This is a genomic window from Pseudomonas sp. B21-054, assembly GCF_026016345.1.
Lineage (GTDB): Bacteria > Pseudomonadota > Gammaproteobacteria > Pseudomonadales > Pseudomonadaceae > Aquipseudomonas.
The window spans coordinates 6,803,123-6,855,336 of record NZ_CP087204.1 but is presented as its reverse complement, the minus strand read 5'-3'; the positions used below and the strand labels follow the sequence as shown (position 1 = coordinate 6,855,336).

The window sequence follows — 52,214 nt, the reverse complement described above, 5'->3', positions numbered from 1 at the left end:
GGATATCCCCTAAGTTGAAAGCCGGTGAGGCAAAAACAAGCGGCCATTGTAGCGAGCAGACGCGCACTTATCCACATGCAGGTTGCTGATCACCCATGATTTATCAATGCCTTAACAGAAAGAAAGACGACAGGCGGTCAGTGGATAAGCTCTGTGGATAACCGCCCCTGAGGTCGTTGCACAAGTGGGGGCGAAAGTCTGTGGGTAACCGTCCTGTGGATAACTTGCCATTCCACACACAGCTTATCCGACAGCGCAGCACAGGCTGGCCACTGCTTTCCCCTGTAGTTGTCATTCTCCGTACATGGCGAATTACAAGGGCTGTGACTGGTTATCCACAGACAAGGGCGAGCCTTGCTTTTATAAGCTTTACAGAAAAGCTTTAAATAATTCCCTTCTTTATTTCTATATCTAGCGCTGTGTGGGAATCCGCCGAAGCGGCCGGATATCTATTTAAAGGAAACGCTGGTTGGAAATTGACCTAGAGGCTTGCTTTCTCTAGAATCCCCGGTCTCTTAAAACGGGGGCCATTCCGGCCCGTTGTGGACGAACCAGGTAACACGACATGAAACGTACTTTCCAACCAAGCACTATCAAACGCGCTCGTACCCACGGTTTCCGTGCTCGCATGGCTACCAAGAACGGTCGTGCCGTCCTGTCGCGTCGTCGCGCCAAAGGTCGTGCGCGTCTGGCAGTTTGATAATCCGGCACTGGAGGTGAGTCAGGACTTCAGTCGGGAAAAGCGTCTGCTTACACCCCGGCATTTCAAGGCAGTCTTTGACTCCCCTACCGGCAAGGTTCCGGGGAAAAATCTCCTGCTCCTTGCGCGCAACAACGATCTCGATCACCCCCGACTAGGGCTGGTTATCGGGAAAAAGAGCGTCAAGCTCTCCGTTCAGCGCAATCGCCTCAAACGTCTGATGCGCGAATCGTTTCGCCTGAACCAGGATTCACTGGTCGGCTGGGACATCGTTATCGTCGCGCGCAAAGGTTTGGGTGATGTAGAAAACCCCGAATTGATTCAGCATTTCGGCAAGCTCTGGAAGCGTCTGGCACGCAACAAGCCAGTACCAGCAGTCAACACCGAAACTGTAGGGGTAGACAGTCCCGATGCGTAAACTGGCACTCGTTCCGATCCAGTTTTATCGCTATGCCATTAGTCCCCTGATGGCCAATCACTGTCGTTTCTACCCCAGTTGTTCCTGCTACGCGTATGAAGCCATAGAAAATCATGGCCTTCTGCGCGGTGGCTGGCTGACCTTTCGTCGTTTAGGTCGCTGTCATCCGTGGAATCCCGGCGGTTATGACCCGGTTCCGCCTATCCCTACCTCCCGTTCTTCTTCGATGGCCGAGTAATCATGGATATCAAACGCACGATCCTGATCGTCGCCCTGGCAATCGTGTCCTATGTCATGGTCCTTAAATGGAACCAGGACTATGGCCAGGCTGCCCTGCCGACTCAGAATGTTGCAGCCAGCAATACCGCACCGAGCCTGCCGGATACCCCTACGGGTACCAGCGCTGCCAGCAATGACGACATTCCGCGCGCGGCAAATGATACCAGTGCCCCAGCCGAAGCCCCTGTGGCTGCAAGCAAGGATCTGATTCAGGTCAAGACCGACGTGCTCGAACTGGCAATCGATCCACAAGGTGGTGACATCGCCCAGCTGAAGCTACCGTTGTATCCACGTCGCCAGGACCATCCGGACATTCCGTTCCAGCTGTTCGACAACGGTAACGAGCTGACCTATCTGGCCCAGAGCGGCTTGATCGGCACCAACGGTCCGGATGCGAGCCCGGCCGGTCGCCCGGTTTATTCCGCCGAGAAGAAGACTTATCAACTGGCCGATGGTCAGGACCAATTGGTCGTGGACCTGAAGTTCAGCAAGGATGGCGTCAACTACATCAAGCGTTTCGCGTTGAAACGTGGCCTGTATGACGTGACCGTTTCCTACCTGATCGACAACCAGAGCGCACAGCCTTGGTCCGGCGCGATGTTTGCGCAATTGAAGCGTGATGCCAGTTCGGATCCATCTTCGAGCACCGCCACCGGCACCGCGACCTACCTGGGCGCCGCCCTGTGGACAAGTTCGGAGCCGTACAAGAAAGTGTCCATGAAAGACATGGACAAGGCGCAGCTCAAGGAAACCGTTCAAGGTGGTTGGGTTGCCTGGTTGCAGCACTATTTTGTAACTGCCTGGATCCCGCAGAAGGGCGAAAGCAACATCGTCCAGACGCGTAAAGACAGCAAAGGCAATTACATCATCGGTTACACCGGCCCGGCGTTGACCGCTGCGCCAGGTGCCAAAGCCGAAACCAGCGCCATTCTGTATGCCGGCCCTAAAAGCCAGGCCGTATTGAAGGAGTTGTCCCCAGGCCTGGAACTGACCGTGGACTACGGTTTCCTGTGGTTCATTGCCCAGCCGATCTTCTGGCTGCTGCAACATATCCACAGCCTCGTCGGTAACTGGGGCTGGTCGATCATCTTCCTGACCATGCTGATCAAAGGGCTCTTCTTCCCGTTGTCGGCCGCCAGCTACAAATCCATGGCTCGCATGCGCGCCGTCGCACCGAAACTGGCAGCTCTGAAAGAGCAACATGGCGATGACCGGCAGAAAATGTCCCAGGCCATGATGGAGCTGTACAAGAAAGAGAAGATCAACCCGCTGGGTGGTTGCTTGCCGATTCTTGTGCAGATGCCGGTATTCCTGTCGCTGTACTGGGTGCTGCTGGAAAGTGTGGAGATGCGTCAGGCACCGTTCATGCTGTGGATTACCGACCTGTCGATCAAGGATCCGTTCTTTATCCTGCCGATCATCATGGGCGCGACCATGTTCATCCAGCAGCAGCTGAACCCGACCCCTCCGGACCCAATGCAGGCGAAGGTCATGAAGATGATGCCGATTATCTTCACCTTCTTCTTCCTCTGGTTCCCGGCTGGCCTGGTGCTGTACTGGGTAGTGAACAACGTGTTGTCCATTACTCAACAGTGGTACATCACGCGTAAGATCGAAGCGGCTACGAAAAAAGCCGAGGCGTAACTTGCTCTGTGGATAACCACACAAAACGCCCCCTAGTGGGGCGTTTTGCTATCTGCCACTTTTGTCTGGGTACCGGTTTATGAGCACACCGCGTGAAACCATTGCTGCCGTCGCCACCGCCCAAGGTCGCGGTGGTGTCGGTATCGTCCGTATTTCTGGACCTTTGGCCAGTGTCGCAGCCAAGGCTATCAGCGGCCGCGAACTCAAACCGCGGTTTGCCCACTACGGCCCCTTCTTCAGTGATGACCAGCAGGTACTCGACGAAGGCCTGGCCTTGTATTTCCCGGGGCCTAACTCGTTCACCGGTGAAGACGTACTGGAACTGCAGGGGCATGGCGGTCCGATCGTGCTGGACATGCTGCTCAAGCGCTGCCTGGAACTGGGCTGTCGCCTGGCCCGGCCGGGGGAGTTCAGCGAACGGGCATTCCTCAACGACAAGCTCGACCTGGCCCAGGCCGAAGCCATTGCCGACTTGATCGAAGCCAGTTCGGCACAGGCCGCGCGCAATGCGTTGCGTTCCTTGCAGGGCGCATTTTCACAGCGTGTGCATAACCTCACCGAGCAATTGATCGGTCTGCGGATTTACGTCGAGGCTGCGATCGACTTTCCGGAAGAAGAAATAGACTTCCTCGCTGATGGCCACGTGTTGAGCATGCTCGATAAAGTGCGCGATGAGTTATCCACAGTACTGCGAGAGGCGGGTCAGGGAGCCTTGTTGCGTGACGGCATGACCGTGGTGATCGCAGGACGGCCAAATGCTGGCAAATCCAGCCTCTTGAACGCCCTGGCCGGACGTGAGGCCGCCATTGTCACGGAAATTGCTGGCACTACCCGGGATATCCTGCGCGAACATATCCACATCGATGGCATGCCGCTCCATGTGGTGGACACGGCGGGTCTGCGCGATACCGACGACCAGGTGGAGAAGATCGGTGTCGAGCGAGCGTTAAAGGCCATTGGCGAGGCTGACCGGGTCTTGCTGGTGGTGGATGCCACCGCGCCGGAAGCGGACGATCCATTTGCCCTGTGGCCTGAATTCCTTGAGATCCGCCCGGATCCGGCCAAAGTCACCTTGATTCGCAACAAGGCCGACCTGACTGGGGAAGCGATTGTTCTCGAAGTCAGCGGCGATGGCCACGTGACTATCAGCCTGAGCGCGAAATCCGCGGGAGAAGGCCTGGAATTGCTGCGCGAACACCTCAAGGCCTGCATGGGCTACGAACAAACCTCGGAAAGCAGCTTCAGCGCCCGCCGTCGTCACCTTGAAGCCCTGCGCCACGCCAGCGCGTCGCTGGAGCATGGGCGGGCACAACTGACCCTGGCGGGTGCCGGTGAGTTGCTGGCCGAAGATTTGCGCCAGGCTCAACAGTCCCTTGGGGAAATCACCGGCGCCTTTAGCTCCGATGACTTGCTGGGGCGGATCTTTTCCAGCTTCTGCATCGGCAAGTAACCTCGCTTAGCTAAAAACCGGGCTTGCCCTCGAGCGTCTATCGAGGCGAATCAAGTCCGGTTTCCTTCCTATCCAGAACGATTGCCCTTCATGGCGGCTTGTCCGTGGGCATCGATCTGTCGGCCAGAGGGTCATTTCGGTGGATTAAGCCCTGTGAATAACTGCCCTTGAGGTAGGTTGATAAACCCCCTTGAAAACTGAAGATAACCGGCTCTGTGGATAACCAAGCCATTCATCCACAGGCTTACACCGGTTATCCAAGCCCCTCATTGCCACCTGACCACAGGGTTTTGAATCCCTGTACATATTGAAAATAAAGGCCTGTAGCGATTTATCCACAGATAAGTGCTTCAGTAAGAATAAACATAAAAACAAAGGTTTTATAAATTTCTTTCTTTTTAATTTCTTTAACCGCGAGTTCTCCACAGCTGGTTAAATTTTGTGCAAAGGGTTCTTTAGGAAAGGCGAAGTCCCTATACTTGCCGACCTGGCTCGAAAAACGCTCTGGCCAGGCTCAATACCTATTTTCCGAATTACCTGAATTAAGCAGGCACGAGGTGCGTGGTGGATTTCCCTTCCCGTTTTGAAGTGATCGTCATCGGCGGCGGTCATGCCGGTACCGAGGCAGCACTTGCATCAGCACGCATGGGGGCAAAAACCCTGCTGCTGACGCATAACGTGGAAACCCTTGGCGCCATGAGCTGCAACCCTGCCATTGGCGGGATCGGCAAAAGCCACCTGGTCAAGGAAATCGATGCCTTGGGTGGTGCGATGGCCATGGCCACCGATAAGGGCGGTATCCAGTTTCGCGTGTTGAACAGCCGCAAGGGCCCAGCCGTGCGCGCTACTCGTGCCCAGGCCGACCGAGTCCTGTACAAGGCCGCTGTCCGCGAAATCCTGGAAAACCAGCCGAACCTGTGGATATTTCAACAAGCGGCCGATGACCTGATCGTCGAGCAGGACCAAGTACGCGGTGTCGTCACGCAAATGGGCCTGCGTTTCCTCGCTGATTCCGTAGTGCTGACCACCGGGACCTTCCTCGGCGGACTTATCCACATTGGTTTGCAGAATTTTTCCGGCGGTCGCGCGGGTGATCCGCCGTCGATTGCTCTGGCTCACCGTCTGCGTGAGCTGCCATTGCGTGTCGGGCGCTTGAAGACCGGTACGCCACCGCGTATCGACGGTCGGTCTGTGGATTTCTCGGTAATGGCCGAGCAGCCTGGCGATACGCCGATCCCGGTCATGTCGTTCATGGGCAACAAGGAACAACATCCACGGCAAGTCAGTTGCTGGATCACCCACACCAATGCCCGCACCCATGAAATCATTGCGGCGAACCTCGATCGTTCGCCGATGTATTCCGCTGCCGGTGAAATCGAAGGTGTCGGCCCGCGCTATTGCCCGTCGATCGAAGACAAGATCCATCGCTTTGCCGACAAGGAAAGCCACCAGGTCTTCATCGAGCCGGAAGGCCTGACCACACATGAGCTGTACCCGAACGGCATCTCCACTTCCCTGCCGTTCGATGTGCAATTGCAGATCGTGCAATCGATTCGCGGCATGGAAAACGCCCACATCGTTCGCCCCGGCTACGCCATCGAATACGACTATTTCGATCCACGTGACCTGAAGTACAGCCTGGAAACCAAAGTCATCGGCGGCTTGTTCTTCGCCGGGCAGATCAACGGCACCACCGGTTACGAAGAGGCCGGCGCCCAAGGGTTGTTGGCCGGTGCCAACGCGGCACTGCGGGCCCAGGGCAAAGACAGCTGGTGCCCGCGCCGCGACGAGGCATACATCGGTGTGCTGGTGGATGACCTGATTACCCTGGGTACCCAGGAACCGTATCGGATGTTCACGTCCCGCGCCGAATATCGCCTGATCCTGCGTGAAGATAACGCCGACCTGCGCCTGACCGAAAAAGGTCGCGAGTTGGGTCTGGTGGATGACGTGCGCTGGGCCGCTTTCTGCACGAAACGCGAAAGCATCGAACTGGAAGAACAACGCCTGAAAAGCACCTGGGTTCGTCCCGGTACCGAGCAGGGCGATGCCATTGCAGCAAAATTCGGCACGCCACTGACCCACGAATACAACCTGCTCAACCTCTTGAGTCGCCCGGAAATCGATTACGCGGGGCTGGTGGAAGTGACCGGCGAGGGCGCGGAAGATCCGCAGGTGGCCGAACAGGTCGAGATCAAGACCAAATACGCCGGTTACATCGACCGTCAGCAGGATGAAATCGCCCGCCTGCGCGCCAGCGAAGACACCAAGCTGCCTGTGGATATCGATTACACCGGGATTTCGGGGTTATCGAAAGAAATCCAGAGCAAGCTCGGTGCGACCCGTCCAGAGACCCTGGGCCAGGCCTCGCGCATTCCTGGCGTCACGCCGGCGGCGATTTCCCTGTTGATGATTCATTTGAAAAAACGCGGCGCGGGCCGCCAGTTGGAGCAAAGCGCTTGAGTTCGATGGTCACCTCGCAACACGCTGAAGAGTTATCCACAGGTGCCCGTGAACTCGGCGTCAGCCTGAGCGAAGCCCAGCACGCGCAATTGCTGGGTTATCTGGCGCTGTTGATCAAATGGAACAAGGCCTACAACCTGACCGCCGTGCGCGATCCGGATGAAATGGTCTCGCGGCATTTGCTCGACAGCCTCAGCGTCATGTCCTTTATCGAAAACGGTCGCTGGCTGGACGTTGGCAGTGGGGGTGGCATGCCTGGAATCCCGCTGGCGATCCTGTTTCCCGACTCGCAAGTGACCTGCCTGGACAGCAACGGCAAGAAAACCCGCTTCCTGACCCAGGTCAAACTCGAACTCAAACTGGATAACCTCCAAGTTATCCACAGCCGTGTCGAAGCGTTCCAACCTGCGCAGCCATTCAACGGGATCATCTCCCGGGCGTTCAGCAGCATGGAGAATTTCAGCAACTGGACTCGCCACCTGGGCGACGCCGATACGCGCTGGCTGGCAATGAAGGGCGTTCATCCGGCCGATGAGCTGGTAGCATTGCCGGCAGACTTCCACCTCGATAGCGAACACGCCTTGGCCGTACCCGGTTGCCAAGGCCAACGCCATCTGCTGATACTGCGCCGCACGGCATGATTGGGAACACAAGCAAGAATGGCTAAGGTATTCGCGATAGCGAACCAGAAGGGTGGTGTGGGCAAGACCACCACCTGTATCAACCTCGCAGCATCCCTGGTCGCGACCAAGCGCCGGGTGTTGTTGATCGATCTCGATCCACAGGGCAACGCCACCATGGGTAGCGGTGTGGATAAACATGGCCTGGAAAACTCCATCTACGACGTACTGATCGGCGAATGCGATCTGGGTCAGGCCATGCATTTTTCCGAACACGGCGGTTATCAACTGCTGCCGGCCAACCGTGACCTGACGGCGGCCGAAGTGGTGCTGCTGGAAATGCAGATGAAGGAAAGCCGTCTGCGCAGCGCCTTGGCGCCGATCCGGGAAAACTATGACTACATCCTGATCGACTGCCCGCCATCGCTGTCGATGCTGACCCTCAACGCCCTGGTGGCCGCCGATGGGGTCATTATCCCCATGCAGTGCGAATACTTCGCCCTCGAAGGCCTGAGCGACCTTGTGGATAACATCAAGCGCATCGCCGAACTGCTGAACCCGGAACTGAAAGTCGAAGGCCTGCTGCGGACCATGTACGACCCGCGCCTGAGCCTGATGAACGACGTATCGGCCCAGCTCAAGGAGCACTTCGGCGAGCAGCTCTACGATACGGTCATCCCGCGGAACATCCGCTTGGCCGAAGCGCCCAGCTACGGCATGCCGGCCCTGGCCTACGACAAACAATCCCGTGGTGCGCTGGCTTACTTGGCCCTGGCGGGCGAGATGGTTCGCCGTCAGCGCCGTAACCCACGCACCGCTGCAGCCCAGCCAACTTAAGGAAACCCCATGGCCGTCAAGAAACGAGGTCTCGGACGTGGACTGGATGCACTGCTCAGTGGTCCTACTGTCAGTTCGCTGGAAGAGCAGGCCGTGCAGGTCGATCAACGCGAGTTGCAACATCTGCCCCTGGACCTGATCCAGCGCGGCAAATACCAGCCGCGCCGGGACATGGACCCCCAGGCGCTGGAAGAACTGGCCCAGTCGATCAAAAGCCAGGGCGTGATGCAGCCGATTGTGGTGCGTCCCATCGCCAACGGGCGCTTCGAGATCATCGCCGGTGAACGCCGCTGGCGCGCCAGCCAGCAGGCCGGCCAGGAAACCATCCCGGCGATGGTCCGTGATGTGCCGGATGAAACCGCCATCGCCATGGCACTGATCGAGAATATCCAGCGCGAAGATCTCAACCCAATTGAAGAAGCCGTGGCCCTGCAACGTTTGCAGCAGGAGTTCCAGCTGACCCAGCAGCAGGTCGCCGAGGCGGTGGGCAAGTCCCGCGTGACCGTGGCCAACCTGTTGCGGCTGATCGCGTTACCGGAAGTCATCAAGACCATGCTGTCCCATGGCGATCTGGAAATGGGCCATGCCCGTGCATTGCTCGGTTTGCCGGAAAATCAACAGGTTGAAGGGGCGCGACATGTTGTCGCACGAGGTCTCACCGTGCGCCAAACCGAGGCACTGGTGCGTCAGTGGCTCAGTGGCAAACCGGCCCCTGTCGAAGCGCCCAAAACCGATCCCGATATCGCTCGACTGGAACAGCGCCTGGCCGAGCGCCTGGGCTCTGCGGTGCAGATTCGCCACGGGAAGAAGGGCAAAGGGCAGTTGGTGATTGGCTATAACTCCCTGGATGAGTTGCAGGGTGTCCTTGCACACATTCGCTGAAACAATTGCTCATGTAGCGCGCAGTCGGAAATCACTACCTGGCAGTTGAATAGGGGCAGAACCGCCCCTATACTCTGCGCGCATTTTGTCGGCACAAATTATGCCAAGTTATTGAATTCTGGCAGCCGACCATTGGAGAGCAAAAGCGATGGAAACCCGCACGCCAAACCGCTTGCCGTTCCATCGTCTGGCAGTTTTCCCGGTTTTGATGGCCCAATTCACCGTTGTACTGATCGCCGCATTGGCGCTCTGGCAATGGAAAGGAGTCGTCGCCGGATACTCAGGACTTTGCGGAGGCCTGATAGCCTTGCTTCCCAATATTTACTTTGCTCACAGGGCCTTTCGGTTTTCCGGCGCCCGAGCAGCCCAAGCCATCGTCCGGTCTTTTTATGCCGGCGAGGCGGGGAAACTGATTTTGACGGCAGTGCTGTTTGCATTGACGTTCGCAGGTGTGAAGCCATTGGCACCACTGGCTGTATTCGGTGTCTTCTTGCTGACCCAACTGGTTAGCTGGTTCGCTCCCCTGCTAATGAGAACAAGACTTTCGAGACCTTAGGGCGTTTGAGGCAACCATGGCAGAGACAACCGCTTCGGGCTATATCCAGCACCACTTGCAGAACCTGACCTTCGGTCAGCTACCCAACGGCGGCTGGGGCTTCGCCCACTCCGCAGCAGAAGCCAAGGAAATGGGTTTCTGGGCTTTCCACGTCGATACCCTCGGCTGGTCGGTCGCATTGGGTCTGATCTTCGTTCTTCTTTTCCGCATGGCGGCCAAGAAGGCGACTTCCGGTCAGCCTGGTGCACTGCAGAACTTCGTTGAAGTACTGGTCGAATTCGTCGATGGCAGCGTGAAAGACAGCTTCCACGGCCGTAGCCCGGTGATCGCGCCGCTGGCACTGACCATCTTCGTCTGGGTGTTCCTGATGAACGCTGTCGACCTGGTACCGGTCGACTGGATTCCTCAGCTGGCCATCCTTATCTCCGGTGACCACCACATCCCATTCCGCGCCGTGTCGACTACCGACCCGAACGCGACCCTGGGCATGGCGTTCTCGGTCTTCGCACTGATCATTTTCTATAGCATCAAGGTCAAGGGCATCGGCGGCTTCATCGGCGAACTGACCCTGCACCCGTTCGGCAGCAAGAACATCCTGGTTCAAGCCCTGCTGATCCCGGTGAACTTCCTGCTGGAATTCGTGACCCTGATCGCCAAGCCAATCTCTCTGGCCCTGCGTCTGTTCGGCAACATGTATGCCGGCGAGCTGGTGTTCATCCTGATCGCTGTGATGTTCGGCAGCGGCCTGCTCTGGCTCAGCGGCCTGGGCGTGGTCCTGCAGTGGGCGTGGGCTGTGTTCCACATCCTGATCATCACCTTGCAGGCGTTCATCTTCATGATGCTGACCATCGTCTACCTGTCGATGGCGCACGAAGAAAACCATTAAGGCCAGTCTCGACTAGTCTGATGTCCTTCCCGGTCAAACGGGGAGGGCCCGACCAGGGCACGGAAACGATTTGTTTTACCGCTTTAATCTAAAAAACCTAAACCATACGACGTAAAAGTCGGGAGGAAAGATGGAAACTGTAGTTGGTCTAACCGCTATCGCTGTTGCACTGTTGATCGGCCTGGGCGCACTGGGTACCGCAATTGGTTTCGGCCTGCTGGGCGGTAAGTTCCTGGAAGGCGCTGCGCGTCAACCAGAAATGGTTCCGATGCTGCAAGTCAAAATGTTCATCGTTGCCGGTCTGCTCGACGCCGTGACCATGATCGGTGTTGGTATCGCTCTGTTCTTCACCTTTGCGAACCCGTTCGTTGGTCAAATCGCTGGCTAATTGCTCGGATGTTTCGAGTGAATTGGTGTGATGGACAACGTAACTGCGAGGTGTTGGCGTGAACATTAATGCGACCCTGATTGGCCAGTCCGTTGCGTTCCTGATTTTTGTACTGTTCTGCATGAAGTTCGTATGGCCTCCGGTCATTGCGGCATTGCACGAACGTCAAAAGAAGATCGCTGATGGTCTGGACGCTGCCAGCCGTGCAGCTCGCGACCTGGAGTTGGCCCATGAGAAAGTGGGTCAGCAACTGCGCGAAGCGAAAGCTCAGGCAGCTGAAATCATCGAGCAAGCCAAGAAACGCGGTACCCAGATTGTCGACGAAGCCCGTGAACAGGCTCGCGTCGAAGCTGACCGTGTGAAGGCTCAGGCTCAAGCCGAGATCGAACAGGAAATCAACAGTGTCAAAGACGCGCTGCGTGCCCAAGTGGGTAGCCTGGCGGTTGGCGGTGCTTCGAAGATCCTGGGTGCCACAATCGATCAAAACGCGCACGCAGAGCTGGTAAATAAACTAGCTGCTGAAATCTAAGCGAGGGCGATCATGGCAGAACTGACCACGTTGGCCCGACCTTACGCTAAGGCGGCCTTCGAGCACGCTCAGGCCCACCAGCAACTGGCCAATTGGTCAGCCATGCTCGGCCTGGCAGCAGCGGTGTCGCAAGACGACACCATGCAGCGCGTGCTCAAGGCCCCGCGACTGACGAGCGCAGAAAAGGCCGCCACGTTCATTGACGTGTGCGGCGACAAGTTCGATGCCAAGGCACAGAATTTCATTCACGTCGTTGCCGAAAACGACCGTCTCCCGCTTCTGCCGGAGATCGCCGTCCTGTTCGACCTGTACAAGGCCGAGCAAGAGAAGTCGGTAGACGTGGAAGTGACCAGTGCTTTTGCATTGAACCAAGAACAGCAAGACAAACTCGCCAAGGTTCTCAGTGCACGACTCAACCGGGAAGTGCGCCTGCAAGTCGAGGAAGACAAGTCCCTGATAGGGGGCGTTGTAATCCGCGCCGGCGACCTGGTTATCGATGGCTCGATTCGCGGCAAACTCGCGAAACTTGCCGAAGCATTGAAATCTTGAGTTTGAAGGGGCAGCAGAGCAATGCAGCAACTCAATCCTTCCGAAATAAGTGAAATTATCAAGGGCCGCATCGACAAGCTCGATGTGACCTCCCAAGCCCGTAACGAAGGCACTGTCGTCAGCGTATCTGACGGCATCGTGCGGATTCACGGTCTGGCCGACGTCATGTACGGCGAGATGATCGAGTTTCCGGGCGGCGTCTACGGTATGGCCCTCAACCTGGAGCAAGACTCTGTAGGTGCCGTGGTATTGGGCGCGTACACCTCTCTTGCTGAAGGCATGAGCGCCAAGTGCACTGGCCGCATCCTCGAGGTTCCGGTAGGTAAGGAACTGCTGGGTCGCGTAGTCGACGCACTGGGTAACCCTGTTGACGGCAAAGGTCCGCTGAACAACACCGAGACCGATGCGGTCGAGAAAGTTGCTCCAGGCGTGATCTGGCGTAAGTCGGTAGACCAGCCTGTACAGACTGGCTACAAGGCTGTCGATGCCATGATCCCTGTCGGCCGTGGCCAGCGTGAGCTGATCATCGGTGACCGTCAGATCGGTAAAACCGCTCTGGCGATCGACGCGATCATCAACCAGAAGAACAGCGGCATTTTCTGCGTCTACGTAGCGATCGGTCAGAAACAATCGACCATCGCCAACGTGGTTCGCAAGCTGGAAGAAAACGGCGCCCTGGCCAACACGATCATCGTGGCCGCCAGTGCTTCGGAATCTCCTGCGCTGCAATTCCTGGCACCGTACTCCGGTTGCACCATGGGCGAATACTTCCGCGACCGCGGTGAAGACGCGCTGATCGTTTATGACGATCTGTCCAAGCAGGCAGTGGCTTACCGCCAGATCTCCCTGCTGCTGCGCCGTCCACCAGGCCGTGAAGCCTACCCAGGCGACGTGTTCTATCTCCACTCCCGTCTGCTGGAACGCGCATCCCGCGTTTCCGAAGAGTACGTAGAGAAGTTCACCAACGGCGCAGTGACTGGCAAGACCGGTTCCCTGACCGCACTGCCGATCATCGAAACCCAGGCTGGCGACGTTTCCGCATTCGTTCCGACCAACGTGATTTCCATCACCGACGGTCAGATCTTCCTGGAATCGGCCATGTTCAACTCGGGCATCCGTCCTGCTGTGAACGCCGGTGTTTCGGTATCCCGTGTGGGTGGTGCCGCTCAGACCAAAATCATCAAGAAGCTCTCCGGTGGTATCCGTACCGCTCTGGCTCAGTACCGTGAACTGGCGGCATTCGCCCAGTTCGCTTCTGACCTGGACGAAGCGACCCGTAAGCAACTTGAGCATGGTCAGCGCGTTACCGAGCTGATGAAGCAGAAGCAATACGCTCCTATGTCGATCGCTGACATGGCGTTGTCGCTGTATGCCGCTGAACGTGGGTTCCTGACTGACGTCGAAATCGCCAAGGTCGGCAGCTTTGAACAAGCGCTGATTGCTTACTTCAACCGCGATCACGCCGATTTGATGGCGAAGATCAACGTGAAGGGTGACTTCAATGACGAAATCGACGCTGGCATGAAAGCCGGTATCGAGAAGTTCAAGGCCACCCAAACCTGGTAAGCCGCAGCGGGAGTCGCAAGGCTCCCGCTTGCTAACCTGATAGGTGTTACATGGCAGGCGCAAAAGAGATTCGCAGTAAGATTGCGAGCATCAAAAGCACGCAAAAGATTACCAGCGCCATGGAAAAAGTGGCGGTCAGCAAAATGCGCAAGGCACAAATGCGCATGGCTGCTAGCCGTCCTTACGCGGAGCGCATCCGCCAGGTTATTGGTCATCTGGCCAACGCCAACCCGGAATATCGCCACCCGTTCATGATCGAACGCGCCATCAAGCGTGTCGGTTACGTCGTGGTGAGCAGTGACCGTGGTCTGTGCGGTGGCTTGAACACCAACCTGTTCAAGGCCCTGGTCAAGGACATGGCTGTAAACCGCGAACAAGGCGTCGAGATCGATCTGTGCGTGATTGGTAGCAAGGGTGCGGCGTTCTTCCGCAACTTCGGCGGTAACGTCGTCGCCGCTATCAGCCACCTGGGTGAAGAGCCGTCGATCAATGACCTGATCGGCAGCGTCAAGGTGATGCTGGATGCTTACCTGGAAGGCCGGATTGACCGTCTTTCCGTGGTGTCCAACAAGTTCATCAACACCATGACGCAACAGCCAACCGTGGAGCAATTGATCCCACTGGTGGCGACCCCGGAACAGGAACTCAAGCACCACTGGGACTACCTCTACGAACCGGATGCCAAGGAGCTGCTTGACGGCTTGATGGTCCGCTACGTGGAGTCGCAGGTGTACCAGGCGGTGGTCGAGAACAACGCAGCTGAACAAGCGGCGCGGATGATCGCGATGAAGAACGCTACCGACAACGCCGGTGATTTGATCAGCGATTTGCAGCTGATCTACAACAAGGCGCGTCAGGCTGCGATCACCCAAGAGATCTCGGAAATCGTCGGCGGCGCTGCCGCGGTTTAACGGTTCAAATATTCAGAGGATCCAGCTATGAGTAGCGGACGTATCGTTCAAATCATCGGCGCCGTTATCGACGTGGAATTCCCACGCGACAGCGTACCGAGCATCTACAACGCGCTGAAAGTACAAGGCGCGGAAACCACTCTGGAAGTTCAGCAGCAGCTGGGCGACGGCGTGGTTCGTACCATTGCGATGGGTTCCACCGAAGGCTTGAAGCGCGGTCTGGACGTCATCGACTCTGGTGCTGCCATCTCCGTACCGGTCGGTAAAGCGACCCTGGGCCGGATCATGGACGTATTGGGCAACCCGATCGACGAAGCTGGCCCGATCGACACCGAAGAGCGCTGGGGCATTCACCGTCCTGCGCCATCCTTCGCTGAACAGGCAGGCGGCAACGACCTGCTGGAAACCGGCATCAAGGTTATCGACCTGGTTTGCCCGTTCGCCAAGGGCGGTAAAGTCGGTCTGTTCGGTGGTGCCGGTGTGGGCAAGACCGTAAACATGATGGAACTGATCCGTAACATCGCCATCGAGCACAGCGGTTATTCCGTGTTCGCCGGTGTGGGTGAACGTACTCGTGAGGGTAACGACTTCTACCACGAGATGAAGGACTCCAACGTTCTGGACAAAGTGGCACTGGTTTACGGTCAGATGAACGAGCCACCGGGAAACCGTCTGCGCGTAGCCCTGACCGGCCTGACCATGGCCGAGAAGTTCCGTGACGAAGGTAACGACGTTCTGCTGTTCGTCGACAACATCTACCGTTACACCCTGGCCGGTACCGAAGTATCCGCACTGCTGGGCCGTATGCCTTCGGCAGTAGGCTACCAGCCGACCCTGGCTGAAGAGATGGGCGTTCTGCAAGAACGTATCACTTCGACCAAGGAAGGTTCGATCACTTCGATCCAAGCGGTATACGTACCTGCGGATGACTTGACCGACCCGTCGCCAGCGACCACCTTCGCCCACTTGGACGCCACCGTCGTTCTGTCCCGTGACATCGCTTCCCTGGGTATCTACCCAGCGGTAGACCCACTGGACTCGACTTCGCGCCAGCTGGACCCGAACGTGATCGGCCAGGAGCACTACGACACCGCTCGCGGCGTCCAGTACGTGCTGCAGCGCTACAAAGAGCTGAAGGACATCATCGCGATCCTGGGTATGGACGAACTGTCGGAAACCGACAAGCAGTTGGTATCCCGCGCTCGTAAGATCCAGCGCTTCTTGTCGCAGCCGTTCTTCGTGGCTGAAGTCTTCACCGGTGCCTCGGGTAAATACGTTTCCCTGAAAGACACCATTGCTGGCTTCAAAGGCATCCTCAACGGTGATTACGACCACCTGCCAGAACAAGCGTTCTACATGGTCGGCGGCATCGAAGAAGCGATCGAGAAAGCCAAGAAACTGTAATCCCGGTGCCCGGCAACGGGCGCTAATTTAGGTTGAGGCAATCAGATGGCTATGACAGTCCATTGCGATATCGTCAGTGCGGAAGGGGAAATCTTCTCCGGTCTGGTCGAGTTTGTGGTTGCGCACGGTGAGCTGGGTGATCTTGGTATCGCCCTGGGTCACGCACCGCTGATCACCAGCTTGAAGCCAGGTCCGATTACTCTGACCAAGCAGGGCGGGGAAAGGGAGGTGTTCTACATCTCCGGTGGTTTCCTCGAGGTTCAGCCGAACATGGTCAAGGTCCTTGCCGACACCGTGCAACGTGCTGCCGACTTGGACGAAGCCTCCGCTCAGGAAGCCGTCAAGGCTGCCGAGAAGGCTTTGCACGAGCGGGGCGCGGAGTTCGACTACGGTTCTGCTGCCGCACGTCTGGCCGAGGCCGCAGCGCAGCTGCGCACCGTCCAGCAGATCCGCAAGAAGTTCGGCGGCTAAGCCGTCTGCTTTCTGTGCGATTGATTAAAAAGGGTAGCCTCGGCTACCCTTTTTTCTTTTCCCGACATTCACCTTCTGGTCGCAGCCGCTGACCACCCAGGATTGGTAGCCAGTCATGTCTCTCGAAATCGTTATCCTCGCGGCCGGTCAAGGCACCCGCATGCGTTCGGTGCTGCCCAAGGTCTTGCACCCGGTGGCCGGCAACTCCATGCTCGGGCATGTTATCCACAGTGCCCGGCAACTTGATCCACAGCGCATTCATGTGGTGATCGGCCACGGTGCCGATGCGGTACGTGAGCGTCTGGCGGCGGATGACCTGAATTTCGTCCTGCAGGACAAGCAACTGGGGACCGGCCATGCCGTGGCCCAGGCCGTACCGTTCATTACCGCCGATACGGTGCTGATTCTCTATGGCGACGTGCCGCTGATCGAAGTCGACACCTTGCAGCGCCTGCTCAAGCATATCGCGCCACAGCAGCTGGGTTTGTTGACCGTCGAGTTGGACGACCCCACCGGCTATGGGCGCATCGTGCGCAACGCCGATGGCCAGGTGACCGCCATCGTCGAACAGAAAGACGCCAACGAAGCCCAGCGCGCTATCACTGAGGGCAACACCGGGATTCTGGCTGTACCGGCTGAGCGTCTGGGCGACTGGATGAGCCGCTTGTCGAACAACAACGCCCAGGGCGAGTACTACCTGACCGATGTGATTGCCATGGCGGTCAGCGACGGGTTGGTGGTCGCCACTGAACAGCCGCTGGACGCAATGGAAGTGCAAGGCGCCAACGATCGTCGGCAACTGGCCGAACTGGAGCGCCACTATCAATTGCGCGCCGCCCGCCGCCTGATGGCGCAAGGTGTGACCCTGCGCGACCCGGCCCGTTTCGACGTGCGCGGTGACGTCAGCGTGGGGCGCGACGTGGTCATCGACATCAACGTCATCCTCGAAGGCAAGGTCGTTATCGAAGACGATGTGGTGATCGGCCCGAACTGTGTGATCAAGGACAGCACCCTGCGCAAAGGCGTGGTGATCAAGGCCAACAGCCACCTTGATGGCGCGGTCATGGGCGAAGGCAGCGATGCCGGCCCGTTTGCCCGTCTGCGTCCCGGTACCGTGCTGGAAGCCCACGCCCATGTGGGTAACTTTGTCGAGCTCAAGAACGCCCACATGGGCGAAGGCGCCAAGGCCGGTCACCTGACCTACCTGGGTGATGCTGAAATCGGCGCTCGCACCAACATTGGCGCCGGTACGATCACCTGTAATTACGACGGCGCCAATAAGTATCGGACGACCATTGGCGAGGATGTGTTCATCGGTTCCAACAACTCACTGGTGGCGCCTGTGACCATCGGTGATGGCTCTAACACGGCCGCAGGGTCAACCATCAACCAGGATGTGGATAAGTCCCAACTCGCTGTGGCGCGTGCTCGTCAGCGCAACATCGACGGCTGGAAACGCCCGGTAAAAATCAAGAAAAGCTAAGTTATCCACAGATCACTCTGTGGGAGCGTGCTTGCTCGCGATAGCGACGGTAAATCCTGCATTAATGCAGCTGAACCACTGCTAATCGCGAGCAAGCTCGCTCCCACAGGAATCGTATGATTTCTGAATTTTTCTCCCCTCGCCTTGACGATTTCGCTGCAATAGGTTTTGATTAGTTACGTTATCTTTCGAATCGAAACTTATATCGCCATGTCAAAGCGCAATACACCACAACGACGCCACAATATTCTTGCTTTGCTCCAAGCCCAGGGCGAGGTTAGCGTGGATGAATTGGCCAAGCGCTTCGAAACCTCGGAAGTTACGATTCGCAAGGATCTCGCCGCCCTGGAGAGCAACGGCTTGTTGTTGCGTCGTTACGGTGGCGCGGTTTCCATGCCGCAGGAATTGGTGGCTGATAACGGCCAAACGGTCTCCAAATACAAACAAGCCATTGCCCGGGCCGCCGTGAAGCGGATCCGTGAACATGCGCGCATCATCATCGACAGCGGCAGCACCACGGCGGCCATGATTCCCGAGCTTGGCCAGCAGCCCGGCCTGGTGGTGATGACCAATTCCCTGCACGTGGCCAGCGCCTTGAGCGAACTGGAGCACGAGCCGGTGCTGTTGATGACCGGTGGCACCTGGGACCCTCACTCCGAATCATTTCAGGGCCAGGTCGCCGAGCAGGTCTTGCGTTCCTACGACTTCGACCAGTTGTTCATCGGCGCCGACGGCATCGATCTGGTTCGTGGTACCACCACCTTCAACGAACTGCTGGGCCTGAGCCGGGTGATGGCTGAGGTAGCCCGTGAAGTGATCGTGATGGTGGAGGCCGACAAGATCGGCCGAAAAATCCCCAACCTGGAACTGCCGTGGAGCAGCGTCCATACCCTCATTACCGATGATCGCCTGCCCGTAGAGGCCCGTGATCAGATTCAGGCGCGCGGCATTACTGTGATCTGCGCGCCTGTCAGCCAGGAGAAATAGCATGTGTGGAATTGTCGGCGCCGTCGCTGAACGCAACATCACTGCCATCTTGCTCGAAGGCCTCAAGCGCCTGGAATACCGCGGCTATGACAGCGCCGGTGTAGCGGTTTTAACCCATGACGAGAAGCTCGAGCGTATGCGTCGGCCGGGCAAGGTCAGTGAGTTGGAACAGGCGCTGGACGCCGAACCGCTGATCGGTCGCCTGGGCATTGCCCACACCCGCTGGGCTACCCATGGCGCGCCGTGCGAGCGCAACGCCCACCCGCATTTCTCGGGCGACCTGGCGGTGGTGCACAACGGCATCATCGAGAACCACGAAGCCCTGCGTGAGCAGCTCAAGGCGTTGGGCTATGTGTTCACGTCGGACACCGACACTGAAGTCATCGCGCATTTGCTCAATCACAAGCTCAAGGACCTGGCGGACCTGACCGTGGCCCTCAAGGCGACCGTCAAGGAACTGCACGGCGCTTATGGCCTGGCGGTCATCAGCGCGAAGCAACCGGATCGCCTGGTAGCGGCGCGCAGCGGTAGCCCGTTGGTGATCGGCCTGGGCCTGGGGGAGAATTTCCTGGCTTCCGATCAGTTGGCGCTGCGTCAGGTCACTGACCGCTTCATGTACCTGGAAGAGGGCGATATCGCCGAAATCCGCCGCGACAGCGTGCAGATCTGGGACATCAATGGCAACGCCGTAGAGCGCGAGGCCGTTCAATACCGCGACGGTGCCGAAGCCGCCGACAAGGGCGAGTTCCGTCACTTCATGCTCAAGGAAATCCACGAACAACCGGCCGTGGTGCAACGTACCCTGGAAGGGCGCATCAGCCAGAGCCAGGTGCTGGTCCAGGCGTTCGGCCCACAAGCAGCCGAGTTGTTCGCCAAGGTACGCAACGTGCAAATCGTTGCCTGCGGCACCAGCTATCACGCCGGCATGGTCGCCCGTTATTGGCTCGAAGAATTGGCTGGTATTCCGTGCCAGGTCGAAGTCGCCAGTGAGTTCCGCTATCGCAAGGTGGTGGTGCAGCCGGACACCCTGTTCGTCACCATTTCCCAGTCCGGTGAAACCGCCGACACCCTGGCCGCCCTGCGCAACGCCAAGGAGTTGGGCTTCCTCGCCAGCCTGGCGATCTGCAACGTCGGCATCAGCTCGCTGGTGCGTGAATCCGACCTGACCCTGCTCACTCAGGCCGGCCGTGAGATCGGCGTAGCTTCGACCAAGGCGTTCACCACGCAATTGGTGGGGCTGCTGTTGCTGACCCTCTCCCTGGGCCAGGTACGCGGCACACTGGGTGAAGGTGTCGAGGCAACCCTGGTTGAGGAACTGCGTCGCCTACCGACCCGCTTGGGCGAAGCCTTGGCGATGGACAGCACGGTGGAAAAAATCGCCGAGCTGTTCGCCGAGAAGAACCACACCTTGTTCCTCGGGCGTGGCGCGCAGTTCCCGGTAGCGATGGAAGGGGCCTTGAAGCTCAAGGAAATCTCCTACATTCATGCCGAGGCCTACCCGGCCGGTGAACTCAAGCACGGCCCGCTGGCGCTTGTGGATAACGACATGCCGGTGGTCACCGTGGCGCCGAACAACGAGCTGCTGGAGAAGCTCAAATCCAACCTGCAGGAAGTGCGCGCCCGGGGCGGCCAGTTGATCGTCTTCGCTGACGAAAAGGCTGGCATGACCAATGGCGAAGGCACCCACGTTGTGCACATGCCGCACATCCATGACATCCTGTCGCCGATCCTCTACACCATCCCGCTGCAACTGCTGTCGTACTACGTCGCCGTGCTCAAGGGGACTGATGTGGACCAGCCGCGGAACTTGGCGAAGTCTGTGACCGTGGAGTGAGTCGTCTACCAAGGGCCAGGCTTCTTGGTGATCCTACGTAATAAATCTGACCGGGTTTAGCACTGCTAACCCCGGTCATTCGTCCAAGCCGCATCGTTCCTTACGCATGGCTGGCCCGTCACCAAATAGCTGAAGAGAACCCGACCTGACATCTGCGCTGATCCTTGAGAAACCAAAATTTGGATTGGAAGGTATTTTTCGATTTATTTCGTGAATCTGAAAAAATACTTTCACTTTGTCTCGTTAGAAGCAGATATCAGCCATCTCCCGTTTTGCGAACGGATCGAGCCGGCTCGTAAGCGCAATGAGCAAGAGCGGATGGCGCCAGCATTTGCGCTGGCCCGTTAAGCGCTACTCCAGAAAACAACGATCAAAAAGATAAACGCTGGCCGGCTTGAGGTTTTCCACCGTGCGTTGCGGGCGGCCGCCGTCGCCGCTTTTCTTGCGGCCAGTCTCCTGCAAGTAGCCCGCCTCGGTCATTTTCAGTAAACGCTGGCGCATGCTGGTCTTGAGCACCGGACGATCGAGCACCACGGAGAAAATGCTCACCGCTTCCGGCGCGCTGAATTCCGGGCCGAGGAACATCAGCGGCAGGCTGCTGTAGAGGGCCTTGGACAACAACCGCTCCTGGACTGCCGCCACCAGGCTGTTGTGGTCGAAAGGGAGTTTGATCGAGGCGTCAGCGACATCCTTGAGGGGGAAAAACCCCTGGTGTTCGGCGAGCTGGACCGCCTCGCTGATAATCGCCAGGTAGAAAGTCGAGGATGACCAGCAGCGCGGATCACGGAACGCGTCACCGACGGTGCCGACCTGTTCGATCCAGGCCAGCGGCATGCCCACTTTGCTTGAGCTACGCAGGCGCTCCACGGCGTCGTTCAGCGTGAGGTCTTCGACGCCACCATTGACCACGATCCCAGGCAGCGCCCAATGACCGGCGAACGGCTCGGCTTCCCGTCGGTTCAGGAGGATTTCCAGCGTCTGGGTCTCCCGGCAGAAGCGCAGTACACAGAGGTCGATGGTGTGCAGGTAACCGCGGGCGGGGGCTGTGCTAGTGGGCATTTCGATTTCCGTGGGTAGCGTAAAGGTCATAGTTTAACGGGTTCATGCCGGGCGCCATCCAGTGGGTGGGAAGCGGTTCGCCCAAGGCCAGTCGTTCGCGAACCACCGTGCTGCGCACGTGGATCTTTTCCTCCACGCGAAGGATGGAAAAACGCTCCAGCAATTCCTGCCCGCGATAGAAGGTCGGCAGCAGATCCGCGACATCCTGGCCCACCACCAACGCGATCCGCTTGCCGTCCAGGGCCAGGCTGTCGGCGAGATGGGCGAGGAGGGTGTAGCTGTAGATCGCGCCTTCAACGCCACGGGCCACGACCTGCTCCACCCGGCTTGCGCGCACTTCGGCGCGGCACAGCGGCTGAACGTTTTCGACGATCGATTCCAGCCAGTTCAGGCGCACCTCATAGTCGACCATTTGTTTGCCGTAGGGATGCCGCAGGCTTGGGACCACCAGCACGCGTCTGGCCTGGCATGAGGCCTCGATCATCACTTGGGCGTGACCGGCATGAGGGGGATTGAAGGCGCCGCCATAAAGGGCAATTTCGAACATGGCTCATCCTCTTCAGGTACATGACATGTACTCTATCAGTAAAATCCTCCTGTTGAAAATGTGTCTACGCCTTACCATCTGGATTGGGTAGATGAGGGACGCCAAAAAATATCTTTCAAACTGGCTTGTCATGAAAGTACACCTTGTGTACTCTCGTGATCATGAAGAGGAGAAACCCAGCATGAACAGCCTGACCCGGAAAACCGCTTCCTTCGATGTCGATGCGCAAAAGAGCTTTACACCGCTTTGCCCGGATGAGCTGCCAGTGCCTGGCGGTGACCAGATTGGCGGTGAGCTGAACTTCATGGCGTCCCTGGCCAGTCTTCGAATCGGCAGCAAGGACGCCCACTCGCCCCTGGCCCCGTGGGTGGTCGCCGATCACGCACAGATGTTCGTGCCCACCGGGCTCGAGCACGCCGACATCACCTGGGTCAGCCACTGCGTTCCTGGTACTGAAGGTTTCGTCCTGCTGGATCAACTGCCGACCCCCTACGACTACGACTATTTCGTCTGGAAGGGCGTCGAGCCAGATCTGCACCCGTACGGCGCCTGCTATCACGACCTGCACGGCAAGCTGTCCACCGGGGTGATCGAATACCTCAAGGGCCTGAGTGTGGAGCAGGTCATTGTCGGCGGGCTGGCGCTGGACTTCTGCGTCAAGACCACTGCCCTGCAACTGGCCGCCGCCGGCTTCAAGGTGATCATTCACCTCCCGGCTTGCCGGGCCATCAGTGAGGAGGGGGCCCTTCAGGCCATCCAAGACATGCAGCAAGCGGGGATCTCGGTTGCCTTGACCCGTGAAGAAACCATCCGCCTGGCAAACGCATAAGGAACCGACATGGACAGTGCATTCGATTCAAGCAGTGGCACCATCCAGAGCCTTCTGGATACCGACTACTACACCTTCACCATGATGCAGGCGGTCTTGCACCAGCACCCAAACGTCGAGGTGGAGTACCAGTTCATCGTGCGCTCGAAGGAGCGGCTCGGTCACCTGATCCCGGAGATCCGTGTCGAACTGGAGAAGCTCGCCGGGTTGCAGTTGCGCGAAGGAGAGCAGCGGTTTCTGTTCAACAAGCGTTTCCGTGAATACCTGACCCCCGACTTCGAACAGTTTCTCGGTTTGTTTCGCTTCAACCTGCGCTACATACACGTTGCCGAGGTCGATGGCCAACTGCACATCCGCGTTCGTGGCCCGATGTTGCACTGCATCATGTTCGAGCAGCCGGTATTGGCGATGGTCAGCGAACTGCGCAACCGGGAGAAGTACCCCGAAGTCGAGTTGGCCGACGTCACCCGCAAGCTGTACCAGAAGTTCGAATGGCTGGAAAAAAACGCCAGTCGTGAAGAACTCGCCGAGTTTCGGGTTTCAGACTTCTCCACCCGGCGGCGGCTGTCGTTCAGGGCCCAGCGTGAAGTAGTGAATGTCATGCGCAGCGATTTTCCGGGCGTCTTTGTCGGCACCAGCAACGCTCACTTGGCCTACGAGTTCGATCTGCCCCTGATCGGCACGATGGCTCACCAATGGCTGATGGTGCACCAGCAACTCGGGCGCTTGCGCGAGAGCCAGAACGCGGCTTTGGAAAACTGGGTGCACGAGTATCGTGGCCGGCTCGGCATCGCGCTCACGGACTGCATCAGCACCGACTTCTTCCTCAAGGACTTCGACCTGTACTTCGCCAAGCTCTATGACGGCCTGCGCCAGGATTCCGGTGACCCGATCGTCTGGGCGGACAAGGTGCTGGGGCGCTACCAGGAACTGGGTATCGATCCGCGTACCAAGGACCTGATGTTCTCCGACGGCCTCAATTTCGAAAAATGCCTGCCGATCCTGCGCCATGTTCGTGGCAAGGCCAGATTCGGTTTCGGCATGGGCACCAGCCTGGCCTGCGATGTCGACGGTGTCGAACCGCTGAGCATCGTCATGAAACTGGTGCGGGTCCACGGCGAACCGGTGGTGAAGTTCTCCGACGACCCGATCAAGAACGTCTGTGAAGATGCTTCATTCCTGCGCTACGCCGCCCAAGTGTTCAACGTCGCCCTGATCAATCCACAGTTGGGAGCCTGATATGACTTCATTTCAGCAAGAGAGTATTGCCCGGGAACTGGGCATCGACCGCCAACTCTCACGGGGCGGCGAAGCAACCGAGATTGCCCGCCGTGTCGAGTTTATAAAGCAAGTCTTGCGCGAGTCGGGTTGCCAGTCCTTGGTCCTGGGGATCAGTGGCGGCGTCGACTCCCTCACCGCCGGCCGCCTCTGCCAGTTGGCGGTGGAGCAACTGCGGGGTGAAGACTACGCGGCGCGGTTTATCGCCGTCCGGCTGCCGTACAAGGCCCAGGCCGATGAGCAAGACGCCCAGGCTTCCCTGGACTTCATCCGGCCGGACGTGATCACCACCAGCAACATCGCCGCGTGTGTCGACGGGCTGATGGGCAGTATCGCCATCGATGGCTTGCAGCCTTCGGCCGAACTCACCGATTTTGCCAAAGGCAATGCCAAGGCTCGGGCACGGATGCTGGCGCAATACGCCATTGCCAACTTAAGCAACGGGTTGGTGGTGGGCACCGATCATGGGGCAGAGGCGGTGATGGGTTTTTTCACCAAGTTCGGTGACGGCGCGTGCGACCTGGCACCGTTGTCCGGGCTGACGAAGACCCAGGTGAGGTTGTTGGCCGACGCGATGGGCGCTCCTGGGCATCTGGTGCGCAAGGCGCCGACCGCTGATTTGGAAGACCTGGCGCCCGGTAAGTTGGATGAAGTGGCGTATGGCTGCAGCTACGAGGAGATCGATGCGTACCTGATGGGCGAAGAGGTGTCGCCCCAGGCACGACAGATCATTGAACGCGCCTATCTCAAGACAGCTCACAAACGCGCATTGCCACGCGTCCCTGCATCGTTGTAATAGGATTCTAATAGGACCTTGGCCTTGAACGGAGTGGTAAATGACACAGGCAACCAGCATTAAGGATCGCGTACGCATCAAGCACGTCGAAGTCCTCTCGGACAACTGGTACGTGCTGCGCAAGACCACCTATGACTACCTCGGCCGCGATGGCCAATGGCGCGAGTTGACGCGCGAGACCTACGACCGTGGCAACGGCGCCACCATCCTGCTGTACAGCAAGGCCAAGCAGACCGTGGTGTTGACCCGGCAATTCCGCTTCCCGGCCTTCGTCAACGGGCACGACGACCTGTTGATCGAAACCTGTGCCGGCCTGCTGGACAACGACGATCCGCACACCTGTATCCGCAAGGAAACCCAGGAAGAAACCGGCTACATCATCCAGGACGTGCGCAAGGTGTTCGAAGCCTTCATGAGCCCGGGTTCGGTGACGGAGCGGGTGCATTTTTTCGTCGGTGAGTATTTCGATGAAGACAAACAGCACGAAGGCGGCGGGTTGGAAGAAGAGGGTGAAGAGATCGAAGTGCTGGAAATGTCTCTCGATCAAGCCTTGGCCATGATCGAGAGCGGGGACATTTGCGACGGCAAGACCATCATGCTGTTGCAGTACGCCAAGCTGCATCGGTTGCTGGATTAGCCTGCGGCTCGACGGGCATTCGCACTTAGCTGGACTGGACCTCGCTGTCGTCCTGCATGTCGTCCAGGTATTCCGGCTGGTCCGTCTGTTCCTGCAATTCGGTCACGACGCTGAAGTCGCTGATCTCGATGGCACCCATGCCATGACCGAGTAAATGGAAGGAAAACGCCTTGCGCTGTTGCGGGTTATCAAAACGAATGTTCATCACCAGCGGCTGGTCGGCGGTCACTGCCACGTCTGTCGGCAGGTCCATCGGCACGTCCTGTTCGAACTCCTTGGCCTTGAGGGAAATGTAGGCGGCGTGGTCTGCCTCCACGGCGCGGATGGTCAGGCTGACGCGGGTCTGTGAGCCCTTGGGCATTTCCAGGTATTGGGCGCCGATCAGGTTGTCGGTCCAGTCGTTGGTCACCTGGGCCGGCAGCGGGATTTTATCGGTGCTGCCAAACTGGTAATGCTGGTTCAGTGGCGTGGGTAGCAGGGTCTGGTCCAAGGCCGTGGCCCGGGCGCTGATCAGCCTGGCGCGCTGGCCGCTGTATTGCCCGCCATAGAGGGCACGGTCGGCGATGAAGCCTTCGCTGGTGTAGTAACGGCAATGCTGCAGGAAATCACACTCGGTGAACGTGCCCTTGCCGTCGTGATAACGCAGCTTGCCATTGGTGAACGACATGATTTCCCGGCCCGTTGCGTAATCCCTGAACAGCGAGCGGCCGGACAGCGACGTGGGTACCGCAAAGCCGAAGTAATCGAGGATCGAGGCGGTCAGGTCCACATGGCCGTAGGTCCCTGACTTGAGCCTGGGCAACGGCTCCGGTGCCAACGTCAGGTTGAACCCCCAGGACGACGCCAGGCGCACATCATCGATGCCATGGGATTCGTCCGAGGTGATGACCACCAGGGTGTTTTCCAGGATGCCCTGGCTCTCCAGGCCTGCCAGGAAACTGTCCAGCGCATCGTCCAGGTAACCTACGGCAGCCTGCTTGGCAGAGTCGTAGCGTTGCAGATAGTCCTCTGGCGCGGAGTACGGCTGGTGGGTCCCCACGGTCAGCAGGGTGAGCATCCAAGGCTTGTCCGCCTGCTGCAGCTGCCCGACGTAGTCCAGCGCGCCTTCGAAGAAGGTCTTGTCATCCTTGCCCCAGGGGAATTCCAGGTAGGCGGGGCGGGTGAACCAGTCCATGCCCAGGGTCGTGTCGAAGCCGATGTGCGGCATGATCCGATCCTTGGCCATGAACCGCAGGCCCGCGCCCTGGAGGAAATGCGTGGAGAAACCATTCTGGCGCAACTGGGCCGGCAGGCAGGCCTGGTTGCGCTGGGCCTGGTTGAGCATCTCGACACCCTTGGGCGTGCCGTCATTGAGTTTGTCGTAGTCGCCACACAGCATCGCGTACAGGCCACGAATGGTCTGGTGGCTGTGCAGGACGTAATCGGGCGTGTTCATGCCGCGCTCGGCCCAGCGACTCAGGTGCGGCATCAGGTGCTCTTGATAGCGGCTGTTCAACGCTTCGCGGTTAGCGCTTACGTAAGCGCCGGGAATGCCCTCCAGGGCGATGACCAGGACGTTGCGCGCTCGCCCCGGTTCGGCCAACAGTTTCGCGCCATTGAGGTCCAGTCGGGTAAGCCCTTCCATCAGCGGGAGCGGGTCCACAGTATCGCCTTCGAGCCATTGCTGGGCCCGTTCCTGTCCAGCGACGATACCCGCCGTGACGATTTGGTGAGGCAGGTTGAACACATTCCATTGGTCCGCCTCACTGGGGCGCCAGGCTTGCAGCGCGCCGTGGGCCAGCAACAGCAATACCGGCAACGCCCAGGTGTGACGCGGCAAGCGTGGCGTCAGCTGGCGTCGGCTGGTCCATTGGATCATCAGCCAGGACGCCAGCGCTGCCAATTGGAACGCGGCCAGCCAGGGATGGGCGAAGCCGCCACTGGTGGAGTTTTCAACGAATTGCGGGTCGATCAGGTAAAGCACGTCCGAAGGGGTGGGCATCCGTCCAACGGCGCTGACCAACTCGATGCTGGCCAGCGTCAACGCACTCCAGGCCAGCAATACCGGGAGTGCCAGCCACCAGGGACGGCGGTAAAGCAACGCGATCAGCAACCCGCCCATGCCCAGGTCCGAGAGATAGCCCAGTGGGTCGGACCAGTCCAACGCCAGGCGCAGGCCTATCGGGACGAGCAGTACGCAGCCCATCAGGGCGCTGAGGGAGGCGAGGGGGTGGGTTGAGTAGTGGTAGAGAGCTTTCACAAGACAGGGCCTTTCGGTTGAAGCCAATCCATTGAGTACACGCCCTGTGGGAGCGAGCTTGCTCGCGATGGCTGTCAGCTCACATGGATTCAGGCTGATTCGACGCTACCGTGAGCAAGCTCGCTCCCACAGGTTTTTTCTTCGGTCATAAAATTGTCATGGGACGGAATGGTACCAAGGGTCGCCATCCATGGCCGGCTCAATATCCCGGTGTCTGGCTGCGCTACGCTGTGGTTCACTGGCCGGGGCCTCTACAATGGCCGCGTGGCGCTGCTTTGGGGGGCGCAGCAAACTTGTATCAGGATTTCTCATTGGGGGATGGATGGACAGGTTCCAGGAAATGCAGGTTTTTCTCGCCGTGGCCCAGGACTCAGGGTTTTCGGCGGCGGCGCGGCGCCTGGGGCTCTCGGCGGCCAGCGTCACGCGGGCGGTGGCGGCGTTGGAGCAACGCATCGGCACGCCCCTGCTGGTGCGCACCACCCGCAACGTGTACCTGAGCGAAGCCGGCCAGCGCTTTCTCGAGGACTGTCGCCGGATTCTCAGCGATTTGCAGGAAGCCGAGGATTCGGCAGCCGGCAGTCACGTCCAGCCCCGTGGACAACTCACGATCACGGCACCGGTGCTGTTTGGTCAGTTGTTCGTCACGCCGGCGCTGGTGGATTACTTGCACCGATTTCCCGAGGTCAGCATCAACGCCCTGCTGCTGGATCGCACGGTCAGCCTGGTCGAGGAGGGCATTGACGTTGCCGTGCGCATCGGCGAGTTGCCGGACAGCAACCTGCACGCTGTCCGTGTCGGTGAAGTGCGGCGGGTGGTGTGCGGCTCTCCCGACTTCTTCGCGCGTCATGGACGGCCCCGACATCCGGAAGATCTGGAACGGATGCCCGTCGTGGCGTCATCGGCCATTGGCCAGATCAAAAGCTGGACCTTCGCCGAGGCAGGCCAGCCGTTGGCCGTCCGGCCTGTGCCGCGGCTGGTGGTGACGGCCAACCAGGCCGCGATCACCGCCGCCTGCCTGGGATTGGGGATGACTCGGATCCTGTCCTATCAAGTGGCGAGCAATGTGGTCGCCGGTGAATTGGAAATTGTCCTGGCGGACTTCGAGCTGCCGCCTCTACCGATCCATGTGGTGTATCAAGGCGGGCGCAATGCGCCAGCGCGAGTCCGCAGTTTTGTCGATTTCATCGTCAGCACTTTGCGCGAACACCCGGCCTTGAGCGACTGAGGCATTATTTCTTGGGCTGAAATAATGGATTGCATTTCTGGGTGATTCTCTTGTTTTTATCTTGAGTGGAAGATGAGCCCATCGACGCCGTTGTGCTGATGGCGTCACTTCCAGCGGAGTCGACCATGAACCCCATCAAGCACTACCACTTCCCACTTTCCGGCCATTCCCATCGCGTTCAATTGATGCTGTCGTTGCTCGAGCTACCTGTCGAGGAGGTCTTCGTCGACCTGGCCAAGGGTGCGCACAAACAGGCGGATTTCCTCGCCATCAATGCGTTTGGCCAAGTGCCGGTCATTGACGATGACGGCGTGGTGCTGGCGGACTCCAATGCCATCCTGGTGTACCTGGCGCAAAAATATGGCCAGGGGCGCTGGCTGCCCACCGACCCGATTGGCGCCGCCCGGGTGCAACGCTGGTTGTCGGCGGCGGCCGGACCGATCCATGCCGGCCCGGCCACGGCGCGGTTGATCACGGTGTTTGGCGCGCCTTACAACGCCGAGGATGTGATTGCCCGTTCCCACAACGTGTTGAAAGTCATCGATCAGGAATTGAGCGACCGTCCTTACCTGGTCGGTGATACGCCGACCATTGCCGATATCGCCGGCTACAGCTACATCGCCCACGCGCCGGAAGGCAATGTGTCGTTGCAGGACTATGCCAATGTGCGGGCCTGGCTGGCGCGAATCGAAGCCTTGCGCGGATTCGTGGGCATGCCGCGTACCGCGGTCGGTTTGCAAAAAACCGCCTGAGAAGCCGAATAACCTGAAGTTCACCCCCAATGTGGGAGTAGGCTTGCTCGCGATAGCTTTGGATCAGCACGTTTAGGTTGCTGACACACCGCTATCGCGAACAAGCCTGCTCCCACTGTCATGTGCAAAGCGTTAATCTGCGAGGCTTTCATGGGGTGGTGAGGTTTCATGACGTTTCTTTTCCGGCTATCGCTGGCCTTCGCTGGCTTGCTGTTGAGCGGCTGCGAGCAACCTCCGGCCCCGTCCCTCGATCAACAACTCTATATCTGGCAACGTCAATGGACGCCGGCCCACGAAGCGGCGTTGCGCCAGAGCCATGGTGACTTTTCCAGTCTGCGGGTGCTGGCATTGCAGGCTTTCCCCGGGGCTGGCTGGAGCCGTGCGCGGATCGATCCGGCGATGCTCAAGGCGGATGGCCGACCGTTGATTGCCGTGATTCGCCTGGACGGTCAGCTCAAATCCCTGGACCAGGAGGAGGTGCTCGCGCAGGTCCAGCAAGTGCTGGGTGACTGGCAAGCCCAGGGCCTAACCCCGGTGGGGGTGGAGATCGACCATGACGCCGGTAACGCCCGATTGCCGGCCTACGGGACATTCCTGACCCGGCTGCGGCAGACCTTGCCAGCCACGCTGGGGTTAAGCATCACCGCACTACCGGCCTGGCTCGACAGCCCCGCGTTGCCTGGGCTGCTGGAGACGGTGGACAGCAGCGTGCTGCAGGTTCACGCGGTGAGCGATCCGCGACAGGGGCTGTTCGATCCGAAACAGGCCCTACGCTGGGCTGAACGCTGGAGCGACATCACCACACGACCGTTCTACCTGGCCCTGCCGGCCTACGGCGTGGCGCTGCTGACGCCGGAGAGTGGCGGGCCAGTGGTTGAAAGCGAAGTGCCGATCGATCGGGGCGGCGAGCGTCGGGAGCTGCTGGCCGATCCGCAGCAAGTGGCCGGGCTTACGGCAGCCTTGCGCGCTGAACCGCCGAAACACCTGGCCGGGCTGATCTGGTTTCGCCTGCCGCTGGCGGGCGACCGGCGGGCCTGGAGCCTGACCACCCTCGGGGCCGTCGCGCGGGGGGATAGCCTGGACAGTCGCCTCGGTGTGCATCTGCAGGAGCAGGATGGTCTGTACGACATCCGGCTGGTCAACCGGGGCAATCTCGACAGCCCCTGGCCCCAGCGGCTGACGCTTGCCGTCGGTGGGTGTGACGGCGTCGATGCCTTGGCCGGTTACACGTTGCAACAAACCCCCGGACTGCTTACCTTCACCCGCATTCAGGAAGGCCGCCTGGCCGCCGGCGCTCAACGGGCGATCGGTTGGGCGCGCTGTACAAAAATCGACCAAGGAGGTTTCAATGTTTACCCGTAAGTGGCCTCGTCACCTGCTGTGTTTGAGCCTCTGCTTGCCGGTGGGCCAGGCGCTGGCCTGTGGGCCGGAATTCCCGATGCGCCTGCTGGATAACCGTGCGCAATCACTGGCCGAATTGCCCGAAGGCAGTTTTCGTTTCGAGGTCAGCCGTCTCGGTCAGGCGATTGCCGGGCTCAAGCCTGCCACCGATGCGACTCGCAACCCGGATTACAGCTATGACGATATGTCCGCCTATGTCGAACAACGCAGCAAGGCCGAACAGCTTGGCTTGACCCCGCCGCAACTAGCGGTGGTCGAGCGTTTGCGGGCGCTGACCGATGTCGAGCAGATCGCCACCGAAGCGGCAAACCTGCCGGCCGAATTGCGCTTGTACGCAATTGGCGCGGCGGCTTTTAATGCCGGTGAGCATCAACGGGCCGTCGAATCGTTCCAGCAGTTGCTGGCGCTGCCGGCGGATCAACGTCAGTTGCGCAGCACTTGGGCGGCGTATTCCATGGGCCGGGCCTTGTTTGCCCTGAGTACCGAGGCTGGTGGCGGCGAGCCTGCGGCGTTGCTGCAGCAGGCGCGGGAAGCGTTCCGTCAGGCCCGTGAGCTGAGCATCGCCGGCTTCAGCGATCCGCTGGAGCTGGGCGTTGCCAGTCTCGGTGAAGAAGCCCGAGTGGCGTACACGGCTGACGACTGGGACAGCGCCGTCGGACTCTATGCGACCCAGTCCCTGCAAGGTTCCCAGGTTGGCTACAGCTCGTTGCTGCAATTGGCCGGTGACCTGAGCGTCCAGCCGGATGAGCGCCTGGGCGAATTGCTCAAGGTCAAAGCGGTGCAGCGTTTGATCACCGCGTATTTGCTCAGCCGCGTCGGCTGGTGGGACGGCGAGGAACCGTCAGGCGAGAAACGCCTCTTCACATTGTTGCAGGCCAATACCCAAGACAACCTGGACGATGCCGACCGCCTGGCCGCAGTGAGTTATCAGCACGGCGATTACGCCAGCGCCAAGGCCTTTGTGCAAAAGGCTTCCGACACGGGCTTGGCCTGGTGGGTGCGCGCCAAGTTGGCGTTGCGCGACGGTGATAAGGTCGCCGCGGCTGCGGCTTACGCGAAAGCGGCCCAGGCCTTTCCGAACGATGAATCCTGGGGTAACCGGCGTACACCGGATTGGGATTATGAGTCGGTACAGCCCAAGTGCCGGGTCGAAGGCGAAAGTGCGATCCTGGCCTTGCAACGGGGTGATTACCTGCAAGCCTTCGACCAGCTCTATCGCGGCCAGGGCAACTATTGGTACGACGCTGCCTTGGTTGCCGAACGGGTGCTGACGGTGGATGAGCTCAAGCAGTACGTCGACGCTCAGGTCCCGGCGCCACCGGCGTTGAGCCAACAAGATCGCGACAACTATGTGCCGTTGCCGGTGGCTGCGAGCTTGCGCAATCTGCTGGGTCGTCGTCTGTTGCGCGAAGGGCGCTATGACGAAGCGCCGGCTTATTTCGACAATGCCGACCTGCAAGGCAAGGCCCAGTTCTATGGGCAGTTGAGACAGGATGCAGAGTCCAAGTGGTGGCCCACCCGGCGGGCCGAGGCGTATTTCCGTGCGTCTTGGGTGGCGCGTAAATGGGGTATGGAGCTGCTTGGCTACGAGATGGCGCCCGATTACGCCAGCCTGGGCGGCAACTACAGCCTGGAACCCGTTGAGCTGAAGGTCGGGCCGCTGGTGGCCGAAGGCGAGGTACAACGCCAGCAGGCCAGCGCCGCACAACCGGACATGCGTTACCACTATCGTTTTGTCGCCACGGCGCTGGCAAGCCAGGCGGCGGATCATCTGCCCCATACCAGCCAGGCGTTTGCGGCGGTGTTGTGCAAAGCGGTGGGCTACAACTCCAGCCTGGAGGAGCAAAGCGCGTTGTATCAGCGTTACGTCAAGGAAGGCCCTTACGTGGATTGGGCCGGGGATTTTGGCCATCAGTGCCAGGAGCCGGATTTCCTCAAGGCCGACAAACGCTACGTCACCCAGGCCCTCGATCCGATTCGCTCGTCACTGCGACCTTATAAGGGTTTGCTGGAAGTGGGGGGTTTGGTGCTGGTGGTGGCAGTGGCGTTGGGATTGATCAGTCGGCGGCGGCGCAAGGCCCGGATCTCAGCCAGTTGAGGTGAGCTGACCCTGTGGGAGCGAGCTTGCTCGCGATAGCGGTGAATCAGCTCGCATCAATGTCTGATGTGCCGCCGTCTCGTGATTAGGCTCGTTCCCATAGGGCCAGCTGTACGTTGTTACATCTGGGTCGCCATCCCCTCGACATCCATGGCCGCCTGGCGCAACGCTTCCGAACGCGTCGGGTGTGGATGGCAGGTGAGGGCGATGTCTTCGGCCGAGGCGCTGAATTCCATGGCCACGCAGTATTCGCCAATCATTTCGCTGACACTCGGGCCGACCAGGTGTACGCCGAGGATTTCGTCGGTACGTTCATCGGCCAGGACTTTGGCGAAACCCTCGGTCTCGTGATTGATCTTCGCCCGGCTGTTGGCGGTGAACGGAAACTTGCCGACCTTGTAGGCGCGGCCTTCAGCCTTGAGCTGTTCTTCGGTCATGCCGACGCTGGCCAGTTCCGGGCGGGTGTAGATGACGCTGGGGATCAGCCCGTAGTTGACCTCGGCGGCCTTGCCGACGATCTGTTCGATGCAGGCCATGGCTTCGTCTTCGGCCTTGTGGGCGAGCATGGGGCCGGAGGTCACATCGCCGATCACCCAGACACCGGGTGCTTCGGTGCGGTGGTGCTGGTTGGCGAGCATGCCGCGTTTGTCGGTGTTCAGCCCGACGTTTTCCAGGCCCAGCCCTTGGGTATAAGGCCGACGGCCGATGGCGACCAGCACGTAATCGGCGTCGAGGGTCTGCGCTTCGCCGCCCGCCGCAGGTTCAACCTGCAGCTGCACGCCACTCGCCGAGGAAACGGCGCCGGTGACTTTGGAACTCAGCTTGAACGCGATGCCCTGTTTGCTCAGGGCCCGTTGCAACGCTTTGCCGGCCTCGCCATCCACGCCGGGGCAGATACGATCAAGGTATTCCACCACCGTCACCTGGGCGCCCAGGCGCCGCCAGACCGAACCCAGCTCAAGGCCGATGACGCCGGCGCCGATCACCACGAGATGCCGGGGCACTTCACTCAGGGACAACGCACCGGTGGAGTCCAGGATGCGCTGGTGATCGATATCCACCCCCGGCAGTGGCGTGGGCTCGGAGCCCGTGGCGATGACGATGTCCTTGGCGCTCAGCTCGGTCTTGCCGCCCTGTGCGTCGGTGACGGTCACCTTGCCGGGCCCGTCGATGTGGCCCCAGCCCTTGATCCAGTCGACCTTGTTCTTGCGAAACAGAAACTCGATGCCCTTGGTCAGGCCCGTCACGCTTTCCTCTTTCTGTTTCATCATTTGCGCAAGGTTAAGCGTGGGTTTGACCTCGATGCCGAGGTTGGCGAACTCCGCACCCATGGCCGCTTCGTACAGTTCCGAGGCATGGAGCAAGGCTTTGGAGGGCATGCAGCCGACGTTCAGGCAGGTGCCGCCCAAGGTGGCGCGACCTTCGACACAGGCGGCCTTCAACCCCAATTGTCCGGCACGAATCGCCGCGTTATAGCCACCGGGTCCACCGCCCAGAATGACCACGTCATAGTTGCTCATCGCCGTTCTCCCGCTTGGACTGATAAAAAATTATGTGCGTAATATGAGCGTTTCCAGAGATTTCGGTCAAGGCTTAAGTCAAGGCCCCGTCATGGGCAGTGTGATGAAAAATTCAAAACGGAAATTTCACAGCAATCGTTATAAGGTAACGGCATATAACGGAGCGGCGGTGGCGTCTGTCCACGGCCCCGGGTTTTGATCCGTCAGCGGCGCTGGGGTGGTATGCAAGTCGATCTTGATGTCGAGGGGGCACAGGTTGCCGAATGGCCGCGCTTTCAGCAGGCGCCGTTTCATGGGCGCCGTTTGAAACGGATCGCTTTTGGGCTGGGTGGCTTGGCTGCTGCGGGATGGGTGTTGGCGTTTTTTGTCGGACTGTTTTCGCCGCAATCGCTGTGGCCGGCGCTGCTGGTCGCCCAGAGTGCCGGTTTGCTAGTGCTGGCGATGGGTTTGCAATCGGCCTGGTGGGTGACGCAGTGGCGGGGCAGGGCGCTGATGCCGGCTGTGGATATCTCGGTTGCCGAAGAAGAGCCTGTTGATAACTTGGGCTGGTATGAACGCTTGCTTGAGCGAATCAGTGCCCGCTGGATCGGCTTGCTGAGGCAAATCGGTGCCCCCACCTTGTGGCTGGCCGGTGGCTCCGTGTTGGTATTGCTGAGCCTGGAGCAAACCTGGAATCTGCAATTGCCTGCTGCCGCGCTCGGCGTTTCGGCCAGCGTGGGGGCGGTGCTTGCATTGTTGTTAGCGTTTGGGTTGCTGGTGTTTGAGCGTCAATTGGCCCAGCAGCCAGCGGTGGAGTGGCCGGAAGCATCGTCGCTGGCGCAATTGACGCGGGTGGCGATCATCGTGTTGGTGCTCGGTGCCTTGTGCTTGTTGTTCGCCACGCAAACGTCCATCTGGCCGGTGCGGCTGGCAGTGCTGATGGGTGTGTTGCCAGGGTTGGTGGCAGCGGAGTTGCTGTTGCGTGCAGTGCTGTCGTTGTTCAGCCCCCGCCGAGACTCCTTGGAGCCGACACTGTTGGGTCGCAGTGTGATCGCCGATCTGCTGCGTTGGCCGCCTAGACCGCTCATGGCCTTGCAACACGAACTGCACAACCGCTTCGGCATCGACCTGCGGCAGATCTGGGCTTTCAGTTACATGCGCCGAGCCTTTTTGCCGGTGTTGACGTTGGTCGCGCTGGTGGGGTGGTTGTTGACGGGCGTGCATGAAGTGCCGCTGCAAGGGCGCGGCATTTATGAGCGATTTGGTAAGCCGGTGGAGGTGTTCGGCCCCGGTTTGCAGGTGGGGCTGCCCTGGCCGTTGGGCAGAGTGCTGAGCGTTGAAAATGGTGTGGTCCATGAGTTGGCCACCAGCGTCGGCGATACACGGCCGTCCACGGACGCTGATCCAGCCGAGGGGCCGGCCCCGGCGATAGCCAATCGGTTATGGGACGCCAGCCACGTGAACGACAAATCCCAAGTGATTGCCAGTCGTCGTGCAGACCAACAGAGCTTCCAGATCGTCAATATGGACGTGCGCTTCGTCTATCGCATCGGCCTGACGGACGCCGCAGCATTGGCGGCCACCTATAACAGTGCCGATGTGCCGACGCTGATCCGCAGCACCGCCAGCCGCATCCTGGTGCATGAGTTCGCCTCGCGTACGCTGGACGGTTTGCTGGGCGTGGACCGTGTCAGCCTGGCCGATGAAATCGGTCGTGCCGTACAGGCCGATTTGCAGGCACTCGACAGCGGCGTGGAAATTCTGGCGACGGTGGTCGAAGCGATTCATCCGCCGGCCGGCGCGGCTAATGCCTATCACGGCGTGCAAGCGGCGCAGATCGGTGCGCAGGCACTCATCGCCCGGGAGCGCGGTGCGGCGGCGGAGCAAAGTAACCAGGCGCAACTGCAGGCCAGCATTGCCCGTGACCAGGCTCAAGCCACCGCCCGGGAAATAAACGCGACGGCCCAGGCCGCCGACTTGCGCTTCAACGCTGAACGCAAAGCCTATGCAACGGCCGGCCATGCGTTTGTGTTGGAGCAGTACCTCAGCCAACTGAGCCAGGGCCTTGGCAATGCCAAGCTGCTGATTCTCGATCATCGCCTGGGCGGCAGCGGCAACGCGCCGACCATTGACCTTCGTACCTTCACGCTGCCGGCGGATCCTGCCTCGCCGCGTAACCCTGTCCAGCCAGGAGCTGCCCATTGAGCCAGTCTTCTTCACACGATCACCATGACCACGGCGGTCACGATCACGGCCATGCCGGTCATCACCATGGGCATCATCACCACCATCACGGCGATCCGCAGCAAGCCGGTCCGTTTCCTTGGCGGCGGATGGGCTGGGCGGTGCTGCTGGTGGGGTTTGCTGTCGCGGCTGCCAGCCTTGTGCAGGTGCGCTCGGGGGAGGCTACGGTGATCACGCGTTTCGGCAATCCAGCACGGGTGCTGCTGCAGCCGGGGCTGGGCTGGCGCTGGCCGGCGCCGTTCGAAGCGGCCATTCCGGTGGACTTGCGATTGCGCACCACGTCCAGCGGTTTGCAGGACGTCGGCACCCGCGATGGCCTGCGAATCATCGTTCAGGCGTACGTGGCGTGGCAGGTCCAGGGCGACCCGGATAACGTCCAGCGTTTCATGCGTGCAGTACAGAACCAGCCGGACGAAGCTGCCCGGCAGATCCGCACCTTCGTCGGTTCAGCGCTGGAAACCACGGCGGCCAGTTTTGACTTGGCGAACCTGGTCAACACCGATGCCAGCCAGGTGCGGATCGCCGATTTCGAGGCGCAGTTGCGCCAACAGATCGATCAACAGCTGCTCACCACCTACGGTGTGCGCGTGGTGCAAGTCGGTATTGAGCGCCTGACCTTGCCTTCTGTGACGTTGACCGCGACGGTGGATCGCATGCGTGCCGAGCGCGAAACTATCGCCACCGAACGCACGGCGATTGGCAAGCGTGAAGCCGCGCAGATTCGTTCCGCTGCGGAGCGAGATGCGCGAATCGTGCAGGCCGATGCCACGGTGAAAGCCGCTGACATCGAGGCGCAGTCCCGGGTGGAAGCGGCCGAGATTTATGGCCGGGCATACGCCGGTTCGCCTCAGCTCTACAACCTGCTGCGCTCGTTGGATACGTTGGGCACTATCGTCAGCCCTGGCACAAAACTGATTTTGCGCACCGACGCCGCGCCATTCCGGGTGTTGGTAGACGGGCCGCCTGCCGTGGAACCCAAAGGTGGAACACAACCATGAGTTTGGTTCCACGTGGAACAAATGGGTTATCCAGCCCATGGATTCAGGCAGGGCGCCTGGCCTTTCTGGCGCTCTATGCGGTCACGGTTCTGGCGGCATTGGCCTGGGCTTTTTCCAATGTGCGGCAGATTGACCCGCAGAGCCGCGCGGTGGTGTTGCACTTCGGTGCCTTGGATCGAATCCAGAACGCGGGTCTCTTGCTGGCATGGCCTCGACCCGTGGAACAAGTGATTTTGCTGCCGGCGGCGGATCGAGTTCTGGAGCTGCGCGTAGAAAACCTGCTGCGCTCGGATGCCGCGTTGCAGGCTGATCGCGTCGCCAGTTTTGCTACGCCGGTCAGCGATGCCTTGGCCGGTTCCGGTTATTTATTGACCGGTGATGCAGGGGTCGTGCAGCTGGATGTACGGCTGTTCTACAAAGTCACCGAGCCCTACGCGTTTGTTTTGCAGGATGAACACGTGCTCCCGGCACTGGATCGGCTCGCGACCCGCAGTGCCGTGGCCCTTACTGCCGCACGGGATCTGGACACCATCCTGGTGGCGCGCCCCGAACTGATGGGCAGTGACAACCAGGCCGCCGAACGCCGTGAGCGCCTGCGCGGCGATCTGGTGCAAGGGATCAATCGACGCTTGGCCGATCTGGCTGCGACAGGGCAGGGGCTGGGCATTGAAGTGGTCCGGGTCGACGTGCAGTCGAGCCTGCCAGGACCGGCGGTGAGTGCTTTCAATGCGGTACTGACGGCCAGTCAACAGGCCGACAAAGCCGTCGCCAACGCGCGGACCGACGCCGAGAAACTGACCCAGGCCGCGCGCCAGGACGCCGACCGCGCTGTGCAAGTCGCCCATGCCCAGGCCAGCGAACGGCTTGCCAAGGCGTCGGCCGACACCGCCACGGTGCTCGGCCTGGCCAAGACCCAAGGCAGCGATCCACAACTGCTGCTGCGCCTTTATCGCGAGCGCATGCCCGCTATCCTTCGTCGCGCCGGCTCTGTGACAACGGTCGATTCGAAAGACGATTCCCGTCTGATCATTCAGGGAGCCGAACAATGACCGCTCAGACCGCCGCCGCGCCGATGTTGTCCAGCGCCGAACAACGCGCCGCCGCCCGTCAACTGACCTTGGCGATGCTCGCTCTCGGCCTGCTCGTCCTGGGCCTGGTGTGGCGCGGTTGGTCGCCGGAACAGAGTGGTGTCAGTCAACTGCTGTTGGGGTTTGCCTCGCTGTTGGTGGCGGTCCCGGTGATGCGATCGGCCTGGTACAGCCTGCGCTATCCGAGCCTGCATGGGATCACCGATCAACTGATTGCCCTGGCAATGCTCGGCGCCTGGGCCACCGGTGACCTGCTGACCGCGGCGTTGCTGCCGATCATCATGATTTTCGGCCATATACTGGAAGAGCGCAGCGTCATCGGTTCCCAGGAAGCGATTCACGCTCTTGGGCAACTGACCCGCAGTCAAGGCCGCAAGGTGCAGGCCGACGGTTCGATCCTTGAAGTCGATAACGGCACGTTGCAACCCGGTGATGTGGTGGAGGTGCGCGCCGGGGACCGGGTGCCAGCCGATGGCCGCGTGTTGTCCGGCCAGGCCAGCCTCGACACGGCACCGATCACGGGTGAATCGGTGCCATTGGAGGCCGTGGTCGGTACCGAAATCTTTGGTGGCGCGATCAACCTTGATGGTTTGCTGCGCCTGGAAGTGACTCGCACCGGCAATGAATCAACCCTGGGCAAAGTCATCGCCCTGATGCAAAACGCCGAACGCTCTAAACCGCCCATCACTCGATTGCTGGAACGCTACGCCGGCAGTTATCTGGTGCTGGTGTTATTGCTGGCCGCGGTGACCTGGTTTGTCACCAACGATTCCCAGGCGATGTTGGCGGTATTGGTGGCGGCGTGTCCGTGCGCGTTGGTGCTGTCAGCGCCAGCGACGGCTATTGCCGGAATTGCGGTGGCGGCGCGCCACGGCATCCTGATCCGCAGCTCGGCTTTTCTGGAAGAACTGGCTGACCTGACGTCGCTGGTCGTCGACAAGACCGGCACGCTGACTTACGGCGCCCTGCGCCTGCAATCCATCGAAACTGTGCACGACGATCACGCCCCTTTACGGGCATTGGCTGCCAGCCTTGGGGCGGCCAGTAGTCATCCGGTCAGCCGCGCGTTGGCGGGGCTGGTGGAACAGGACAGCTGCCTGCCGTTGACCAATATCCATGAGCGTCAGGGCCTGGGTGTAGTGGCGATGACCGCGCAAGGCGAGGCGGCCCTTGGTCGGCCGGAGTTGTTTACTCAGCTAGGCATCGAGACTTCAGCGGTTCCCAACCACGATGGCCCGATTGCCGGGCTGGCCCTGGACGGGCAATTCCTCGCCTGGTTGCTGCTGGCCGATAGCGTCAAGCCAGAAGCGCGGGCGGCCATGGCTGAGCTGCGGGCGTTGGGCCTTGGCCGTCAGTTACTGCTGACCGGTGATCGCCAGAGCGTGGCCAACACCCTGGCGCGGGACATCGGTATCGGCGATGTACAGGCCCAGGCCTTGCCGGAAGACAAACTCAAACGGGTCATGGCCGAAATCGACCACGGTTTCCGCCCCATGGTGGTGGGCGATGGCATCAACGATTCCCTGGCGCTCAAGGCTGGCGTCGTGGGCGTCGCGATGGGTGCGGGCGGAGCGGACATTGCACTCGCGTCGGCGGACATCGTGCTGATCGGCAGCGACTTGCGGCGCCTGGGCACCTGTGTGCGACTCAGTCGCCACTGCCGGCGCACGCTGCAAGTCAACGTGATCATCGGCTTGGGATGGACGCTGGCCATCGTTGCCTTTGCAGCATTTGGCTGGCTCGGCGCAGCAGGGGCGATGATCGCGGCGCTGCTGCACAATTTGAGCACGCTGCTAGTATTAGGTAATGCCGGACGATTGCTGCGTTTTCAGGAGCCGCTGCTGAAAATCCAAGAAAAGGAAGCCGTTGGATAGCCCCTGCGAACTGTGCGCCGCGCTTACAGTCTGCTATTGGAGAGGGCGTCCATGCTGGTGACCACCTCCCATACAAGGAGTGAATTTGGGACAACGATAGAAAAAGGCTATAAATTCGATAGCCTGCTATTTTTCTACGATGGTCTACCCTCATTTTCAGACGTCTGAAACAAGGGGGTTTACTCATGCTCGCGCAACTTCCACCGGCCTTACAGAATCTCCATCTACCGCTTCGGCTGCGGCTCTGGGATGGCCATGAATTCACGCTGGGTGTCGATCCCAGCGTCACGATTGTGGTCAAGGACCCACAAATGGTCGCGCAATTCAGCCATCCCAGCCTGGATGCACTGGGGGCGGCGTTTGTAGAAGGCAAACTCGAACTTGAAGGTTCGATCCACGAAGTCATTCGTGTCTGCGATGAATGGAGCCAGGCGCTGGTTGATGAAGATTCCGACCAACTGCCGGTGCGCTCGATCCATGACAAGGAAACCGATGCCAAGGCGATTTCCTATCACTATGACCTTTCCAACGCCTTCTATCAGCTGTGGCTCGACAGCGATATGGCCTATTCCTGTGCCTATTTCGAGACGGGCAGCGAATCCCTGGAACAGGCCCAGCAAGCCAAATTCCGTCACTTGTGTCGCAAACTGCGCTTGCAGCCCGGCGAGTACTTGCTGGATGTCGGCTGCGGCTGGGGCGGTTTGGCGCGGTACGCGGCGCGGGAATTCGGAGCCAAAGTCTTTGGCATCACCCTGAGCAAAGCGCAACTGGCGTTGGCCCGGGAGCGGGTCAAGGCCGAAGGGCTGGAAGATCAGGTGGAGTTGCAACTGCTGGACTACCGAGACCTGCCCCAGGATGGCCGCTTCGACAAGGTGGTCAGCGTCGGCATGTTTGAACACGTCGGCCACGCCAACCTCGCGCAGTACTGCAAGACGCTGTTTGGCGCCGTACGCGAGGGTGGGCTGGTGATGAACCACGGCATTACCGCCAAGCACACCGATGGTCGTCCGGTCGGTCGCGGCGCCGGCGAGTTCATAGAGAAGTACGTGTTCCCCAATGGCGAGCTACCGCACCTGTCGATGATTTCTGCCCAGATCAGCGAAGCGGGGCTGGAGATTGTCGACGTGGAAAGCCTGCGCATGCACTACGCGCGCACGCTTGATCATTGGAGTGAACGCCTGGAGGACAACCTTGAGGCCGCTTCGAAGGAGGTGCCGGAGCAGGCGCTACGGATCTGGCGCTTGTACTTGGCTGGCTGCGCCTACGCGTTTGCCAAGGGCTGGATCAATCTGCACCAGATCCTGGCAGTGAAGGCCCACGCCGACGGCAGTCATGAATTGCCCTGGACCCGTGACGACATTTACACCCCTTAAAGAATCGGGGAAATCAGCCGGGCGATCCGCATGCCGACTTTTTGCAGGCGGTGGGTTTCCCGGCCTTCTTGTTTATCGATTTCCTGGGCTTGGGCGAAGTCCTTCTCGAGCATCTGCTCAACCTCGGTGGCGAACGGGATATCCACGGTCAGCAACATCACTTCGAAATTCAATCGGAACGAACGGTTGTCCAAGTTCGCACTGCCGATGGCGCTGATTTCCCGGTCGATCAGCACCACTTTCTGATGCAGGAAACCCGGCTGATAACGGAACACCCGCACACCGGCGCGCACCGCTTCAAACGCATACAGGCTGGAAGCCGCGTAGACGACCTTGTGGTCCGGGCGTGAGGGCAGCAGGATGCGCACGTCCACCCCGCGTAGCACCGCCAGGCGTAACGCCGCGAACACCGCTTCGTCAGGAATGAAATAGGGCGTTGTGATCCAGACGCGTTCGCTGGCCGCGTGAATGGCCTCGACGAAAAACAATGAGCAGGTTTCGTACGCATCGGCCGGGCCGCTGGCCAACAACTGGCAGAGCACACCGTCGTCCGGATAAGCGTCTGGCAAGATCAGCGGAGGCAACGAGCGGGCCGCCCAGAACCAGTCTTCGGCAAACGACTCCTGCATGCTTCCCACCACGGGCCCGCAGACTTCGACATGGGTGTCGCGCCACGGTGCCAAGGGCGGTTTTTCGCCCATGTATTCATCGCCCACGTTATGTCCGCCGACGAAACCCAGGACGCCGTCCACCACGACGATCTTGCGATGGTTTCGAAAATTGACCTGGAACCGGTTGAGCCAGCCGCTACGGGTGGCGAAGGCTTTCACGTGGACACCGCCGTCGCGCAACGCCTGGACGTAGCGGTGGGGCAGTGAATGGCTGCCGATGCGGTCATATAGCAGATACACCGCCACGCCTTCGGCGGCCTTCTTCAGAAGCAGTGTGTGTAAGCGCTGGCCGAGACGGTCGTCGTGGATGATGAAAAACTGAATCAACACGGCTTCTTGCGCGGCGGCGATTGCCTGGAAAATCGCCTCGAACGTCGCATACCCATTGATCAGCAATCGCACCTGATTATTCGCCAGGCACGGTGTGCGCCCCAACTTGGGCATGGCCCGTAACGAGGCGTAGGCCTGGGAGGCACGAGCGGTCAGGGCCTCTTCGACCCATGGGCGCCAGTTCAATTCGGAGATCGCCTTGCGCATCTCCTCGTTGGCTTGCCGGCGCGCCTTGATGTAGCCGTCGAAGGTGCTGCGTCCGAAAACCAGGTAGGGGATCAACGTCAGGTAGGGAATGAACACCAGCGACAGGGCCCAGGCGATCGAGCCTTGGGCTGTGCGCACCGTCAGTACCGCATGGACAGCGGCGATGGAACCCAGGGTGTGGAGGAGTGCGATCAGGTAACCAAAGACATGGGGGCCGAAAAAATCCATGGGACAGCCTTGCTCCTGAAACTTCAATGCTTAACAGACCATGTTCCTGGGTGAATGTCGCTATTTAATTCACTCTTCCGGGGTCTGAACCGAAGCCTGTGGGCGGCGTCTAACGGCCACTTGTCCTCTGGAGTTTGTGCAATGAATGTTCGTCTGCTGGGTTTGGCCTTGGCGGTTGGCTTGTCGGTTCCGATGGCGGCTCAGGCGCAGATGCTTCAACCGGGTTTGTGGGAACTGACCACCAGCAACATGAAAGTTGATAACCAGAACCTGCCGGACCTGCAGCTTCTGCTGGGCCAAGTGCAAAACCAGATGACCCCGGAGCAACGGGCGATGCTGGAGAAGCAGGGCATCACCATGGGCGGCAAAGGCATTCGTGTATGCCTGACCCCGGCGCAGGTGCAAACCAATGACATTCCGCTGCAAGACCCGCAATCGGGTTGCAAGCAGCAGATCACCGACCGTACCGGTAATCAGTGGAAGTTTCGTTTTAGCTGCCCAAAAGCCCAGGGCAGTGGCGTCGCGACGTTCCAGAGCGATCGTGAATTCACCACCAAGGTCAACGGCACCTTCAATGCGACTGGCATCCAACAGAATGGCAGCCTCGATACGCGTGCGGTGTGGTTGGGGCAGGATTGCGGGACGGTCAAGCCGAGGGCCTGACCCTCCTTTTCAGACACAGAGGGCTCAAGGCCGACTCAAAGCCTCATACAGCGTATTGAGGTTGTACTCGAACAACCCAGTGAAAGTACTGGCCGGTCCGCTGGCCGCGAGGGCGTCGGAGTACAGCGTACCGCCGATGTGCGCGCCGCTCTCGTCGGCAATCTGCTTGAGCAGGCGCGCATCCTTGATGTTTTCCATGAATATCGCTTTGACTTTAGCCTGACGGATCTGGGTAATCAGCGCCGCAACTTCAGCAGCCGATGGTTCACGTTCAGTGGACAAACCCTGGGGCGCCATGAACTCGATGCCGTAGGCCTGGCCCAGGTAACCGAATGCATCGTGGGACGTCACGATCTTGCGATTGCCGGGTGGCAATGCACCGAGCTTGGCCTTGGCTTCGGCGAGCAGGGCGTAGATTTTCTTCAGGTACGCCTGGCTGTTGCGTTCGTAATCGGCCTTGTTGGCCGGGTCGGCGGCTTCCAGCGCCTTGGTGATGTTGCTGACATACAACTCAGCATTCGCCAGGTTATGCCAGGCGTGCGGATCGGGGATGGTTTCGCCATCTTCATCCAGTGAGCGTGGGATCACCCCACGACTGGCGCTGATCACCGGTGCGCTGGTTTCGGTGCTGGTGACCAGGCGATCCAGCCACGGCTCGAAGCCCAACCCATTCTTGATGATCAGCTTTGCCTTGAGCAGCGCCTTGGCGTCGTCAGGCGTAGGTTCGTAGGTGTGCGCATCGGCGTCGGGGCCGACCATGTTGGTGATTTGGATATGCTCACCGCCGACCTGTTGGGTCATGTCGGCGAGGATGCTGAAGCTGGTCACTACCTGAAGTTTTTCGGCGGCAGATAAAGACATGGACAGCATCAGACTGAACAGCACGAGCAGGACGCGCATCGGGAAACACCTCATTGGGATGTGAGCAAAGGCGGGCGGCGCAGCAAGCCGTGCACCGGACCGAACACCACGGACAACAGATACAACGCACCCGCCACCAGTACGATGGCGGGCCCGCTGGGCAGCGATAGGTAGAAGGACAACAACAGGCCAAGCCACACCGACAGGCAACCGAGCAGCGCCGCGACCATCATCAGGACCGGCAGTCGACGGCTCCAGAACCGCGAAGCGGCAGCCGGCAGCATCATCAGGCCGACCACCATCAACGCACCGATGGCTTGGAAGCCGATCACCAGGTTCAACACCACCAAGGTCAGGAACACACCATGGGCCAAGGGACCCAGGCGACTGACGGTTTGCAGGAACAGCGGATCCAGGGTGTCGAGAAGCAGGGGTCGGTAAATCAGCGCCATCGCTACCAGGCTGGCTCCGGAAACCCAGAGCATGCCGGTGAGCGTCGGGCCGTCTACTGCCAGTGCTGATCCAAACAACAAATGAAGCAGGTCCAGGCGCTTGCCGGCCATGCCGAGTATCAACACACCAGCTGCCAAGGAAATGGGATAGATCGCCGCGAGGCTGGCGTCTTCCCGTAGACCGGTACGACGGGTGATCCACGCCGCGAGCCCGGCCATACCCAGGCCCGCACCGAGACCGCCCAGTGTCAGGGCCGGCAGGCTCAGCCCGGCGAACCAGAACCCCAGGGCCGCGCCGGGCAGGATGCCGTGGGCCACGGCGTCGCCGATCAGGCTCATGCGGCGCAGAATCAAAAAGACCCCCAGCGGGGCCGTGCTGCATGCCAATACCAGGCCGCCAAGCAAGGCCCGACGCATGAAGACGAACTCCTGAAAAGGTTGCCAGAAATGGGTGGCCGCGAGCATCAGGCCACCCATGTGCAAGGTTGCTGGGCAATCAACTCGACACTGCGATCCAGTACGCAGCCGGTATGGTTGATCAGCAATGTGTCCGGCATGTGCTCGCGTACCGCCGCCAAGTCATGGCAGACCACCACCACAGTCCTGCCTGCAGCGTGCCAGCCGTGAATGTGTTTCCACAGCAGTGCCTGGCCTTGTTCGTCGAGTGCTGCGTGGGGCTCGTCGAGCAACAGCAGTGGCGCTTCAGCCAGACTCAAGCGAGCGAGCAGGGCGCGTTGTAACTCGCCGCCAGACAGCGCCATCAACGGACGATGTTCCAGACCTGCCAGCGCCCAGTCTTCCAGGGCGGCCTGGAGCAACTGTCTTCGCATCGCTGGCGTGTGGCGGTTACCCCAGGAACCGGCGGCCACCAACTCTTGCAAGCTGATGGGGAATTGCCGATCCAGATGTAGCTGCTGTGGCAGGAACGAGACACCGCCACGCCGTGGAACATCCAGCGAGACTTTCCCGGAGAGCGGTTTTTGCAGCCCCGCGAGCACTTTCAGCAAGCTGCTTTTACCTGAGCCATTGGCGCCGATGATGGCGGTCAGGCTACCCGCCGGCCGCTCCAGGTTCAGCGCCGGCGTGAGGGGCTGTCCGGGCGCGCCCCAGCGCAACGCGTGGCAACGGATCATGATGCCTCCCGCTGCCAGCGGCTTTCGGCCACGGCGTCATGGGCGTGCAGGCTTTCGGCGTGGACGACGCGAACATCCAGGGCGACGATGTGGGATGACCGCTGCAAGGCGGCGCTTAATCGCCGAGCGGCATCCTCGCAGAACATCAGGTTCTGGCCGTTGGCTAGGGCGAAGGCTTGCTCATCGGCGCGTTTGACTGCAGTTTGCACAGCAGTGCCGAGGGCGGCTTCAGCGTCGTTGATCAGAGACAGCAGTGGCAATTCGTCGACGTTGGCCTCCAATCTTAGACTCAGCGTCGCGGTACTGCGCTGGCTATGGGGGGTAGCCACAATGCCGTTTGCTGAGCCCAACCAGGCGAGGATGTCGGCGTGCTCGAGTCTCTTGTTAGCGAAGTCGTTCACGAATTGTTGCTGGATCAACTGTCGTGCCAGTGCTGCTGAGCAAGGACAGGTGGAAGAGTAGGGAATCTGAATTTTCAGTTCCACGTGGAACAGTGCGTTTCTCAGCTGCGCTTCAATGCTCACCGGATAACGCTTCCAACCAGCCAAGGGGCTGATCAGCGCCGGACGCTTGAGCAGCAAATCTGTGTGAATACTTAGTGACGCAGTCTGGGATAAGCCTTCATGGCTATCGAGAAACTGCTGCAGTATGCGGCGCAGGAGTATCGGCGAAAGCGGCGTCTCTTCCAGCATTTCCAACGCCAAGTACAGGCGTGACATGTGAATGCCCCGAGCATCTCCATTGTCGAGGCTGACACCCGCGTCAGCGACCGCGCTGAGACGCTGACCGTCGATTAACACGGGTATTGCGATGCCACACATGCCGACCCAATCGAGGGGCAACGCTTGGCGTGAAACCTGCGCAGCAACGTCTGGCAGTGTTAACGCATTCATGGTCAAGGTCCATCGTAGGTTCGAGTTAATGTTATAGTATAACAGTAAATTCGAAGAAACCTTTTCCATGAACGGAGTTTCATCTGCTCCGCTCACGTTCCACGTGAAACATCAGCGTGACGAATCTTGGCAACCGTTCATACGACCGCAGACGAATTTTCCGGCGCTACCGCCCGAGCTGGAAAACCGATTGATCGTCGTCCAGCCAACACGCCGACTGTATCCAACCCAACTCTCTCCGTCAGACGCCACTCCTGTAAAGAACGTCAGCTGTCCGTAACGACTGTTGGTTTGCGCCCAATAACGATGACTGAGCGCTTCAAAACCACGCAAATAAATCGTACTTCCAATGGTCGCGACGCTGTAGGCATTGCCTTGGCCATCCACACAAGCCAGCAAATTCGCGCTGCGGGTGCAGGTCGCCAAGAGCGGGTTTTGCGCCGAAGCGCTCAGCACCCACAGTAGCAACGGGCTCGCTAATACGAATTTCAGGTAGTTGCGCATTGATTAATCTCAGACCGTTGAGGGCTGCGGGACTGGTTGAACTGTGTTGTTATACTATAACATAAAAAGCACGCAGACCTTGAACCCAGTCAAAAGCCTGAAACGAGCCGCAACACGCGTGAACAGCGTGAGCAACGGCCGCCCCGATGAGGATATACCTGATGCCCAATCGCCTTCCTGTCACCGTACTTTCCGGATTCCTCGGTGCCGGTAAAAGCACGCTGCTCAATTACGTGTTGCGTAATCGCGACAATCTACGGGTCGCCGTGATCGTCAACGATATGAGCGAGATCAACATCGATGGCAGCGAAGTCCAGCGTGATGTCACCCTGAACCGTGCCGAAGAGAAGCTGGTGGAAATGAGCAATGGCTGCATCTGCTGCACGCTGCGCGAGGACTTGCTGGAGGAAGTCGGTCAGCTCGCCAGGGAAGGGCGCTTCGATTATCTGCTGATCGAGTCGACGGGTATTTCTGAACCCTTGCCGGTGGCTGAAACCTTCACGTTTCGCGATGAAGAGGGCCGCAGCCTGGCCGATGTCGCCCGGCTCGACACGATGGTGACGGTGGTTGATGGCGTGAATTTCCTGCTGGATTTCCAGGCCGCCGAAAGCCTTGCGTCACGGGGTGAAACCTTGGGCGAGGAAGACGAGCGCTCGATTACTGACCTGTTGATCGAACAGATCGAGTTCGCCGACGTGATTTTGATCAGCAAAATCGACCTGATCAGCCGTCACGAACGGGAGGAGTTGGTCGCCATTCTGCAACGTCTCAACGCCCAGGCCCGGATCATCCCCATGGTCATGGGGCAGGTCCCCCTGGGGAGCATTCTCGACACCGGTCTTTTCGATTTTGAACGCGCGGCTCAAGCCCCCGGCTGGCTACAGGAGCTGCGCGGCGAGCACGTGTCCGAGACCGAAGAATATGGCATCGCCTCGACGGCCTATCGGGCGCGCCGACCCTTTCATCCCCAGCGGTTTTTCAATTTGATCGACCGCCCATGGACCAATGGCAAGCTCCTACGCTCGAAGGGTTTCTTCTGGCTGGCCAGCAAACCCGAAGAAGCGGGCAGTTGGTCCCAGGCCGGTGGCTTAATGCGGCATGGGTTTGCCGGGCGCTGGTGGCGTTTCGTGCCAAAAAGCCAATGGCCGCAGGACGAAGAAAGCACCGCTGCCATCCTGAACAACTGGCTTGCGACCACGGGCGATTGCCGTCAGGAGTTGGTATTCATCGGGCAAAACATCGACTTCACCCGGCTCAGCGCGGAGTTGGATGCCTGCCTGCTCACCGACGCTGAAATGGCCCTGGGTGCCGAAAGTTGGCGCTTGCTGCCGGACCCGTTCGGCCCGTGGCATGACGAGGTCGCGGCGTGATGCTGGCGCCCACTCTGAAAAAGGCTGCGCAGGTGCGGCAGGTCCAGGGCGAAACGCCGCGGATTCTGACGCAGATCCTGGACGACGGCACCAACCTGGCGGTCTGGCAGCGTGAGCTTCCGGCCCACATCCACGATTTTTCGGCGTTGGTGCTTTCGCTGGATGAGCCTCTGGCTGAGTCGCTGGTTCTCGAATTGCCGGAAGAGGACGCGCCACCGGCGTTGAACGGTCTCGCCAAGGGCTTCAGCGACCTGCAAGGCTACGAAGGCTTTATCGCCGACGTCGCCTGGCTGGTCAGCGCCTTTGCTTGCCTGCTGGGGGCTCGGCGCATCGGCCTGCGTCTACGAACGCTGGACAAGGCCATGTGCCCGCGCTTTCACGTCGACCACGTGCCAGTACGGCTGATCACCACTTACGCCGGCGTCGGCAGCCAGTGGCTGGAGGAAGGCGCCATGGACCGTCTATGCCTGGCGCAGCCCGAAGCCGAGCCAAGCGATCCGCGGGTGATCCAGCAGCTTTGCAGCGGTGATGTGGCGTTGCTTAAAGGCGAGAAATGGCACGGCAATGAAGGTTTCGGTCTGATCCATCGTTCGCCGGAGCCGGCCCCGGGGGAACGTCGATTGATCCTCACGCTGGACTGGCTGGCCTAAGGCTTGAGCCAGGTACCCTGGCTTTGCCCTTCACAAAACGGCTGGAGATAAGCCGCATCGGTGGCCACGCCGTAATAGTGAATATCCTGGTGGTAGGGCATATTGGCGACTTGGGCGTTGCTGCAGATACCAAACGCGCCGCCAGGGCACTGATCGACGTACTGCACCTCGACTTTTTGCCCGGCGAGGCTTGGCTGGCAGAAACCGTCGGCGAACAACTTCTGCGGAATGTTGCGGTTCTGCTGGCAGACTTTCACATCGAGGCGTTCCGCCTGACTGTGCACCACACAGGCCTGGGCCAGTGCCTGGTTCGAAGTCAGTGCCAGTAACAACCAGCCGATCATCCGCATTTTCACCTCCATCGAAAGCCGTCGATTATGTTGCAGAACATTCCCACCCATGTCATCGCCGGCCCCTTGGGCGCGGGCAAGACCAGTTTGATCAAGCAACTGCTGGCCCAGCGCCCGGCCAACGAACGCTGGGCGGTGTTGATCAACGAGTTCGGCCAGATCGGCCTGGACGCCGCGCTGCTGACCCAGGCCGCCGATGGTATCGCACTGGGCGAGGTGGCCGGGGGGTGTTTGTGTTGCGTCAACGGTGCGCCCTTTCAGGTCGGTCTCGGTCGTTTGCTGCGCAAGGCGCGACCGCACCGACTGTTCATCGAACCTTCCGGGCTGGGCCATCCGGCGCAACTGATGCGGCAACTGAGCGAAGCGCCCTGGCTCGGGGTGCTGACGGTCCAGCCTTGTGTGCTGGTGCTGGATGCCCAGGCGATGGCGGCGGGCAAGCCGTTGCCCGATGCCCAACGACAAACTTTGGACTGCGCCGGATTGTTGGTGTTGAACAAATCCGAAAACCTCACCGAAACCGATCGCGCTCGCATCACTGCGCAACTGCCGCCGCGTGGGCTGTACTGGACACAACAGGCGGTGTTGCCGATTGAGCGACTGCCGGGGTTGGCGGCTCGAGGGAGTGGGGTTGTGGATAACGTGGTCTTGCCCAAGGACGTGGGACAGATGTCAGCCATCTGGACAGACCCGAAGTCGCCGATCTGCCTGTATCAGCAGCAGGAAGGCAGCTGGAGTATCGGCTGGCGCTGGCATCCGAGCCAGTCATTCGACACGGCGGCATTGGCTCAATGGCTGCTGGGCTGGGGTTGGAAACGCGCGAAGCTGGTTATCCACAGCGCCGACGGCTGGGTATCAGCCAATGCGTTGGACGGCGCCGCACTGGATTGGAAAGCCAGCGAGTGGCGCCAGGACTCACGGATCGAACTGATTTTCGATGAGCTGCAAGACGTCGATGCCCTGCAAGCCGGTCTGGCGAATTGTCGGTACCCCTGAGTCAGTCGTGTTTCAAGGCTTCCACTTGTTGTGTTCCTGACGCCACTGGCTCAACTCGATGACCTCAGCCCTGGGCCTGGTCTGGGCCGGTTCAATCGGCGTGGGCGGTGATTCC

At 59.9% G+C, this 52,214-nt stretch carries 50 protein-coding genes (1 of these 50 cut by a window edge); 38 read left to right on the top strand and 12 right to left on the bottom strand.

The annotated features are described in order from the left end of the window. Positions 1-565 precede the first annotated feature (565 nt). The 21 genes from rpmH (at position 566) to glmS (ending at position 20,857) form a co-directional block, all read left to right on the top strand. On the top strand, positions 566-700 hold the full coding sequence (gene rpmH, locus LOY70_RS29960) for a 50S ribosomal protein L34 (protein WP_003213577.1): 135 nt from the start codon (positions 566-568) through the stop codon (positions 698-700). 16 nt (positions 701-716) lie between these two features. Continuing rightward, positions 717-1,118 (top strand): ribonuclease P protein component, encoded by a 402-nt coding sequence (gene rnpA, locus LOY70_RS29955; protein ID WP_025216287.1) that lies wholly within the window; start codon positions 717-719, stop codon positions 1,116-1,118. Next, the gene (gene yidD / locus LOY70_RS29950; RefSeq protein ID WP_080921994.1) at positions 1,111-1,356 is read left to right on the top strand and encodes a membrane protein insertion efficiency factor YidD; all 246 of its coding nucleotides are present in this window, start codon (positions 1,111-1,113) and stop codon (positions 1,354-1,356) included. Before rnpA ends, yidD begins: the two co-directional genes overlap by 8 nt. A 2-nt stretch (positions 1,357-1,358) precedes the next feature. After that, complete coding sequence (yidC, locus tag LOY70_RS29945; protein WP_265032266.1) at positions 1,359-3,041, top strand: membrane protein insertase YidC; 1,683 nt, start codon at positions 1,359-1,361, stop codon at positions 3,039-3,041. Between the two features lie 79 nt (positions 3,042-3,120). Continuing rightward, complete coding sequence (mnmE, locus tag LOY70_RS29940) at positions 3,121-4,491, top strand: tRNA uridine-5-carboxymethylaminomethyl(34) synthesis GTPase MnmE (protein WP_265032264.1); 1,371 nt, start codon at positions 3,121-3,123, stop codon at positions 4,489-4,491. Between the two features lie 564 nt (positions 4,492-5,055). Beyond that, the gene (gene mnmG, locus LOY70_RS29935) at positions 5,056-6,954 is read left to right on the top strand and encodes a tRNA uridine-5-carboxymethylaminomethyl(34) synthesis enzyme MnmG (protein ID WP_265032263.1); all 1,899 of its coding nucleotides are present in this window, start codon (positions 5,056-5,058) and stop codon (positions 6,952-6,954) included. 5 nt (positions 6,955-6,959) lie between these two features. Next, the gene (gene rsmG, locus LOY70_RS29930) at positions 6,960-7,595 is read left to right on the top strand and encodes a 16S rRNA (guanine(527)-N(7))-methyltransferase RsmG (protein ID WP_265038236.1); all 636 of its coding nucleotides are present in this window, start codon (positions 6,960-6,962) and stop codon (positions 7,593-7,595) included. 18 nt (positions 7,596-7,613) lie between these two features. Continuing rightward, the gene (locus LOY70_RS29925) at positions 7,614-8,411 is read left to right on the top strand and encodes a ParA family protein (protein ID WP_003187199.1); all 798 of its coding nucleotides are present in this window, start codon (positions 7,614-7,616) and stop codon (positions 8,409-8,411) included. Between the two features lie 9 nt (positions 8,412-8,420). After that, complete coding sequence (locus tag LOY70_RS29920; RefSeq protein WP_003207098.1) at positions 8,421-9,293, top strand: ParB/RepB/Spo0J family partition protein; 873 nt, start codon at positions 8,421-8,423, stop codon at positions 9,291-9,293. A gap of 148 nt (positions 9,294-9,441) precedes the next feature. Continuing rightward, complete coding sequence (locus LOY70_RS29915) at positions 9,442-9,849, top strand: F0F1 ATP synthase subunit I (protein WP_123344552.1); 408 nt, start codon at positions 9,442-9,444, stop codon at positions 9,847-9,849. 16 nt (positions 9,850-9,865) lie between these two features. After that, positions 9,866-10,735: a F0F1 ATP synthase subunit A gene (gene atpB / locus LOY70_RS29910; RefSeq protein WP_003187195.1), complete on the top strand. Its 870-nt coding sequence runs from the start codon at positions 9,866-9,868 to the stop codon at positions 10,733-10,735. Between the two features lie 130 nt (positions 10,736-10,865). After that, entirely contained in the window at positions 10,866-11,123 is a 258-nt protein-coding gene (atpE, locus tag LOY70_RS29905) for a F0F1 ATP synthase subunit C (RefSeq protein ID WP_003097235.1), read from the top strand. Between the two features lie 58 nt (positions 11,124-11,181). Next, positions 11,182-11,652 (top strand): F0F1 ATP synthase subunit B, encoded by a 471-nt coding sequence (locus LOY70_RS29900; protein WP_123414053.1) that lies wholly within the window; start codon positions 11,182-11,184, stop codon positions 11,650-11,652. 12 nt (positions 11,653-11,664) lie between these two features. After that, entirely contained in the window at positions 11,665-12,201 is a 537-nt protein-coding gene (locus LOY70_RS29895) for a F0F1 ATP synthase subunit delta (RefSeq protein WP_025216280.1), read from the top strand. Positions 12,202-12,222: 21 nt separating this feature from the next. Continuing rightward, on the top strand, positions 12,223-13,767 hold the full coding sequence (gene atpA / locus LOY70_RS29890) for a F0F1 ATP synthase subunit alpha (RefSeq protein ID WP_025216279.1): 1,545 nt from the start codon (positions 12,223-12,225) through the stop codon (positions 13,765-13,767). A gap of 50 nt (positions 13,768-13,817) precedes the next feature. Further along, positions 13,818-14,678: a F0F1 ATP synthase subunit gamma gene (atpG, locus tag LOY70_RS29885; RefSeq protein ID WP_092399613.1), complete on the top strand. Its 861-nt coding sequence runs from the start codon at positions 13,818-13,820 to the stop codon at positions 14,676-14,678. 27 nt (positions 14,679-14,705) lie between these two features. After that, positions 14,706-16,082, top strand: a complete 1,377-nt coding sequence (atpD, locus tag LOY70_RS29880) for a F0F1 ATP synthase subunit beta (protein WP_020294925.1) — start codon at positions 14,706-14,708, stop codon at positions 16,080-16,082. A 45-nt stretch (positions 16,083-16,127) separates the two neighbouring features. Continuing rightward, the gene (locus tag LOY70_RS29875) at positions 16,128-16,553 is read left to right on the top strand and encodes a F0F1 ATP synthase subunit epsilon (protein ID WP_060739915.1); all 426 of its coding nucleotides are present in this window, start codon (positions 16,128-16,130) and stop codon (positions 16,551-16,553) included. 115 nt (positions 16,554-16,668) lie between these two features. Further along, positions 16,669-18,036, top strand: coding sequence for a bifunctional UDP-N-acetylglucosamine diphosphorylase/glucosamine-1-phosphate N-acetyltransferase GlmU (gene glmU, locus LOY70_RS29870; RefSeq protein WP_265032248.1), 1,368 nt, complete (start codon positions 16,669-16,671; stop codon positions 18,034-18,036). A gap of 210 nt (positions 18,037-18,246) precedes the next feature. After that, positions 18,247-19,023: a DeoR/GlpR family DNA-binding transcription regulator gene (locus LOY70_RS29865; RefSeq protein ID WP_265032247.1), complete on the top strand. Its 777-nt coding sequence runs from the start codon at positions 18,247-18,249 to the stop codon at positions 19,021-19,023. A gap of 1 nt (position 19,024) precedes the next feature. Beyond that, positions 19,025-20,857 (top strand): glutamine--fructose-6-phosphate transaminase (isomerizing), encoded by a 1,833-nt coding sequence (gene glmS, locus LOY70_RS29860; RefSeq protein ID WP_265032245.1) that lies wholly within the window; start codon positions 19,025-19,027, stop codon positions 20,855-20,857. Between the two features lie 351 nt (positions 20,858-21,208). On the opposite strand, the gene LOY70_RS29855 is transcribed toward glmS, so the two are convergent. Then, the gene (locus tag LOY70_RS29855; RefSeq protein WP_265032243.1) at positions 21,209-21,916 is read right to left on the bottom strand and encodes an NUDIX hydrolase; all 708 of its coding nucleotides are present in this window, start codon (positions 21,914-21,916) and stop codon (positions 21,209-21,211) included. Then, positions 21,906-22,463, bottom strand: a complete 558-nt coding sequence (locus LOY70_RS29850; protein WP_265032241.1) for an adenylyltransferase/cytidyltransferase family protein — start codon at positions 22,461-22,463, stop codon at positions 21,906-21,908. Before LOY70_RS29850 ends, LOY70_RS29855 begins: the two co-directional genes overlap by 11 nt. 181 nt (positions 22,464-22,644) lie before the next feature. Between LOY70_RS29850 and LOY70_RS29845 the strand changes: the two genes are divergently transcribed. The 4 genes from LOY70_RS29845 to nudK are packed head-to-tail and all read left to right on the top strand — an operon-like array spanning position 22,645 to position 26,003. Continuing rightward, positions 22,645-23,292, top strand: coding sequence for an isochorismatase family protein (locus LOY70_RS29845; RefSeq protein WP_265032239.1), 648 nt, complete (start codon positions 22,645-22,647; stop codon positions 23,290-23,292). A 9-nt stretch (positions 23,293-23,301) separates the two neighbouring features. Further along, a complete protein-coding gene (pncB, locus tag LOY70_RS29840) occupies positions 23,302-24,531 on the top strand; it encodes a nicotinate phosphoribosyltransferase (RefSeq protein WP_265032238.1) in 1,230 nt (409 codons plus the stop codon). Between the two features lies 1 nt (position 24,532). Continuing rightward, entirely contained in the window at positions 24,533-25,366 is an 834-nt protein-coding gene (gene nadE, locus LOY70_RS29835) for an ammonia-dependent NAD(+) synthetase (protein ID WP_265032236.1), read from the top strand. 40 nt (positions 25,367-25,406) lie between these two features. Beyond that, positions 25,407-26,003: a GDP-mannose pyrophosphatase NudK gene (gene nudK, locus LOY70_RS29830; protein WP_265032235.1), complete on the top strand. Its 597-nt coding sequence runs from the start codon at positions 25,407-25,409 to the stop codon at positions 26,001-26,003. A 25-nt stretch (positions 26,004-26,028) separates the two neighbouring features. Here the strand turns inward: nudK and LOY70_RS29825 are convergent, their stop codons facing one another. Further along, the gene (locus LOY70_RS29825; RefSeq protein WP_413776662.1) at positions 26,029-28,188 is read right to left on the bottom strand and encodes an LTA synthase family protein; all 2,160 of its coding nucleotides are present in this window, start codon (positions 28,186-28,188) and stop codon (positions 26,029-26,031) included. 376 nt (positions 28,189-28,564) lie between these two features. On the opposite strand from LOY70_RS29825, the gene LOY70_RS29820 reads away from it, so the two are divergent. The 4 genes from LOY70_RS29820 (at position 28,565) to LOY70_RS29805 (ending at position 33,718) form a co-directional block, all read left to right on the top strand. Then, complete coding sequence (locus LOY70_RS29820; protein WP_265032231.1) at positions 28,565-29,467, top strand: LysR family transcriptional regulator; 903 nt, start codon at positions 28,565-28,567, stop codon at positions 29,465-29,467. A 125-nt stretch (positions 29,468-29,592) separates the two neighbouring features. Continuing rightward, complete coding sequence (locus LOY70_RS29815; protein ID WP_265032229.1) at positions 29,593-30,219, top strand: glutathione S-transferase family protein; 627 nt, start codon at positions 29,593-29,595, stop codon at positions 30,217-30,219. A gap of 168 nt (positions 30,220-30,387) precedes the next feature. Next, the gene (locus tag LOY70_RS29810) at positions 30,388-31,581 is read left to right on the top strand and encodes a DUF3142 domain-containing protein (protein ID WP_265032227.1); all 1,194 of its coding nucleotides are present in this window, start codon (positions 30,388-30,390) and stop codon (positions 31,579-31,581) included. After that, positions 31,568-33,718, top strand: a complete 2,151-nt coding sequence (locus tag LOY70_RS29805) for a hypothetical protein (RefSeq protein ID WP_265032225.1) — start codon at positions 31,568-31,570, stop codon at positions 33,716-33,718. Before LOY70_RS29810 ends, LOY70_RS29805 begins: the two co-directional genes overlap by 14 nt. 119 nt (positions 33,719-33,837) lie before the next feature. Here the strand turns inward: LOY70_RS29805 and lpdA are convergent, their stop codons facing one another. After that, positions 33,838-35,238 carry a dihydrolipoyl dehydrogenase gene (lpdA, locus tag LOY70_RS29800; protein WP_265032224.1) on the bottom strand — a complete coding sequence of 467 codons (1,401 nt, stop codon included), beginning with the start codon at positions 35,236-35,238 and terminating at the stop codon, positions 33,838-33,840. A gap of 222 nt (positions 35,239-35,460) precedes the next feature. Between lpdA and LOY70_RS29795 the strand changes: the two genes are divergently transcribed. The 5 genes from LOY70_RS29795 (at position 35,461) to cfaB (ending at position 42,794) form a co-directional block, all read left to right on the top strand. After that, on the top strand, positions 35,461-37,422 hold the full coding sequence (locus LOY70_RS29795) for a protease modulator HflK (RefSeq protein WP_265032223.1): 1,962 nt from the start codon (positions 35,461-35,463) through the stop codon (positions 37,420-37,422). Further along, positions 37,419-38,459: a protease modulator HflC gene (hflC, locus tag LOY70_RS29790; RefSeq protein WP_265032221.1), complete on the top strand. Its 1,041-nt coding sequence runs from the start codon at positions 37,419-37,421 to the stop codon at positions 38,457-38,459. The genes LOY70_RS29795 and hflC overlap by 4 nt, the downstream gene beginning before the upstream one ends. Continuing rightward, positions 38,456-39,508 carry a protease modulator HflK gene (gene hflK, locus LOY70_RS29785; RefSeq protein WP_265032220.1) on the top strand — a complete coding sequence of 351 codons (1,053 nt, stop codon included), beginning with the start codon at positions 38,456-38,458 and terminating at the stop codon, positions 39,506-39,508. Before hflC ends, hflK begins: the two co-directional genes overlap by 4 nt. Further along, positions 39,505-41,421 (top strand): heavy metal translocating P-type ATPase, encoded by a 1,917-nt coding sequence (locus LOY70_RS29780; RefSeq protein WP_265032219.1) that lies wholly within the window; start codon positions 39,505-39,507, stop codon positions 41,419-41,421. The genes hflK and LOY70_RS29780 overlap by 4 nt, the downstream gene beginning before the upstream one ends. A 185-nt stretch (positions 41,422-41,606) precedes the next feature. Next, the gene (gene cfaB, locus LOY70_RS29775; protein WP_265032217.1) at positions 41,607-42,794 is read left to right on the top strand and encodes a C17 cyclopropane fatty acid synthase CfaB; all 1,188 of its coding nucleotides are present in this window, start codon (positions 41,607-41,609) and stop codon (positions 42,792-42,794) included. On the opposite strand, the gene cls is transcribed toward cfaB, so the two are convergent. After that, the gene (gene cls, locus LOY70_RS29770) at positions 42,791-44,230 is read right to left on the bottom strand and encodes a cardiolipin synthase (RefSeq protein ID WP_265032215.1); all 1,440 of its coding nucleotides are present in this window, start codon (positions 44,228-44,230) and stop codon (positions 42,791-42,793) included. The two genes, cfaB and cls, sit on opposite strands and share 4 nt — an antisense overlap. A 141-nt stretch (positions 44,231-44,371) precedes the next feature. On the opposite strand from cls, the gene LOY70_RS29765 reads away from it, so the two are divergent. Next, positions 44,372-44,893, top strand: coding sequence for a DUF3617 domain-containing protein (locus tag LOY70_RS29765; protein WP_265032214.1), 522 nt, complete (start codon positions 44,372-44,374; stop codon positions 44,891-44,893). Positions 44,894-44,917: 24 nt separating this feature from the next. Here LOY70_RS29765 and LOY70_RS29760 read toward each other — a convergent pair whose 3' ends face one another. The 5 genes from LOY70_RS29760 to LOY70_RS29740 form a co-directional block, all read right to left on the bottom strand. After that, a complete protein-coding gene (locus LOY70_RS29760; protein ID WP_265032212.1) occupies positions 44,918-45,793 on the bottom strand; it encodes a metal ABC transporter substrate-binding protein in 876 nt (291 codons plus the stop codon). An 11-nt stretch (positions 45,794-45,804) separates the two neighbouring features. Next, a complete protein-coding gene (locus tag LOY70_RS29755) occupies positions 45,805-46,671 on the bottom strand; it encodes a metal ABC transporter permease (protein ID WP_123344526.1) in 867 nt (288 codons plus the stop codon). Continuing rightward, the gene (locus LOY70_RS29750; RefSeq protein WP_265032209.1) at positions 46,671-47,339 is read right to left on the bottom strand and encodes a metal ABC transporter ATP-binding protein; all 669 of its coding nucleotides are present in this window, start codon (positions 47,337-47,339) and stop codon (positions 46,671-46,673) included. The genes LOY70_RS29755 and LOY70_RS29750 overlap by 1 nt, the downstream gene beginning before the upstream one ends. After that, positions 47,336-48,232, bottom strand: coding sequence for a GTP cyclohydrolase FolE2 (gene folE2 / locus LOY70_RS29745; protein WP_265032208.1), 897 nt, complete (start codon positions 48,230-48,232; stop codon positions 47,336-47,338). The genes LOY70_RS29750 and folE2 overlap by 4 nt, the downstream gene beginning before the upstream one ends. Positions 48,233-48,343: 111 nt before the next feature. Then, the gene (locus LOY70_RS29740; RefSeq protein ID WP_265032206.1) at positions 48,344-48,736 is read right to left on the bottom strand and encodes a glutamine synthetase; all 393 of its coding nucleotides are present in this window, start codon (positions 48,734-48,736) and stop codon (positions 48,344-48,346) included. A gap of 161 nt (positions 48,737-48,897) precedes the next feature. Here LOY70_RS29740 and zigA point away from each other — a divergent pair, with 161 nt between their 5' ends. Together zigA and LOY70_RS29730 are read left to right on the top strand one after the other, a co-directional pair. Beyond that, positions 48,898-50,106 (top strand): zinc metallochaperone GTPase ZigA, encoded by a 1,209-nt coding sequence (gene zigA / locus LOY70_RS29735; RefSeq protein ID WP_265032204.1) that lies wholly within the window; start codon positions 48,898-48,900, stop codon positions 50,104-50,106. Then, positions 50,106-50,756: a DUF1826 domain-containing protein gene (locus LOY70_RS29730; protein ID WP_265032202.1), complete on the top strand. Its 651-nt coding sequence runs from the start codon at positions 50,106-50,108 to the stop codon at positions 50,754-50,756. The genes zigA and LOY70_RS29730 overlap by 1 nt, the downstream gene beginning before the upstream one ends. Here the strand turns inward: LOY70_RS29730 and LOY70_RS29725 are convergent. Next, entirely contained in the window at positions 50,753-51,106 is a 354-nt protein-coding gene (locus LOY70_RS29725; protein ID WP_265032200.1) for an NADH:ubiquinone oxidoreductase, read from the bottom strand. The two genes, LOY70_RS29730 and LOY70_RS29725, sit on opposite strands and share 4 nt — an antisense overlap. 27 nt (positions 51,107-51,133) lie before the next feature. On the opposite strand from LOY70_RS29725, the gene LOY70_RS29720 reads away from it, so the two are divergent. Next, the gene (locus LOY70_RS29720; RefSeq protein WP_265032199.1) at positions 51,134-52,099 is read left to right on the top strand and encodes a CobW family GTP-binding protein; all 966 of its coding nucleotides are present in this window, start codon (positions 51,134-51,136) and stop codon (positions 52,097-52,099) included. A gap of 12 nt (positions 52,100-52,111) precedes the next feature. On the opposite strand, the gene LOY70_RS29715 is transcribed toward LOY70_RS29720, so the two are convergent. Then, on the bottom strand, positions 52,112-52,214 hold the final stretch of the coding sequence (locus tag LOY70_RS29715) for a DUF3301 domain-containing protein (RefSeq protein WP_265032197.1). 320 nt of this gene lie beyond the right edge of the window; only the last 103 of its 423 coding nucleotides appear in the window; its start codon lies off the right edge, out of view; its stop codon occupies positions 52,112-52,114.

Excerpts from the sequence above, each read along its gene's own strand:
- pncB (WP_265032238.1), top strand. The coding sequence starts at position 23,302 with ATGGACAGTGCATTCGATTCAAGCAGTGGCACCATCCAGAGCCTTCTG.
- LOY70_RS29795 (WP_265032223.1), top strand. The coding sequence starts at position 35,461 with ATGCAAGTCGATCTTGATGTCGAGGGGGCACAGGTTGCCGAATGGCCG.
- LOY70_RS29815 (WP_265032229.1), top strand. The coding sequence starts at position 29,593 with ATGAACCCCATCAAGCACTACCACTTCCCACTTTCCGGCCATTCCCAT.
- zigA (WP_265032204.1), top strand. The coding sequence starts at position 48,898 with ATGCCCAATCGCCTTCCTGTCACCGTACTTTCCGGATTCCTCGGTGCC.
- LOY70_RS29865 (WP_265032247.1), top strand. The coding sequence starts at position 18,247 with ATGTCAAAGCGCAATACACCACAACGACGCCACAATATTCTTGCTTTG.
- LOY70_RS29805 (WP_265032225.1), top strand. The coding sequence starts at position 31,568 with ATGTTTACCCGTAAGTGGCCTCGTCACCTGCTGTGTTTGAGCCTCTGC.
- LOY70_RS29825 (WP_413776662.1), bottom strand. The coding sequence starts at position 28,188 with ATGGGCTGCGTACTGCTCGTCCCGATAGGCCTGCGCCTGGCGTTGGAC.
- LOY70_RS29895 (WP_025216280.1), top strand. The coding sequence starts at position 11,665 with ATGGCAGAACTGACCACGTTGGCCCGACCTTACGCTAAGGCGGCCTTC.
- folE2 (WP_265032208.1), bottom strand. The coding sequence starts at position 48,232 with ATGAATGCGTTAACACTGCCAGACGTTGCTGCGCAGGTTTCACGCCAA.
- LOY70_RS29755 (WP_123344526.1), bottom strand. The coding sequence starts at position 46,671 with ATGCTCGCGGCCACCCATTTCTGGCAACCTTTTCAGGAGTTCGTCTTC.
- lpdA (WP_265032224.1), bottom strand. The coding sequence starts at position 35,238 with ATGAGCAACTATGACGTGGTCATTCTGGGCGGTGGACCCGGTGGCTAT.
- LOY70_RS29730 (WP_265032202.1), top strand. The coding sequence starts at position 50,106 with ATGCTGGCGCCCACTCTGAAAAAGGCTGCGCAGGTGCGGCAGGTCCAG.
- yidD (WP_080921994.1), top strand. The coding sequence starts at position 1,111 with ATGCGTAAACTGGCACTCGTTCCGATCCAGTTTTATCGCTATGCCATT.
- LOY70_RS29875 (WP_060739915.1), top strand. The coding sequence starts at position 16,128 with ATGGCTATGACAGTCCATTGCGATATCGTCAGTGCGGAAGGGGAAATC.
- atpB (WP_003187195.1), top strand. The coding sequence starts at position 9,866 with ATGGCAGAGACAACCGCTTCGGGCTATATCCAGCACCACTTGCAGAAC.
- rpmH (WP_003213577.1), top strand. The coding sequence starts at position 566 with ATGAAACGTACTTTCCAACCAAGCACTATCAAACGCGCTCGTACCCAC.
- LOY70_RS29925 (WP_003187199.1), top strand. The coding sequence starts at position 7,614 with ATGGCTAAGGTATTCGCGATAGCGAACCAGAAGGGTGGTGTGGGCAAG.
- mnmE (WP_265032264.1), top strand. The coding sequence starts at position 3,121 with ATGAGCACACCGCGTGAAACCATTGCTGCCGTCGCCACCGCCCAAGGT.
- glmS (WP_265032245.1), top strand. The coding sequence starts at position 19,025 with ATGTGTGGAATTGTCGGCGCCGTCGCTGAACGCAACATCACTGCCATC.
- LOY70_RS29765 (WP_265032214.1), top strand. The coding sequence starts at position 44,372 with ATGAATGTTCGTCTGCTGGGTTTGGCCTTGGCGGTTGGCTTGTCGGTT.
- LOY70_RS29810 (WP_265032227.1), top strand. The coding sequence starts at position 30,388 with ATGACGTTTCTTTTCCGGCTATCGCTGGCCTTCGCTGGCTTGCTGTTG.
- nudK (WP_265032235.1), top strand. The coding sequence starts at position 25,407 with ATGACACAGGCAACCAGCATTAAGGATCGCGTACGCATCAAGCACGTC.
- LOY70_RS29855 (WP_265032243.1), bottom strand. The coding sequence starts at position 21,916 with ATGCCCACTAGCACAGCCCCCGCCCGCGGTTACCTGCACACCATCGAC.
- yidC (WP_265032266.1), top strand. The coding sequence starts at position 1,359 with ATGGATATCAAACGCACGATCCTGATCGTCGCCCTGGCAATCGTGTCC.
- LOY70_RS29750 (WP_265032209.1), bottom strand. The coding sequence starts at position 47,339 with ATGATCCGTTGCCACGCGTTGCGCTGGGGCGCGCCCGGACAGCCCCTC.
- LOY70_RS29760 (WP_265032212.1), bottom strand. The coding sequence starts at position 45,793 with ATGCGCGTCCTGCTCGTGCTGTTCAGTCTGATGCTGTCCATGTCTTTA.
- hflK (WP_265032220.1), top strand. The coding sequence starts at position 38,456 with ATGAGTTTGGTTCCACGTGGAACAAATGGGTTATCCAGCCCATGGATT.
- atpG (WP_092399613.1), top strand. The coding sequence starts at position 13,818 with ATGGCAGGCGCAAAAGAGATTCGCAGTAAGATTGCGAGCATCAAAAGC.
- LOY70_RS29845 (WP_265032239.1), top strand. The coding sequence starts at position 22,645 with ATGAACAGCCTGACCCGGAAAACCGCTTCCTTCGATGTCGATGCGCAA.
- LOY70_RS29915 (WP_123344552.1), top strand. The coding sequence starts at position 9,442 with ATGGAAACCCGCACGCCAAACCGCTTGCCGTTCCATCGTCTGGCAGTT.
- LOY70_RS29740 (WP_265032206.1), bottom strand. The coding sequence starts at position 48,736 with ATGCGCAACTACCTGAAATTCGTATTAGCGAGCCCGTTGCTACTGTGG.
- LOY70_RS29725 (WP_265032200.1), bottom strand. The coding sequence starts at position 51,106 with ATGCGGATGATCGGCTGGTTGTTACTGGCACTGACTTCGAACCAGGCA.
- atpD (WP_020294925.1), top strand. The coding sequence starts at position 14,706 with ATGAGTAGCGGACGTATCGTTCAAATCATCGGCGCCGTTATCGACGTG.
- cls (WP_265032215.1), bottom strand. The coding sequence starts at position 44,230 with ATGGATTTTTTCGGCCCCCATGTCTTTGGTTACCTGATCGCACTCCTC.
- nadE (WP_265032236.1), top strand. The coding sequence starts at position 24,533 with ATGACTTCATTTCAGCAAGAGAGTATTGCCCGGGAACTGGGCATCGAC.
- LOY70_RS29820 (WP_265032231.1), top strand. The coding sequence starts at position 28,565 with ATGGACAGGTTCCAGGAAATGCAGGTTTTTCTCGCCGTGGCCCAGGAC.
- cfaB (WP_265032217.1), top strand. The coding sequence starts at position 41,607 with ATGCTCGCGCAACTTCCACCGGCCTTACAGAATCTCCATCTACCGCTT.
- rsmG (WP_265038236.1), top strand. The coding sequence starts at position 6,960 with ATGGTCACCTCGCAACACGCTGAAGAGTTATCCACAGGTGCCCGTGAA.
- LOY70_RS29720 (WP_265032199.1), top strand. The coding sequence starts at position 51,134 with ATGTTGCAGAACATTCCCACCCATGTCATCGCCGGCCCCTTGGGCGCG.
- LOY70_RS29850 (WP_265032241.1), bottom strand. The coding sequence starts at position 22,463 with ATGTTCGAAATTGCCCTTTATGGCGGCGCCTTCAATCCCCCTCATGCC.
- atpA (WP_025216279.1), top strand. The coding sequence starts at position 12,223 with ATGCAGCAACTCAATCCTTCCGAAATAAGTGAAATTATCAAGGGCCGC.
- glmU (WP_265032248.1), top strand. The coding sequence starts at position 16,669 with ATGTCTCTCGAAATCGTTATCCTCGCGGCCGGTCAAGGCACCCGCATG.
- LOY70_RS29920 (WP_003207098.1), top strand. The coding sequence starts at position 8,421 with ATGGCCGTCAAGAAACGAGGTCTCGGACGTGGACTGGATGCACTGCTC.
- LOY70_RS29780 (WP_265032219.1), top strand. The coding sequence starts at position 39,505 with ATGACCGCTCAGACCGCCGCCGCGCCGATGTTGTCCAGCGCCGAACAA.
- atpE (WP_003097235.1), top strand. The coding sequence starts at position 10,866 with ATGGAAACTGTAGTTGGTCTAACCGCTATCGCTGTTGCACTGTTGATC.